Origin of the sequence: Acetobacter sp. (assembly GCF_047721705.1) — a bacterium.
Classification (GTDB): domain Bacteria; phylum Pseudomonadota; class Alphaproteobacteria; order Acetobacterales; family Acetobacteraceae; genus Acetobacter.
Map to the genome: position 1 here is coordinate 1 of NZ_JBDNXK010000009.1, position 57,671 is coordinate 57,671.

The window sequence follows — 57,671 nt, forward strand, 5'->3', positions numbered from 1 at the left end:
CACGCGGTTTCCGCGAGGCCGAGTTCCGCGAAGTGGGCGAGATGATCGACGAGGTCCTGACCGCTCTGGCCGCCTCCGGTGGCGAGGGCGATGAAGCCGTCGAGAATGCCGTGCATGAGCGCGTCAAGGCGCTGTGTGCAAAGTTCCCGATCTATAAGCGGTAAACTTTATTCAGGTTTGGGGCGGCTTACGACCGCCCCGAATCTTCTTCTTCTCTATTTTCGATTTGAGCCAGCCGCACCGCCGTATGGTGTCGGGCCGCTCTGAAATTGGGCATGACAAGCAGGCAGTTATCGTACGGTGTGCGAATCTCGTCTGGTCCATCCGTGGCAATGATCGTGCCGCGCTTGGCGATCATCTCTCCGCTAGGAAACATTCTGGTAAAGCAAAATCGTCCGGTACGTGCCGTTACACGGTGCGTGACGTGGGCGATCTCAGGCTTGGGAAGCGTCTGTTCCTGCATCTGAGCATTGGTTTGCAGCGACAGAAAACGCGCGACGGTTTTCCGTGTTGTGTCGAGAGACGCCAGCGACCAGTGCTGTCCGGCTTCCAGAAGGCAGGCCTGCGCGGGCGTGTCCGCGCGCACGAAATGCGGCATGTCAATCAGGCGCGCCCCGGCTTTGTGTCCGTTGTCGGTGACAATCAATGGGGGAGTGGCGATCCGTTCGGCCAGAGCGAGCCCCCTTTTCGATGGCCCCGCCAGCATCAACGGTTTGGCTGGCCAGAGCATGGAGTGCAGGTCGAGAAGACAGTCCACGGTTTCGATGTAAGGCCGTAGCGTTCGCACGCGCTTCTGTTCCGGCGAGGCGGCTGCGCTGCCCGTGGCGATATCGCCCCAGAGGCGGTTCATGTCTTCTTTCACGAACCGGGACAGAATGGGATTGGCAGGGCAGAAGCGCGTAAATGCGTCGATATTCAGGAAGATCAGGGACAGGGTGCCGCATTTCGGCGTGATGCCCCGTTGAAGCAGTTCGATCAGAGCTATGGCGCCCACATATTCGTTGCCGTGCATCAGCGCGGTGATGGCGGCGTGCGGACCGGGATTGGAACTCTGGAACCGATGCACTCCCGGGATTCCCGTGTTGCCGGCAATCCATGGAGAAAGATCAGGCGGTTCAACCTCAATCGACAGGGAAGGCAGTTTTATAGGAGTCGGGGGGAGACAGTCGGAAAGACGACGTTGCGGCGTGATGCGGACGGATCGCTCTGTGTCGGGAAACGGCCTCTTCGTCACGATGCAATGCCTATGTCACGTGGCCACAGAACTGGTGGGGTCCGTTTCCGGCAGGCAGACGCGATGGGCCATGTCACGCAGGAACGAATCGCAGAGCCGCAACTGATCGCGTTCGATCCATTCATCAGGCTTGTGCGCCTGTTCGATGCTGCCGGGTCCGCAGACAATGCTGGTCATGCCAGCGCGCTGATAGATGCCTGCTTCCGTGCCATAGGAGATGAAGCCCTCTGCGTTGGTGCCTACGCTTTGACGCACCATGGTCGCGAGAGGACTATCGGCAGGCAGGTCGAACGAGGGCAGATCGTTGAGGACCGTAAAGGTCAGGCCGCAATCCGGGTCGCCAGCTTTCATCCACGCGTTGGTGTCCGTCATGGCCTGTTCCATGCGGGCCAGAAGGGCATGGGGATCATCGCCCGGGACCGTACGCCATTCGATTTCGGCTTCGGCCCGCTCAGGAATGATGTTCAGCGCCACGCCGCCCTGAGCGACTCCGATCTGGATCGTGCTGTGGGGCGGATGAAAGCCCTGAACCTGCCGCCCTTCCAGCGCGAAATGTCGCGCTTCTGCGGCCACCCACGCCATGGCTTCTCCCAGCGCATGCAGAGCGTTCACGCCGGATTCGGGATAGGCCGAATGTCCGGCCTTGCCATGTGCTTCCAGCTTTACCGAAAGCCGCCCTTTGTGTCCGATGATCGGCAGCATCAGCGTGGGCTCACCCACGACGCACCACGAGGGCAGGAGATCGTGGTCATGCGCATCCTGCACTGCGATGCGTGCGCCATTGCAGGTGATTTCTTCGTCATGCGTGAACAGCATGTGGATGGGACGTTTCAGATCCATCCGCATGAGATCAGGCACCGCAGCGAGTATGCAGGCGACAAAGCCTTTCATGTCAGCGGCCCCACGGGCCACAATTCTGGTGCCGCTTTCGTGCAGCCTGAACGGATCGGACGTCCATTTCTGTCCATCGACCGGAACGGTATCGACATGCCCCGCGAAAGCCAGTCCTCCCTTGGTGCGTGGCCCGATGATGGCGTGCAGATTGGCCTTCGTGCCGTCCGGATTGTAGCTCAGGGACCAGGTTACCCCGTGAGCGTCCATCCACTGGCCGATCCAGTTGATGAGCTGGAGATTGGAGAGATTGCTGGTGGTGTTGAAGGACACCAGATGCGCCAGCATGGCGACGCTGTCCGTCGAGCCGGGAGGAGGGGCGGAGGAAGAAAGCGGGACGGCATCCATGGCTGAAGTATTCACGTCATCTGTCCGGGCTGCAATCCACTTCCTTTTCATTCGTGTTCACAACTGTTCACTGGACGTGGGCAATCTTTTGCGGCACGGAAGGAAAAATCATTCAAGTCTTTGAAGATTTGATTTTTTTTTGAGAAAGGCACGGGTTTTCTGGACTTGGCTCTCCTTACTGAGAAAGAGTTCCATCCTTTGCACAGCCTCTGGCGTCGGTTCCCGGTTGCGCCGAGACGACGTGGTGCAGCGGGCCTGACGGCGTGGCTGGCTCCCAAGGCAGGTCGCGATCTACTCCCGCCGACAGGTGGGGAAGTGCTGATCGGCGGAGAACTTGATCGGGAATCCGGGCTGGGGGAAGGCGCGCGCATCATGCTCCGCGCTTGTGCAGCGTTGGGCATTCCTGCGCATGGCGTTCAGGCCGGGCTGATGGAAGGGACGGACCGTCCTTCTCGGGAACTGTTCGCAGACCGTGCGCCGTTGGTGCTGCATGTCAACGCGCCGTCTCTTCCGGCTGTGCTGCTGCGGCTTGGTAGACGCTTCGTGTCACAGCGTAGGATTGTTGGATACTGGGCGTGGGAGCTTCCCGTCGTGCCACCGCTCTGGCGGAGCGCGTTGGCCTGTGTTCATGAAATCTGGACCCCGTCCGCTTTTTCGGCGCGCGCGTTGGAAACCATCGCGCCGGGGCGGGTGCGTGTCGTGCCGCATGCATTGGCGGCGGCTCCCGTCACGCCGTCTCACCTTGATCGGCAGGCGTTTGGCCTGCCGCAGGAGGCGGTCGTGACACTGGTGTCGTTTAGCCTTGCCTCCAGTTTCGAACGCAAGAATCCGCTGGCGGCCATTCGCTCTTTCCGGGAGGCTTTTGGTACGCGACGGGACCGTTTCCTGCTGCTGAAAATTTCGCATGCAGGCCATTATCCTCAGGACATGGCGTGTATCCGGGCCGCTGTGGCTGACGCGCCCAATATCCGTATTGAGGAACGCCTTTTCTCTGCCGAGGATTCCAGTGCCCTGACGCGCTGTGCCGACATCGTTCTTTCCCTGCACCGAAGTGAGGGATTCGGGCTGGTACCCGCTGAAGCGATGATGTTGGGACGGACAGTGATTGCAACCGATTGGTCAGCCACCACTGAGTTTCTCAGCGCAGACTGTGGGATGCCGGTTTCATGCAGACTGATCCCTGCGAAAGACCCTCGCGGCGTCTTTGAGGCGAAAGGCGCGGTCTGGGCCGATGCGGATATTGGAAGTGCGGTGCTTGCTCTGCGTCGTGCCGCTGACAACGAGGATTTGCGACGGCAACTGGGCGCAAGAGCCGAGTATATCGCCAGACAGCGTTTTTCCGGAACGGAATTTGCGGCTGCCCACTGGTCGCTGACGCATCGTGCGACATCCGGCAGGGACGCCGCATGAAACGAATTCTCGTCTGGCAATGGGGGCGCCGCGGGGGTGGACCGCGTTTTGGCTTGAATGTCGCGCAGGCCATCGCGCGTTTGCCGGGCCGCGAAGTCATGCTGTCGCTATCGCGGCGTGCCGAAGTGCTGGATGCGTCGGATTTCAATTCGAATACGGTCCCATTGTGGTTGGTCGAAACATATGGTGGGTTCGGGGGACTGATTGCCCGGCTGCTGGGTGCGCCTGCCATGGTGCAGGAACTGGTGCGAGGCATCCGCGCGTGGCGGCCTGATTTTGTGATCTGTGCCATGACGGGGCCCATCGATCTGCTGATGGTGGCGGCGCTGCGCTGGTTGCGGGTGCCATTCGCCGTGATTGTTCACGATGCGCTCCCTCATCCGGGGGATGGGTTCCCGTTTCAGCATATGTTGCAGAACATGGTGATCCGCGAGGCTGACGTCGTGGTGGCGCTTACGCAACATGTGGCGCGTCAGTTGCATGCGTTGTCCGGCCTGGACAGAAAGCGGATTGTTGTCGCATCCCTTCCGCCATTTACCTATTCCCGACTTTCTCATTGCTCAGAACAAGAAGTACCGGAACGTGCTCCGGGTCCGATACGACTGCTCATGTTCGGTCGGCTGCTCGCTTATAAGGGCATCGATTTGCTGATCGCCGCACTTGAGAAGATGCCGGAAACGACAGCGTTCAACTTCCGTGTGGTTGGATCGGGGCCGGAAACAGCCGAACTCAAAACCCTTGCGGCTATGCCCGGGGTGACAGTTGAAAACCGCTGGGTGCCGGAGGATGAGATCGCCTCGCTGATTTCGTGGGCGGATGTCATGGTGCTGCCATATCGCGAGGCAAGTCAGAGCGGCGTGGGCGCTGTCGCGCTTGCTGCTGGCAAACAGGTTCTGGCAACGCGGGTTGGCGGGCTGGAAGAACAGTTCGCGGGAGAAGCGGGCGTGTCTTTGTGTGCGCCAGAAGCTGCTGCTCTGACGCAGGCATTGCAGGAAGTGATCCGTAATGGCCCAAGAATTGGAGAGATGCCTTCCCGATCATCCCAACAATGGGAAGCAATGGCGGCACGCATGCTGGCGGATATTGAAGCTGAATACGAAATGCGGTCTGTTGTGCACGCCGCAGATGCAGTTGCATCGATTTCCTGAGCCGTTCCGCTCAGGTTTTCACAGAAAGCTGTTTCTTGGATGATTTCAGGACGTGTCTTTCGAAAATTCTGTAAAAAAGATTGCATATGTATTTGGTGATTGCTTCCGTCGGCCAGAACAGGATTGCAGCACCAATACTGATGAAGAGACTTGCAATGGCTATCATCATGGCGGTGACAACAGTCGGATGGTTTGTATAGCGGGTTACGATAAAGTAGCTGCTGAATGATGCCAGAACGTGAAACTGCACAAGAAACAGAGGAAACGAGATGTTCCCTAGAAAATTGAACAGGGGACGGCTCATCATCGTGCAGAGATAATTGCTGCAATGGATGAACATTACGAAAAGAACTGATTTTACAAAAAGGAAGTAGCCAGAGAAATAAAAATCCGGTTTCAGGATGCTGAGAAAAAACATGGCGATTATTGCAGTGGATGCCAGAAAATTGGGAAAGAGCGTTCCATTTATTCTCGACATTATGCCTTTGTGTCGCAGGACACATAAGGCATGGCCGAAAAGGAAGAGATACATTGAAATCTTCTCTTGCGGATTGAGAACTGAGAGAAACACGAAGATGAGCAGCAGGCCCGCATAGGGCTGCGAAAAGGAATAAAAATAAAGAAGTATAAATATGAGAACTGATCCCATGATTTCGTAATGCATGGTCCACAGGAAAGGGTTCAGGGATTCAATTTTTCCAGATTTGAAAACATCATAAAAAGAATAACGGAGCACATCAGTAAGGGAGGGTGGGGATGTGACCCAGCTTCCAAGCCAGTCTGTTCGATGGAGGATCTCTCCGGCTTCCTGATTGAACAGCAGTCCACTGTGTTCCATCCCGTATGTTAGTAAAGCTGAAAACAGAATGGGAATAACCAGCCGTGGATATCTCTTGATGACTGCTCGGGTGATATATTCCCTCTTTTCGGTTGTGATGAAAGCGGTGCTCAGCACATCTCCGGAAATGATGAAGAAAACTGAGATGGCCAGTGGCCCGTCGAAAAGAAACCGGAATATAATATTATTGAAAAACGGTATTATATTGCCGAAAGTATTATTGAAAAAATGAAAACAGACGACTGACAGACACGCAAGCCCACGTAACCCGTCCAGTCCTTTCACTCTTGCATTTCTACTGTCAGAACCCAAAATCCAGCGGTCTCATTGTTGCGTAATAACGGGCAGTCATTGTGCCTGTCAGAGAGCCTTACACAGCAAAAGTTAACTTCTTCGCTCTCGAACAGGTCAGGCCGTCGTCACGCTTTGCGGTTTCTATAAAGCCACGCATAGAGCGATGGCAGAACCAGCAGGGTCAGCATGGTGCAGGATACGAGGCCGCCAATCACCACGGTGGCCAGTGGCTTCTCGACTTCAGCCCCGTCACTCATTGAGAAAGCCATGGGGAAGAAGCCGAAACAGGCCACTGTCGCTGTCGCCATGACAGGGCGGAAGCGGTCTCGCACGGCTTCCACCGCAGCTTCGAACGGCATGAGGCCGCCGCGGCGCAGATCGCGGATATGGGACACCAGCACCAGACCGTTCATTGTCGCGACACCGAACAATGCAATGAAGCCAATACCGGCGGAAATGCTGAAGGGCATTCCACGTCCATACAGGGCGAGAATGCCCCCGGTGGCCGCGAAAGGCAGATTGACGAATACAAGCGCCGCCAGCCCCAGTTCACCAAGCGCCATCAGCAGGAGCAGAAAGATCAGCCCAAGCATGATCGGCACGACAATTTCCAGACGGGCGACGGCGGTTTGTAGATTACGGAACTGTCCGTTCCATTCCATGCGGTAGCCCGGAGCGAGCTTGATATTTTTGGCGACCGCTTCCTGAGCGGCAGACACAAAGGAACTGAGGTCCCGTCCGCGCACATTGGCCTGCACCATCGTGCGGCGGATGCCCTGATCCCGCCGAATGGCCGGAGGGCCATCATTCAGAACAATGCTGGAAACCTGAGACAGATTCACAAGCCGATCATCTCGCGTCACGACGGGCAGGGTGCGGATATCTTCCAGACCCTTGCGTGCATCCGGCGCAAAACGCACTTCGGTCGGGATGAGTGCATCATCCACCGAAACGGGAGGTCCGAAATGCCCGCCCAGCGCTTCGACAACATCCATGACGGAGGAGGTGTCCACATTGAGACGCCCGGCCATGGTCCGGTTCACGTCGATATGCAGATAGGGAATGGTGCCGACATCCTGCGGCGCGACGTCGGCCGCACCCGGCACATGCGATATGACATCCGATACTTTCGTGGCCAGACGCGAAAGGACTTTCATGTCGGGACCATAAATGCCCACAGCAATCTGGGAACGGACACCCGACAGCATGTCATCCATGCGCATCTGGATCGGCTGGCTCCAGTTATAAAGCGAGCCGGGATTGTTGCGCTCCAGAGCAGCACTGAACGCTCTGACCAATCCTTCCTGTGTCTGGGCCGTTTTCCATTCGGACCGTGGCTTGAGAATGACATAGGTGTCCGTCTGCTCACTGCCTTGTGGGTCCGTTGGAATGGCGGAGGTGCCGGTGTTGCTGATCACCGTCTCCACATCCGGAAAGGATTTCAGCGTGCGTTCGATCGCCAGTGCAGCGCGGAGTGAAGGATCAAGGGAAATGCCGGGCAGGCGCGTCGAGGTGACGACAAGATCTCCTTCCTGAAGCTGAGGGATGAATTCGCCACCCAGCCGTGTCGCCAGAAAAAACGATAGCAGCAGGAAGAGCGTCGCAATGCCCATCACCTGCTTGGTATGGTTCATGCAGTAGACGGAAGCCGGTTTGAAGAGTCGCCACATGAAGGCGATGAAGTGGGTATGATGATCGCCGTTCCCTTCATGAGTTGCTGGCTTGCCACGTCCGAGAAACACGCAGAGAGCAGGAATGCAGAGCAGCGAGAAAATTAGGGAGGCAAGCAGCGCGAGAATGACCGTTTCGGCCATTGGCCTAAACATCCGTCCCTCGACGCCCTGAAGTGTGAGAACCGGCAGGTAGACCAGCGCAATGATCAGGACGGCAAACGTCACCGGTCGGATGACTGAGCGGACGGTGGTGAGAATGGTCGTCGGCAGCGGGGTATCATAGCGGCGGCGATGCAGCACGTTCTCGACGATGACCAGAGAACTGTCCACCACCATACCGAAGTCGATGGCACCGAGGGAAAGCAGATTCGCCGAGATACCAAGATGGCGCATGCCCACCATCGCCATCACCAGCGAGAAAGGAATGACGGAGATGATGATCAGCGAAGCTCGCCAGTCACCGATCACCAGTAACAGCACGACCAGAACGAGAAGAGCGCCCAGTGAGAGGTTCTCGCGCACGGTGTCGATGGTTTTTTCTGTCAGATTTTCCCGACTGTAATAGGGTTCCAGTGTGACGCCCTGCGGCAGCGACGCCTGAATGTTGGGGAGCTGTTTCTCCAGTTCGGAGAGCGTGGCCCGCGCACTGGCGCCCTCACGCAGGAGAACAACGGCACTGACGATTTCACCCTGACCATCCCGCGTCACCCCGCCCATGCGGGGACGGCGGCCTTTCCGGATGGTGCCGACATCCCGGAGATGCACGACTTCACCATTCGGGCCGCTACGCACCTGAATCTCGCCAAGCTCTGCAAGATCATCGATCAGGGAACGGCCAACGATCACATGTTGTTCGTCGTTGTGCTCGATCCATGCGCCGCCGGCAGCTTCATTACCCGTATCGACCGCTTCGAACGTGTCCGAGACCGACACGCCATATCGGCGTAACGCCATGGGATCGAGCGCGACCTCATAGGTTTCGGATGCGCCGCCATTGATGTTGACGTCCACCACGCCCGATACCAGCCGCAGACGAGGCACGACGTTCCACACCATCAGCCGGTTCAGGTCTTCAGGCGTCTGGTCACGTCCCTTGATCTGCAGATGCAGGATTTCACCCATGCCGGTGGCCATGGGGCCCATGTCGATGGAGAAGCCATGCACCGATACGGCGTCGCGTGCCTGTGGCAGACGTTGCGAGACCTGTTCGCGCGCCTGATAGATGTCCGTATCATCATCGAACTGAAGATAGAGAACCGCCACGCCCGTGCGTGAGACCGAGCGCATGGTCGTCAGCCCCACAACGCCGGACATGACCTTTTCCACTGGCGAAGTCACCAGTTTTTCGACTTCTTCCGTCGGCAGGCCGGGTGCGACCACGGACACCAGAACCTGTCGGGGAGAAATGTCCGGCACAGGTTCGACAGGCAGGCTGGAGAGGTCGGCAAGCCCCGCCACCATCAGGAGAGCAATGATACAGAAGAGGAAAAAACGTTTTTCGATCAGCCAGTGGAGAAGCTTCATGAGGATCAGCCGTTGGCCTCTGTTTCGGGCGCCAGGATGACCTGTGATTTCAGGATGAAGCTTCCCTTGGTGACAACCGTCTCACCACTTTGCAATCCGCTCGTGATGACTGTCTGCCCCTCCAGAGTGGGACCAATCTTCACCATGCGCACCGCATAACGGTGAGGCGCTGTCCGCACAAAAACGCAGGGAGAACCGTCAAGTGTCTGCAAGGCCTCGCTGGGCACGAGAATGCCCGTAACCATGTCGGACGAAAACAGGCGTGTCTTCACCAGCATACCCGGGCGGAAATGTTCCTTCGGATTGTCGATGAAACTGCGTGCGAGGATATGCTGGGTCCGTGGGTCAACACGTCCTTCGATGGCATCAATGCGGGATGTAACGGGCACAGCGCCGGGTGCCACCCATGTCTGCTGCCTGTTCCCGGGACGGATCAGGGGCGCGTCTTCCTCATCCACCTGCGAGACGATCCAGACATGTGAAAGATCGAGAATTTCTACTGGCGCGACGCCGCTGGCCGTCATTTCCTGTCCGGTCGCGACGTTGATGCTGGCGACCACGCCATCGATGGGAGAAACGACGACTGACTGGCTGCCCTTCGAACGCTCCGTGGTGGAGTGATAGCGTTGCAGATGCTGCTTCATCGTTTGCAGAAGCGCTTCCCGCCCATGCACCAGAGCCTCGGCTTCCCTCAGCGCCGATGCGCGCCGTTCCAGTTCACCAACGGAAACTGCGCCGCCTTTGAGCGTGCGGGCCCGATCATAAAGTTGCCGTGCGTTTTCACGACGCGCGCGTGCTTCCTGTAGGGCCGCCTCAGCTGACAGCTGCTGCTGCGTTTCATCGTTGAGAGTAAAATTCTCATAGGTCAGCAAAGGCTGTCCTTTGGTCACGATCTGTCCGGCAACAACGGCGACATTGGCCACGCGTCCGCTGCCCACGGGCCGGATGCGTGCCACCCGCCGATCATCCGTCACCACATAAGCGGGCGTATCGACATGGTAGGGAAGGGCGCCTGGTGTGGACACTGCGGTTTGGATGTCCTCGCTCATCAGCGCTTCGTCGGAAATCGTAATCGCTGTCGCAGGTGTGGTCTGATCCGCCAGTGCGGAAAACGACTGGAAAGAGCAGGCCAGAATGGATGCGAGGAGCGTGCTTTTCCTCTTCAAGGTACATTTCCTGACATGAGCATCATGCGGGCGATGGAGGCGTGCATGACAATATCAGCCTGTGCGTAACGTTCTGCTGCGCTGAGAGCAGTACGCCGGGCGCGGAGATATTCAATCACCGGGATTTCCCCGACCTGCCATGCTTCCGCGAGATTGGCGGCGCGACGGTCTGAATGTTCCTGCAATTCTCTGGCATGATGCAGAATCTGTGTGGCGGTATCGAGCTGATTGCGAAGCTGCCTGTATTCCGAGCGGATTCTTCGCTGGGCCTGTGTCACATCGCGTTCAGCCCGTCCAACCGCCTGCACTTCTTTCATGACCATGGGCACATTGCGGGCTTCGCTTGGCAGCGGCACCTGAAATTCCACGCCAATCTGCGTGTCCCATGGGCTCTGATACTGTTCCTGTCGGCTGAGAATGACGCCGATCTGTGGATTGGGCATGTAGGAATGTCTGGCGACCGCATAGGAGGATTTTGCCTGCACGAGAACGGCTTCAGCGAGCTGCACGCGCGGATCGTGCGTGGGATCAAGTTTTGTGCTGATTCGTGCAAGGAGCCGACCGTCGATGGCGGTGAGATCGGGCAGGGTATCCAGTCCCGTCACGGATTCCAGATCGGCGCGGACATCTTCCAGTCGCTGCTGCGTTGCGGCCAGCGTCCCGTCAACGTCTTCCTTCTCGGTGACGGTCGCTTCATAGTCTGTGGCAGACACTTCTCCGGCATGGAATGCCCGCTGGACGTCGTTCATGGTCCTGCCCAGAACGTCACTGACCTTTTCCAGATTGGCGATGCGGGCTGCGAGAATTGCCCCCTCGCTGGCAAGATCAAGAACCCGCACTGCCGTGACAAGGTGCTGCACCTTGCTTTGATAAGTGGCGACATCCTGATCGGCGAGGGCCGCTTCTTCGGTGGCGGACCCCTGACCAGGCAGCCAGAGAGGTACGCTTACCTGCCCCTGATAGGTGGTGTAGCCCACTTTACTGCCAATGAAATGATCATCCATGTACAGCCCGCTTACCGTCGGACCATCGGGAAACCATGAGCGGGCGGCGGAGGCGCGTTTGTGCGCGGCCATTGCATCAGTAGCAATGGATTTGCGGGAGGGATCAATGGTCCATGCCATCTGGATGGCATCATGCAGAGTTTCCGCATGAGCAGGAGAAATTGACTCTCCAGAAACAATACAGATCGCCGCTATTCCAGCAAAGGAACTACGTAGAGATGAGCAATGAAAGAACAAAGATGTGAAACACTCTGGAAACAAAAATTCCTCACGGGATGAAGGATCGTTCTCATCAGGTATAGAAGGTCATTCCTTCTGGTGAAATGCCAGAGTGCATTAAAAAATATTTATAAGAAAGAGAGAATATTCTGAGCTGTCACCTGCGCTGGGGCGTAAAGTATAGCATCTTGTATATTGTTTTGAATGGGCAATATTGGCTGTGGTGATGAGCAGGTCTGAAAGATTTTATCCTGCCTGTGAAAGATTGGTTTTCAAATCTTCACAGCACAGGCTGAGCAGCTGGCGAAAATTCCTTCAGTGCCTTTGTCACCAGTTGCACAAGGCCATTCCAGTCATTGAGTTGCGGCTGGCGGAAAATGCGCATTGTCGGATACCACGGAGTGTCGGACCGATTTTCCATCCAGCGCCAGCAGCCGTCGAAGCGTGACAGCATCCAGACTGGCAGCCCCAAACCGCCCGCCAGATGTACGATGGAGGTATCGACGCTGATCAGCAGGTCAATCCCGAGAAGACGTGCGGCTGTATCGGCAAAGTCCCTGATGCCATCAGTGCCATCGACAATCGGCAGGCCGGCGTTCGTGATCTGGCGTCTGCCCCGCATCTGAAAGCTGACGAATACGGTGTCAGGTGTCTCAAGGAGAGGTTCGAGAGCCGTGATCGGCATGGAACGCCGTTGGTCGATGGCATGCGCTTCAAACTGTGTTGGCCGTGGCGCTCCCGCCCACACCAGTCCAACCACCCGCTTGGCGACAGTGTTTCGTGACCACATCAACCGACGGATGGCTCCTCCCTGCTGGAGCGCTTCGTCGGGAGGGACAGAAAAATAAGGGGCGGCAGGAATATTGTCCGGCGTGATGCCCAGTCGATGCGGAAGGCTGGCAAGCGGGCAATGGAAATCGAATTGAGCATGCTCGGGCAGAACTGAAACACTGTGTGCGATGCCAACCACACTTTCGAACAGTCTTTGCAGTTCTGGCGGCACAAGGGCCGTTATGATCGCGCCCTGAGCTGCCAACTGAGTCGCAAAACGAATAAACTGGAGTGAATCACCAAAGCCCTGCTCAGCATGAAGCAGAAGCTTGCGACCAGCGAGTGCTTCCCCCTGCCATAACGGAGCGGGAAGGTGGGTGGGGTAGGTCTGGGACATTCCCCAGCGTGCTTCATATCCTTCCCAACCCTCTTTGAAGTGGCCCAGTTTCAGCAGGGTCACACCACGTGAAAAACGGGATTTGGGTGTCGCCAGACCGTCCTCTTCGGCCGCATCGAAGACCGCGAGCGCTTCCTTGGAACGATTGAGGTTGAAGAGCAGATGACCGCGATTGTGGAGCGCCTCGCGATTGTTGGGCATATGGACAAGCGCTTTCTCAACTGCTGTCAGGGCTTTATCCAAGTGTCCCGCATGTTCGAGCGCGACGCTATAATCCACTAAATATACTGGGTTGTCCGGTTTCTGGATCAGCGCCCGTTCAAGGTGGGTCAGAGCGTTCTGCATTTCTCCTTTTGCAATCAGCAAACGTCCCAGACGATGATGCAGCGGTGCTTCTTCCGGCATCATCTCAAGCGCCTGCTGATAGAAGCGAAGAGCCCGTTCGGTGTCGGAAATCCCTTCGAAAGCAATCCCCGCCATGAAATAGGCCGAACCGGAATGCGGCATGCGGTGAGCCGCTTTCTCAAGCGCTTCGTGCTGTTCCTGTATGCGCTCAAGGCGTTTCAGGCAGTCAGCATGCAGAAGATGGAAAACGAACTGATCTGTCAGCCGGGCGCTCCGGGCAAGCGGAGCCAGTGCGCAGGCTGGTCGGTCCAATAGCAACTCGGCGCGCCCCAGCAGCACAAGCGCAGCCGGGTCATGAGGATGACGCGCCAGATACCGCAACGCCAGCCGTCGCACCCCTTGGGTATCTCCCAGTTTTTCCAGACGCCCACTCTCTGCAAGCAGGATATCCAGTTCAGAGGAGGATGTGGGCCCAGTGGGGTGTTCAGTCATGGCAGAGTCCTTTTCAAGACTCTGGATAGCACCAGGAAATTAAAAACCTGTTTTCACAAGGGTCAATCTGACGGTCCTTAAGGATTGCTCAGTCTTAAGGGTGGAGAGACCAAAACAATTTTTCCGGTGCGGAAGAAAGATCGGAAAGAAGATCAATCGCGAAATCGAGCGCCTGATATTGATGTTTCCCTTTTTCAGATTCTGAAAGTTTCCCGAAATGACCTGTATGAGCATAGCCGGTCAGGCGTCGAATGACTTCCATTGCCGCAAAACCGGTCGCATCGGAAATGATTGAAATGCATTCTTCCGTCTGTTCCGGCACCAACCCGGTGGAATCGTTTTTTGTCAGAAAAGCGGGAGAGAGATCGGCCTGTCCTGTCCTGCTGTTCCATTCGTGGCAGTAGGATTCGATAAAACTCTCACGCAACACGGCAAGACCATTCAGTAATTCCTGCCTGCGTTCGAAAGATGTTGCCCCAAACGCCGCCAGAATCAGGCTGCCCGCAAACATGCCCAGGTCAAAGCCTGTTGGACCAATAATGGAAAACTCGCCATCTATGACGGATGCTTTTCCTTCACTGACCATGATGGAGCCGCTGTGAAGATCGCCATGCAAAAGCGCCTGCCGCGTTGTGAAGAAGCGCTTCTGCATGGTGCTGACGGTTCTGTGGAGTGTCGTGTCGGTGTGCAGTTTATGCACGAGCGAGGAGAGGTCCGGATGAAAATGGTTGCGTGGATGCGCGTGATAAGGATCGGTCAGAACGAGATCGATTGTGATACGAGCCAGCGTGATGTTGCCTGAAAAGAACTGCTCCAGCCGCGCCATAGTTTCGAATGACGTTCCACGGAATGAATTGTGAAAGGTGGTGCGGGCAATGAATGCACCAATCTGTCGGACGATGGGCGTTATCGCGCATCCCGCAGCGAGAGCTTCCGTAAGGGTGACGTGATTATCCAGACAGGCTGTCGCCAGCAGATACAGATCCGGATCGAAATGGAGGAAGGTTGGTACCATCTCCGGTGTTACGGTTTCTGTCTCACGCAGCCAGGCCGCTTCGAAAGTGGTCCGATCCAGCGGCATTTTCCATGAAGGATCGACGCGGACGTGCGGAAGGGACTGCTTCGCGCAGAGTGATCCATGCGACCCATGAACCAGCCACACCATGTTGAGGTTACCGTCGCTGACTTCACGGATCGTCCATTGATCGACGTCTTTTCCCAAGCGGTCCCGCAAGGCCGGTATGGAGACGAGATATGCTTTCAGCGCCTCAGGATCGAGAGTGCGGTATGAGGGCGATTGAGCGTTCACCGGCTGTGTTTCCATGGAAAGGCAAAAGGCTGTTTCTGTGAAAGCCATTATGCCCACAGCAAAACGCGGTATGTCGAGAGTTGAATCCGGGAGGCGGAGGAAGTGTTCAGGCGGGGATGGTCATCTCGCACACTTCGGGCCGAGGCTGATCGGCAATGATCTGGCTCGGTCTGCCAATAAAGTAGCCCTGAACAAGCGAGCAGGACCGTTGTTCCAGATAGGCTAACTGCTCGGCAGTCTCGATCCCTTCCGCGACGATATCCACGCCGAGGCCGCGGCCAAGAGACAGGATTGCGTCGACAATCGCAGCGGATTGGGATTCGTTCAGCATGTCCCAGATAAAGGACCTGTCGATCTTGACCTTGTCGAACTGGAATTCCCGAAGATAGCTGAGACTGGAATAGCCCGTGCCGAAGTCATCCATGACAATTCCCACGCCAATCTCACGCAGGCTGCGTAGAATTTCGAGATTCTGTCGTCCCTGAAGAAAGATGTTTTCCGTAATCTCGATGCTCAGGCGCTCCGGGCTGAGGCCTGTTTCACGCAGGATCGTGCTGAGGATGGCAGGCAGATCGGAGGTCGCGAACTGTATGGGCGAGACATTGATGGACACGTTGAGGGGATGCTTCCAGCTGACAGCATCCTTGCAGGCGCGTCGCGCGACCCATTCCCCGAGCTGTGCGATCAGACCGCATTCTTCCGCGACGCTGATGAACTGGTCGGGGGGCACGCGACCTCTTTCAGGGTGCTGCCAGCGGACGAGCGCCTCATATCCGGTCAGTGTGCGTTCTTTCGTGCACATGATCGGCTGATACTCGAGAAAGAACTCTTCACGTTCCAGCCCGATCTGGATTTCGCGCTCAAGGCGAATGCGGTGCCTGATCGTGCTGTCAAAGGAGCTGTCATATTCGCGGACATTGCCGCGACCGGCCTGCTTGGCGGCCAGGAGGGCCATGCCCGAGCAATGGAGCAAAGCATCGCTGTCATTGACGTCTTCATGGGACACCACGAAGCCGACGCTGACCGAGACCGGCAGATCATCCTGCCCGTCAGAAACGAAAATCTTCAGTTCCTGCGCGAGGTAAAGCGCGAGTTCCAGAATGTTGCGATGACCAACCTTGTAAGCGATGGCAAATTCATCACCGGCAATCCGCGCCATGAGGGCATCGGCCGGCACAAGCTGCCGGATACGTTGCGCTATTTTTGTCAGAACCTTGTCGCCCGCCGTATGGCCACAGGATTCGTTGATATTCTTGAAACGGTCGACATCAATGAGGAAAACCGCGACCTGTTCTTCCGGCTGCCTGCTCTCCAGAAGTTCGGTGAGGGAAGAAACGAAAAAGGATCGGTTGCCGATCCCGGTCAGAGTGTCGGTTACGGCAAGTTCTTCGAGCGCCGCTTCGGCTTCCTTGCGCGCACGCAGGTCAATGATCGCAAGAATGGTGCGCTTCTTGCCGCGCCATGTGTTTTCCCGCGCGTATACTTCAACAGGGATCGGCTCGTTGTTTTTGCGCTGTAAGAGCAGCATTTCGCGGGGGGCTTCCTCCCGCACCAGCACATTGACGGCATCCTCTGTGGCAAGTGTCGGAAAATAATTCTTCAGGTGACGGGCATCCCGTTGGGAAGCATTGGCAAGCTTCCAGAAAGCCGAGTTGGCATCCACGATCATGCCGCCTGTCGTCACGACCAGCCCTTCCAGCGCGACTTCAGCAAAGCTGCGCGCACGCATGTTATCTTCGCTTTTCCGTTTGGCGGTGCGGTATTCAAGCAGCACGAAAATCGTGGAAAGACCAAGAAAGGTTGATGTGCCCAGTCCCACGAGTGCCGCCAGAGAAAAGTCTGGATGGGCGTCGGGAATATGCCTCATCATCATATCGGCAGGCGGCATGCCGATGAAATGCAGCAGGCAGACACCCAAGACCCACGGGAGCGCAGCCAGAGCCCGTTTCGTGCCATGCTGATGGCGGAGTGTCAGGCACCCAATATAAAAGAACAGAAAACCGATTCCGAGAGAAAGCGCCATTCTCGGGGCCGGAACCGGGAAAAAATCGCGTCCTTCCAGTGCGGCGACGCCGATATAGTGCATGCCGCCGACCGCATAGGTCATAAGGAGCGCTGTCAGCGGGGAGCGTGAGTGGCTCCGGGTCCTGCATTCCGTCCACCATGCGGGAAGGAAAAGGGCGCAGGCCACGACAATGGATAACGTCGTCAACGGGAGGTCATAGGAAGTGCCCATGCTATCGGGACAGCCGAGCATGGCGACGAAGTGGGTTGCCCATATGCCATTGCCCGCCACGGCACTGGCGAAGACCAGCCGCTTGATCCGGGATTGCCCACCGACCATGGCCGCCCGGCAGACCATCCTTACTGCGATCAGTGTCGTCGTCGTGCAGAGAATGAGGGCACCGATGACAAAAATCGGGTTCTGGCTGAGAAATTGAGTGACGATGTCTGACATGGCGGCGCGTGAATCCCGAAAAGCACGTCGGCCGAATGTGTACTATGTAGGTCACTTACAGGTTAATGAGTTGCTACGCGCCGGTGGGCAGGAGACAGTCACATCAGGGGGCAGGCAACAAAAAACGCCCCACCTTTCGGGTGGAGCGTTTTCCGCGTCACAAACTCAAATGTGAGGCTGGGACTAGAGCGCCTTGTCCAGTTCAGGCACGATCTGGAAGAGGTCTCCGATCAGCGTGTAATCGGCAACCTGCGTGATCGGTGCTTCGGCATCCTTGTTGATGGCAACAATGACCTTGCTGTCCTTCATGCCGGCCAGATGCTGGATCGCGCCCGAGATGCCGACCGCGACATACAGTTCAGGCGCGACGATCTTGCCGGTCTGACCCACCTGGAAGTCGTTCGGGGCAAAGCCGGAATCGACCGCCACGCGGGATGCACCAATGGCCGCCCCCAGCTTGTCGGCAAGCGGTTCCAGCACAGCGTGGAAATTCTCGGCGCTTCCCAAGCCACGGCCACCGGACACGATGACGCGGGCCGACTCGAGTTCGGGACGATCGCTCGTCGGCGTATGCGCGGAGACGAAGCGCGAGACCGTGTCCTGTACGGAAACGTTCAGCGCATCGACAGGAGCGGAGCCACCCTCGGCCGCAGCCGGATCGAAGCTGGTCGCGCGGACAGTCAGAACCTTCTTCGCATCCGAGGATTTCACCGTCGCCAGCGCGTTGCCCGCATAGATCGGACGGACGAACGTGTCGGCATCGATAATGGCCATCACATCGGGGATCGGCTGAACGTCGAGCAGCGCGGCTGCGCGGGGCAGGACGTTTTTGCCAACGGCCGTGGAGGCCGCGACGATGTGGCTGTAATCGCCCGCCAGTGAGACGATCAGATCGGCCATCGGTTCGGCCAGTTCATGCGCCAGCACCTCCGCACCGGCCTTAAGCACCTTGGCCACGCCCGGCACCTTGGCGGCGAGAGCAGCCGCTACTTCGGCCTCGGCTTCATTGCCCACGACCAGAGCGTGAACGTCGCCCAGCTTCGTGGCGGCGGCGATGGCGGAACGGGAAGCCTGACGGATCTGGCCAGCTTCGGTCTCTACAAGAACAAGAACGGTCATGATCAGATCACCTTCGCTTCGTTGCGCAGCTTCTCGACCAGTTCGGCCACCGAGCCGACCTGAACGCCAGCCTTGCGGCTCGGAGGTTCGGCCACGGAGACCGTCGTCAGGCGACGGGTCATGTCCACACCAAGATCAGCGGCCTGAAGCGTCTCAAGCGGCTTCTTCTTCGCCTTCATGATGTTCGGCAGTGAAGCGTAGCGTGGCTCGTTCAGACGCAGATCCGCCGTGACAATGGCCGGAACGGCGAGGGAGACTGTCTCCGTGCCGCCGTCGATCTCGCGCGTGACTTCCGCGCGACCATCGACGATCTCGACCTTGCTGGCGAAGGTGCCCTGACCCCAGCCGAGCAGACCGGCGAGCATCTGCCCCGTGGCGTTCATGTCGTCGTCAATGGCCTGCTTGCCAAGGAAGACGAGGTCCGGCTTCTCCTTCTCGACGATCGCCTTCAGCACCTTGGCGACAGCCAGCGGTTCCGGGCTTTCTTGGGAGAGGACGAGAATGGAGCGGTCAGCGCCCATCGCCATGGCCGTGCGAAGGGTGTCCTGCGCCTGCTGCACGCCGATCGACACGGCGATCACTTCGGTCGCGGAGCCTTTTTCGCGCAGACGGACGGCCTCTTCGACAGCGATTTCGTCGAAGGGGTTCATCGACATTTTCAGACCCGCCGTCTCAACACCGGTTCCGTCGGATTTGACGAGAACCTTGATGTTGTAATCGACGACGCGTTTCACCGGGACGAGAATCTTCATGGTGTCTCTTGCCTGTACCCGTTGGAGGTGGCGCGCGGACGCGGGCACGGAACCACGTCCGGCGATCGGGCCACCGGAATTGTCGGCTGCCTTAACGTACTATCGACCGAAATCACATACCCGCAGGGTAATTCGGACCGCCTGCACCCTCGGGTGTGCACCAGTCGATATTCTGCGTCGGGTCCTTGATATCGCACGTCTTGCAGTGGACGCAGTTCTGCGCGTTGATCACCAGCCGCGGATCGGTGTCCGTATCCGCTGCTTCATACACGCCCGCCGGGCAGTAACGGCTTTCGGGTGAACGGAACACATCCCAGTTTACCGTCTTCCACAGGCCCATATTGCGGACCTTCAGGTGAACCGGCTGGTCTTCCTCATGGTTGGTGTTCGACAGGAACACCGAGGAAAGCTTGTCGAAGGTGATCTTGTTGTCCGGCTTCGGATAGGCGATCGGCGTGCTGAGAGACGCCGGCTTCAGCGTCTCGTTGTCCGCATGCTTGAAGTGCAGTGTCCACGGCGCCTTGCCGCGCAGGACCATCGCGTCAAACCCGGCATACAGCGCGCCCAGCTTTGAGCCCCAACGCGCAAACGCCGGACGGACGTTGCGGGCGGATTTCAGCTCGTCATACAGCCAAGACCGGCGAACGAGGCTGGTGTACGTGGCCGGTTCCGCACGATCGGTCTTCAGCGCATCGATCACGGCTTCAGCAGCGAGCATGCCGGACTTCATGGCCGTGTGCGTGCCCTTGATCTTCGGCGTGTTGAGGAAGCCCGCCGAATCGCCAAGCAGTGCGCCACCGGGGAAGGTGAGGCGAGGGATCGACTGGAGGCCGCCTTCGGACAGCGCACGCGCGCCATAAATCAAACGGCGACCGCCTTCGAAATGCTTGCGGAAGACCGGATGCAGCTTCGTGCGCTGCATCTCGTCGAACGGCGACAACCACGTGTTCTCATAATCAAGACCCGTGACGAAGCCATAGGAGACGAGGTTCTCGCCGAAATGGTAGAGCCACGCGCCGCCATAGGTCTTGTCATCAAGCGGCCAGCCGAAGCTGTGCATGACCAGACCGGGACGGTGATTCTCGGCGGGAATTTCCCACACTTCCTTGATGCCAAGGCCGTAGGTCTGCGGATCGACGCCTTTGCGCAGGTTGTAGTGTTCCATCACCTGCTTGGTGAGGGAGCCACGGCAGCCTTCGGCGAACAGCGTGTATTTCGCCCGCAGTTCCATGCCGGGCTGATAGTTCGGGCCTTTCTCGCCGTCACGGGTGATGCCCATGTCGCCGGTCGCCACGCCCACCACGCGGTTCTTCTCGATCAGCACTTCCGCGCCCGCGAAGCCCGGATAGATCTCGACACCGAGTTCTTCCGCCTGCTCGGCCAGCCAGCGACAGACTTCACCGAGGCTCACGATATAGTTTCCGTGATTGGCGATATGCGGCATCACGCGGTCGAGCGCTGGAATTTTGAAGCCCTTGTTCTCGGTGAGGAAATACATTTCCTCCTCGGTTACAGGAGTCTTCAATGGAGCGCCGCGTTCCAGCCAGTCAGGCAGCAGTTCCTCAAGCGCACGCGGTTCGATGACGGCACCGGATACGATGTGCGCGCCAATCTCGCTGCCTTTTTCGATCAGGCAGACGGTCGCTTCGGGGTTCAGCTGGCGCAAGCGGATGGCTGCCGCCAGACCCGCCGGGCCGCCGCCCACGATGACGACATCAAATTCCATCGCCTCGCGTTCGCTCATTGATCCTCGTTCCTTGTCGTCCGTGTTTGAATGGCGAGGCCGCGCAAAACGGCGTTTTCTCGCAGGCTACGTTGTTTGAAATGACCGGGTAGGACGTTCGTTACAGTTTGCCAAGCTTTTGTGTCTGCACAGGAGCCACGTGCCGGTTCGTTTCGTGATGAGATGTGGCAGAAAAAACATCTGGAAAGACGGCCAGCAGACTATGGCACCGCCTTTCAGGGTTCGGTTCCGTCTCAGTGCGCCGGGCCGAACGCCAGTTCGTGCGTCGCGCGCCATGTGGAATCGACGAAATTGACGATCAGGCCGCGCCGCAATCCTTTGATGGGGCGCTTCTTGAAGCCGTGCCATGTGTCGTTACCCGGCACGAACAGCGTTCCCGTGTTGAAGCGACCGTTGCTGCGGACCACGGTTTCACCCTCCGCGTTCATCAGATCGGTGCCCCACTCCTCGGCATCTTCATGGATGGAGAGAGGGATGAGCAGCGTCAGTTTTTTCGCACCGATGTCCGTGTGCGGTTCCAGCCAGAAGCCATCTGTGTCCAGACTCACTTCAAGCCGCAATGCCGTATGGTCAAGGCTGGTGCCGCAGAGGTCTTCCACGGCCCTGCGCCCTTCCGGGCTATCGAACATCTGCGCCATCACATCAAGCCGGGCATCCCGCGCCCGCGCCTCCGGCTCGACGAACACGCGCGAAGCGTTGCGCGTTTCACGGCGACCTCCCGTATCACCTGCGACCGCTTCTTCTCCGAACTGCCATGCGACCAGCGCGTCGCAGGCGTCCTGCGGGAGGACATTTGCCAGCGTCCAGTGACGGAAAGGAACGGTCGAACTGCGGGCTGTGTCCAGCGCGGTGCGCAGTCCCGCAATTGCGGTTTCACAGGCTGTCGGGTCTGATGCCAAAATGGAGATCCGTGTGTTGTGTAACTCTGGGGCTAATTTCTATCTGCTATATTTGGAAGGCGGAAGCAGACTTTCAACGCAGGATTATGTCACCCGGTTCCTGCATCCATAAACGTGAGAAAGTTTTGTAGCACGGCGGACGGTGAGCGCGAAGCCAGAGAGTTTGTTGACGGGTGCAGACGCCTGAAGGTGCAAGCAGCCTTTGTAAAGAGCCGCTATTCGCAATGTCACGGATTCCCGTGATGGAAAGTTCACGCCCCTAAATAAGTCCAATGTTCTATTGGATGGCAGGGAAAGACGTTTTCCTGCTTTCAAACATCAATTGTCTGACGTTTGTAGAGAGGGTTCTCCGCAACAAGCATCATCAGGGCGCCCAGAGACATGACGGCGGCGGTCGGAATCAGGGATTCGGTTGGCATGAAACCCATGATGACTCCGCTGACAGCACCGAGGCTGAACTGCATTGTTCCCAGCAGTGCCGAGGCGCTTCCCGCGTGAGCGCCGTGATGGTGAAACGCCAGCACGGTGGCGTTGGCGCCGATAAAGCCGAGTGATCCCGACATGAACACGATCAGCAGCACCACCAGAAGAGGTGTCTGGACGGTCGCGACATGCGTGACAGTGAGAGCGACATTCAATGCCCCAGCAAATGCGCACCACGCGATGCCGAAACGCAGCAGGGTTTCGATGGAAAAGCGGTGTGTCAGACGGCCACTGATCTGTGTGCAGAGAATGAAAGTAGCGGCATTCACGCCAAAGAAAAGCGCGAACTCGCTGGGTGAAAAACCAAGGAGGTGCTCGAATACCACTGGCGCGCCGCCAAGATAGGCGAACATCACGAAGCTGGAGGCGCTGGCGATGAACGCATTGCGCAGAAAGTGGGGCTCACGGACGATGTGCAGATAACGGGAAAGAATCGCGGAAGGCGGCAACGCGATGCGGCGGGCAAGAGGCAGTGTTTCCGGCAGACCGAACCAGACGGCGGCGATGCCTGCTAGTCCATAGATCACAGCCAACCAGAAAATTTCACGCCATGTGGCGACAGCCAGAATCAGGCCACCGATCGATGGAGCTAGAATAGGCATCACGCCAAAGACCAGCGTGAGTTGCGTCATGATGCGCGCCCCTTCCTTGCCGGTCGCTACGTCGCGGATCATGGCTCGGGGGATGACGGCGCACGTCGAGCCACCGAGAGCGGCAAGAAAACGGAAGAGGCAGAAAAGACGGTAATCGGTCGTGATGGCGCAGCCTATGGACGCCAGCGTATAGATCAGCAGACCTGTCATCAGGGGGCCACGGCGGCCGAACCGGTCTGAAAGCGGACCGGTGGAAAACTGCCCGATTGCAAGCCCGATGAACCATGTCGCCAGCGTGAACTGCGCGGAGCCGGGGCCGCCTCCGAGATCGACATCCAGAAGCGGGAAGGCGGGCAGATACATGTCGGTAGAGAGGGGACCGATGCCGGTAATCAATCCCAGCAGTGTCACGAGGTAAAATGGAACGTGGCCGCTTGCCTGCATCGTCTCCACTGAAAGCTTGCGCGACATGATTCCGGCCCCGTCAAAAAGGAGCAGTGGCTATGCCTTTTTCAGGAGGCGTTTGTCCATGTCCGCAGGCGACCGACGGTCTCGCCATGAACGCATGGCGCTGCCAGTGTTACCGCCGGCGACTCTGTTTGCGGGAAAAGCGACACACGATTTCCGTTTCGGCTGACCACAGGAACTGATCGATCACAGTGATGGCATCGACCGTATAGCCAGCCTGCAACAGGAGCGCCGTATCACGGAACAGGATGCGTGGATTGCAGCTGACGTAGATGATCGTTTCGGGTTTGCCGTCGAGAATCTGCGTCATCTGTAGACCCGCGCCTGCGTGTGGCGGGTCCAGCACGACGGCAAAGGCAGAGGCAAGTTCCTTCGCTTCGACTGGTTGGCGATTGAGATCACGCAGATGGGCCGAAACACGCAGGCCAGCCGTGGCTTTCGCCAATGCAGCGACCGCTCCCGGGTGACCTTCAAAAGCCTCCACGCGCGCATGCGTGGCAAGCGGCACAGTTAGCGTGCCGCAACCCGCATACAGCTCCACAATCTTGGCTTTGCGACCGGGAGAAGAGGGGAGCGCGGCAAGCATGGCGTCACGGATCGCTGCCTCACCTTCGCGCGTGGCCTGCAGAAAGGCACCGGGCGGCGGTTCGATGCTGACGTCTCCAAAGACAATGGCAGGAGTCGTCAGGCGAACAAGCGTCTCAGGTGCTGTTATTGCGCCCTTGGCATTCCATGCCAGACGGGGAATGCCGTGATCCCGGCAGAAATCCGCCAGCTTTGTTCGATCTGCCGTGGAGGGCTCGCGATCGGAGACGAGCAGCAGGTCAGGGCCTGTGTCGAGCAGATTGATGACAAGATCGGCCTCGCGGCGCAGCAGGTCCAGCCGACCAAGCATGAGTCGCAGGGCGGGCAATAACGCAACGATGGTGGGATGTAGCAGGTGACATTCAGTCAGATCGATCACGTCTCCACCCCGGCGGTGCAGCCCGAGAACAATCCCGTCATGTGCGCGGCGCACTGCCAAATCGGCACGTCGCCGCGATGCGGGAGGCGTCTGGAATGCTTGGATGGGCGGAAGGTCAGTGACGCCCGCTTTGCGGAATCCTGAGGCTGTTTCCGTTTTCTTCCAGTCCAGAATCCATGCGGGATCAATATGCTGGAGTGAGCAGCCACCACAGATGCCGAACAGGGCGCAGGGAGGTTTTACGCGCTCAGGTGCGGCGACAGTAACGTCTGCCAGCCTGGCCCGATTGCGATCGGTGAAAGCGGCGACAACTTCATCGCCGGGCGCTGTATAGGGAATGAAGACGGGAGAGGAGGACGCGTCACCGTCGATGCGTCGTGCAATACCGTCTCCACTGCTACCCAACGCCTCGACCCTGTAGAGGTGGGGCGTTGGATCAATGGTTGTGGCAGCAGCGGTAGACTGCCGAGGACGAGAGCGTCGCCCCCGATCAGGCGTCCGCGCCATCCTCGGCCACGATGTCGATTTTGGGTGTAACCCGCTTCGGCAGTTTCATGAAGGCAGGCACATCCGCGCCAAATCCGACCACGCTTTCTGCCGGGGCATCCGCGATTTCTGAACCACGATTGCGGCGATCATCACGACGCCGGTCACGCTCGCGCGGAGCGGGACGATCCTCGCGCTCTGGCGACGCCGCCTTTTCCGGGGCTTTGCGTGGACGTTCGTCGGTCCGAGATTGATTTGTCTGGGCTGTATCGCGCTCACGATCCTGTCCCCGACCACCGCGTTTGCGTTTTTTGCTGCGGTTTTCACGGGCATCATCTTCGCTGGCCCACTCAAGCTGCTTCACATCTTCCAGTTCAAGAAGAGGAATCGTCTTGCCGGTCAGTTTTTCGATGGCTTCAGCCAGCTTGTGCTCGTACGGCGTGGCAAGACTGTAAGCCCGGCCTTCCTTGCCCGCGCGTCCGGTGCGTCCGATACGATGGACATAATCTTCCGCATGGAAAGGCAGGTCGAAGTTGAAGACATGCGACAGGCCGCCAATATCGATGCCACGCGCAGCAACATCAGAGCAGACCAGAAGCTTCAGCTCGCCCGATTTGAACTTTTCGAGCGTCTGGAAGCGCACTGACTGCGGCAGATCACCATGCAGAGCGCCAGCCGAGAAACCGTGCTTTTGCAAGGACTTGAGCAGCACATCCACATCGCGCTTGCGATTGCAGAAGATGATGGCGTTCTGCACATTCTCCGCACGCAGCAGCTTGCGGAGCGTCTTGCGCTTGTCGTCCTCGTCCACAATCACGAGGCCGGTTTCGATCGTTGTCGCCACCGTCGAAGGGCGGCTGACCGTGATCTCTTTCGGCATCGTCAGGAAGGCATCTGCAAGACGACGGATTTCCGGCGCCATTGTTGCAGAGAAGAAAAGTGTCTGACGATTGGCGGGCAGAAGACTGGCGATCCGTTCGATATCGGGAATAAAGCCCATATCGAGCATACGGTCGGCTTCATCGATCACCAGCACGCGGGTCTGGGTGAGCAGCAGTCCACCGCGCTCGAACAGATCGATCAGGCGACCCGGCGTGGCGATGAGAACATCGACGCCCTTGTTTAGCACTTCCTTCTGATCCGCCATGCTTTCGCCACCGATAAGCAGCGCATGGGTCAGGCGGAGATGCTTGCCGTAATTGACGAAGTTTTCGGCAACCTGCAGAGCCAGTTCGCGAGTCGGCTCAAGGATGAGCGAACGCGGCATACGGGCGCGGGCGCGGGAACCGGAAAGAATCTCCAGCATCGGCAGCGTGAAGGATGCGGTCTTGCCGGTGCCGGTCTGGGCGACGCCCAGCACATCCTGTCCATGCAGCACGGCAGGGATGGCCTGCGCCTGAATGGGAGTCGGATGGACGTAGCCCATTTCCGAGACGGCACGCAGGATAGGCTCGGACAGTCCGAGATCCGCGAAGGTAATCTTGTCGGTTTCTTCTTCTTCTGGCGCAGGTTTCTCAGCAACAACAGGAACGGATACTGTTTCCGATAACGCCGCGACAGGTTCGGGTTCGACAACGCCACCCATTGCTCCGCCAACATGCAGCGGATGGGCTTCGGCATCTTCCACGACAGTTTCAGTAACTTCCGCGACTTCGGATTTCTTCGTCCTGCGGCGCGTAGGCTTCTTTGCAGGCGCTACGGGTGTCTCGGTCGTCTTTGCTACTGTAGCCTTGCGGGCGCGCGTCTTTTTCACAGGAGCCGGAGCGTCTTCCGTCGTAACGGTTTCTGCCGCTGGCGCTTCTGCTTCAGCCTGCGGCTCCTTGGCGACCGCTTTTCTGCGTGTGGTCGCGCGGCGCGGCTTCTTTTCTACGGTTTCCGCTTCAGCGACGGCTTCAAAGGGTGCTTCTGTCGCTTCCGCTTCAACAGCCACTTTCTTTTTGCGTGGCGCGCGCTTCGGCTTCTCTTCTGTCACGGCTGGAGTCTCCGCGCTTTTGGCGCGGCGGGGAGAAGCACGCTTCGCAACAGGCTTTTCCGTAATCTCCTCAGCAGATGCGGCGGTTTCTTTCGTTACCGCTTCTTCTGTAGGGCCTGCCTTGCGGGCACGGGTACGGGGAGCTGCCTTGCGGGGCTTTTTCTCGGTCGTTTCGGAAGTTTTGGGGCTCAAGTCGCTCTCAGAATTAGATCGGCTGCCGCGGGGGGCGTGGGCGCACGGATCGGGCCAAGAAAGCCCGGGTGCTTGTCGGTAGGCCGTCCGGCGCCAAAAATCAAGCACCCTCGGTTTTGTTCCTGCATCTGCGGTTCATATTTTAAACAACAGGAGCGCAGGCTCATCGGGCCAAGGACGGGCGCGTCGTCAGCGCCCGGTATTTCGTGTGCAGTTTATGAAATTTCAGAGACCATGTCCCATCGAGGCGCACAGGATGGTCAGCATGCCGCAGGCAATGACACCGAGCATCAGAGTGCGGATGGAATCAAAGGTTTCCTGTTTGGGACGAATCGCACGGCGCGCTGTCTGGTAAGGGCCATAGAACACCCGCAGAAACAGACCAGCCATGATAACGCCGAGAAGCTGCATCACATTCGTTGTCCACGGCATGACGGCAAAGCCGCCTTCATGCAGGATCATGATCCAGCCGGTAATCAGCACTGTCGGCATGACATGCCAGACGACGCGCAGAAAGCGTTTGAGCGTGAGAAGATGCACGGAGCTGCGTTGGGCCTTGTCCAGCAGGGTCAGGCTGGGGCGCAGGACGGCGACAGCGTAGGTGGCGCCGCCGACCCAGACTGCCATCCCGGCGATATGCAGCGTCAGGACGAGGCTCCAGAGAATGTGCGGCATGCGAACTCCATCAGGCTGAGGCATTTCAAGATCGTATGGTGTGTCGCCAATCATGTCGCCGAACGCAAGCATATGCATTGCGCGGATTGGCGCAGGAGGAGAAAGTAATGACCTCTTACAAAGAAAGGCTTGTCCTTCCTTCTTCGCAGGAGATGGGCCGTATCGATAATGCGGCTTCCCGCTCCGTGCCGGTTTCGGCGCTGATGGAAAACGCCGGAAGGGCGGTCGCGCGTGCGGTGCGGCAATTCACAAAACCGTGTCGTGTGCTTGTTCTGTGTGGGCCGGGCAATAATGGCGGCGACGGTTATGTGGCGGCGCGTCATCTGGCGAATGCAGGCTGGCCTGTCACGGTTGCCGCATTGGCGGCGCCACGTGCCGGTGGTGACGCGGCACAGGCCGCAGCGCGCTTTCGTGGGCCGCGCGTTCCGTTCACGCCGGAGGAGGCGGCGCGAGTCGATCTGGTGATTGACGCCGTCTTTGGCGCTGGTCTCAGCCGGGATATCGAAGAGCCTGTTCCTTCCGTGCTGGCCGTCGCCAAGCGGATTGTGGCCATAGACATGCCCACAGGTATTGATGGCAGCACCGGCCAGATACGGGGTAGCGCACGAAAAGCTGATCTCACCGTCACATTCTTTCGCGCCAAGCCCGGTCATCTTCTGCTTCCCGGTCGCATGTATCTCGGACAGTTCGAGGTGCGTGACATCGGCATGCCTGAATCGGTGCTGGAAGAGGTGGCGATCCGCACATGGCAGAATGAGCCGGGTTTGTGGAAGCTCCCCGTCCTTGGGTTGGAATCGCACAAATACTCGCGCGGTGTCGTCAGCCTGTGCGCTGGCGAGGCGATGCCCGGCGCAGCGCGACTTGCCGCCGCCGCCGCCCGGCGAACGGGGGCTGGGCTGGTGCGCATAGCGGCTGGAGAGGCTGCTCCGGCCTTTCGCCTAGGGGAGCCGGGACTCATTATTGATGAGCAGCCTTTGTCAGAACTGCTTGAAGACGAGCGCCGTCGGACGTGGATCTGCGGACCCGGCCTTCTGCCGGAAGAGGTGGAAAAGACCTTCCCGCAGCTTGTGGCTGCTGGGCGGCAGGTTCTGGCTGATGCGGGTGCATTCTCATGGGCTGCCGATGCACCGGAACGTCTGAAAGGCGCTGCGGTCATCACCCCGCATGGGGGTGAGTTCAAGCGGGTCTTTGGTGCGCCGGGCTCTGATGTGATTGCAGCCGTCCGTGCGGCTGCGCAGCGGATAGAGGCGGTTGTGGTGCTGAAAGGCGCGACGACACTCGTGGCAGCGCCAGATGGTCGGGTTGCGATCAATACGCATGCCACCTCCGCGCTGGGCACGGCAGGGTCGGGCGATACGCTGACGGGTATCATCGCCGCATTGCTGGCCGCGGGTATGGAGCCGTGGGATGCCGCGTGCGCGGGTGTGTGGCTCCATGGTGAAGCGGGTTTGCAGGCCGGTCCCTGGCTGGTCGCGGAAGATCTCGATGCTCACCTCGGCGCGGCGCGGGAAAAGGCGACACGCTTGCAGCAGGAGTAGCCAATCGGAAGAGGTGTTAGGCTTCCCAATATGTGGGAAAGTGGGATCAGGTACCTTGCCGTCTCCTGTGGACTGCGGTAATCCGGCGCCCTCGGCGTTTCGGGTTGCGCTGAACATGCCACGCGGGTGTGGTGGAATTGGTAGACACGCCAGATTTAGGTTCTGGTGGCGAGAGCCGTGGGGGTTCAAGTCCCTCCACCCGTACCAACTGCCGTTTTGCGGCAGTGTGTTGCATCCCGTTCTGTTTGCCGAAATGGATTTCTGGCGGCCTTTTGAGGCCGTCATGTGTTTGACGAGTTCGTACGAGAGGATGGCCTGGGCATATGCAGGTTACTGAGACGCTTTCCGAAGGCCTGAAGCACGCCTTCACCGTGGTCGTTCCGTCGGCCGAACTCGAGAAGAAGGAGGAGGCCCGCCTCAAGGAAGTCGCGGCTGCCGCCAATCTTCCGGGCTTCCGTCCGGGCAAGGTGCCGCTTTCGGTTATCCGTCAGCGTTATGGCCAGTCCGTAAAGGGCGAAGTCCTTGAGCAGGCCGTTAACGACTCCCTACGTGACCTCTTTCAGGAGCGCGATCTGCGTCCGGCGCAGCAGCCCAAGGTTGATGTCGTTTCCGGTGGTGATGGCAAGGGCGATCTCGAATTAAAGGTCGAGACGGAAGTGCTGCCTGAAATCAAGGAGCCGGACCTGTCCGATCTGTCGCTGGTACGTCTGAAGTCGACACCGGATGCAGAGACGGTCGACAAGGCTCTGAACGATATCGCCAAGCGTCAGCGCGAGTTCGTGACGATTGAGGAAGTTCGCCCGGCCGCGAAGGGTGACGTTCTGGTCGTTGACTTCCTCGGCAAGCAGGATGGCGTGCCGTTCGAAGGTGGCACGGCTGAAGACATCAATGTCGAGATCGGCGGCGAAGGCTTCATTCCGGGCTTTGCCGAGCAGATCGAAGGTATGAAGCCGGGCGAAGAAAAGGTCATTACGGTGACTTTCCCGGAAGATTACGGTGCGACGGAGCTTGCCGGCAAGGAAGCGACGTTCGACATCAAGGCGAAAGAGCTGAAGCAGCCGGTTGAAGCCGAACTGAACGATGATCTCGCCAAGAAGATCGGTTTCGAGAACCTCGACAAGATTCGTGAGCTCATCACGAAGCAGGTCGAGAACGAATACGAGCAGCTTTCCCGCCTCCGTCTTAAGCGCGACCTGCTCGACAAGCTGGCTGAAAAGACCGACTTCCCGGCTCCGGAGAGCATGGTCGAGGCCGAGTTCGGGCAGATCTGGGCGCGTGTCGAAGCTGACCGCAAGTCTGGTGAGCTTGACGAGGAAGACAAGGGCAAGGACGAAGAGACGCTGAAGGCGGACTATCGCAAGATCGCCGAGCGTCGCGTGAAGCTGGGTCTTCTGCTTGCCGAGATCGGTCGCGCGAAGGGCATCACGGTCACGCAGGACGAAATGGCCCGCGCCATTCGTGCGGAAGCCATGCGCTACCGTGGTCAGGAGCAGGCTGTGTTCGACTTCTTCACGAAGAACCCGCAGGCCGCCGAGTCTCTCCGTGGTCCGATCTTCGAGAACAAGGTGATCGATTACATCATCGAGCTCGCGAAGGTTGAGGACAAGGAAGTGACGCCGGAAGAACTGTCGGATATGCCTCCTGCTAATGTCTGATAGAATCCTCCAGCCTGCTGGATAGATGTTTTGCGGCACTTTCTCCTGTGACGGGAGGAAGTGCCGCTTGTCTGTTTGGCGACGGGCAGGATTTTCTCGGTGGACGGGGTGGCGCTGGCGCTGATTATCTCTATCTTAAACGAAACACGCCTTTTTCAGGGCTGGTCCGTTCCTTGGGCGGGCAAGAACAAACGGCCTACAAGTCGGGAATGATGTGATGCGGGATTCGAACCCTGTCGAGATTTACAACAATGCTCTTGTGCCGATGGTGGTCGAGCAGACTTCCCGCGGCGAACGGGCGTTCGATATCTATTCACGCCTGCTGCAGGAACGCATCATCTTCCTGACGGGCCCGGTTTACGATCAGGTCGCTTCCGTGATTTCGGCGCAGCTTCTCTATCTGGAGAGCGTGAACCCGAACAAGGAAATCTCGTTCTACATCAACAGCCCCGGTGGCGTGGTGTCGGCAGGTCTCGCGATCTACGACACGATGCAGTACATCCGCAGCCCCGTCAGCACGGTGTGCATCGGGCAGGCGGCTTCCATGGGGTCGCTGCTGCTGGCCGGTGGTGCTGCGGGCAAGCGTTACGCGCTGCCGAATGCGCGCGTGATGGTGCATCAGCCTTCCGGCGGCGCGCAGGGGCAGGCGAGCGATATCGAGATTCAGGCGCGTGAGATTCTGACGATTCGTCAGCGGCTGAACGAAATCTATCGTGAGCATACAGGGCAGTCGCTCGAGCAGATCGAGCAGAAGCTGGAACGCGATAGCTACATGTCGGCCGAAGAAGCAAAATCCTTCGGAATCGTCGATGAAGTGATCAAGCAGCATGCGTCCCGCACGCAGGAGAAGGTGTAAGTCTTGGTGTGCGGGTTGCCTGACTGTCACTTGATGCATCTTTCCGGTCCGGCTACGATTTTTAATTTGACTGGCGAAGAAGCTGGTTGGTCCGTTGAGGGGCCGAGATTAGGGGACTGCAGATGAACGCAAAGTCCGGCGATTCCAAGAACACGCTGTATTGCTCGTTCTGCGGAAAATCGCAGCACGAGGTCCGCAAGCTGATCGCGGGACCAACCGTCTTCATCTGTGATGAATGCGTCGAACTCTGCATGGATATCATCCGTGAGGAGCACAAGACCGCGCTGGTGAAATCCCGCGATGGCGTGCCGACTCCGAAAGAGATCTGCAAGATTCTCGACGATTACGTGATTGGCCAGTTCGACGCGAAGAAGGTTCTGTCGGTTGCGGTGCACAATCACTACAAGCGGCTGGCCTATTCGCAGAAGAACAGCGATGTCGAGATTTCCAAGTCGAACATCCTGCTGGTTGGCCCGACAGGTTCGGGCAAGACGCTTCTCGCCCAGACACTGGCGCGCATCATTGATGTGCCGTTCACCATGGCCGACGCCACCACCCTGACAGAAGCGGGCTATGTCGGTGAGGATGTTGAGAACATCATCCTCAAGCTGTTGCAGGCAGCCGACTACAATGTCGAAAAGGCTCAGCGCGGCATCGTCTATATCGATGAAATCGACAAGATTTCCCGCAAGTCGGACAATCCGTCGATTACGCGTGATGTCAGCGGCGAAGGTGTGCAGCAGGCATTGCTGAAACTGATGGAAGGGACGGTTGCGTCTGTTCCTCCGCAGGGCGGTCGCAAGCATCCGCAGCAGGAATTCCTGCAGGTGGACACGACCAACATGCTCTTCATCTGCGGCGGCGCATTCGCCGGGCTGGAGAAGGTCATTTCCGCGCGGGGTAAGGGTTCTGGAATCGGTTTCGGCGCGGATGTGCAGGCGCCGGAAGATCGTCGGACGGGTGAGATCCTCAAGCAGGTTGAGCCTGAAGATCTCATCAAGTTTGGTCTGATTCCGGAGTTCATCGGACGTCTGCCAGTGGTGGCGACGCTCGACGATCTGGACGAGACCGCGCTGGTGCAGATCCTGTCGGAGCCGAAGAATGCTCTGGTGAAGCAGTATGCCAAGCTCTTCCAGATGGAAAATGTGAAGCTGACTTTCACGGACGATGCTCTGAAGGCAATCGCGCATCGCGCTATCGAGCGTAAGACCGGCGCGCGTGGCCTGCGGTCTATTCTGGAAAGCATCCTGCTTACGACGATGTTTGAATTGCCCGGCCTTGAAAATGTCGAGGAAGTCGTGGTGAACAAGGATGTGGCGGAAGGAAAAGCTTCCCCCGTGTTCGTATACGGCAAAGGGCATGGTCAGCCTGCGGAGCAGTCGGCCTGAGCACCGTCAGACAGAAAAGCGGTAACTGGTCCGTTTTCAGCACAAGAGGTCTGCGCTTTATCACGCAGACCTCTTGTCGCGCCGAAAATCGTGCCGATATTCATTTGTATCAACGACCTCTTCCCATCCAGTCGGATCAGACTGAAGACGGAAGACATCTCCGCCCATTGCCGGGGCGGGAGAGCGATGCGTGTGCCATGAATGGGTGCGTATCGCCGGATCGTCCATTCAGGAGGACGGCAGCATGACAGACAATACGAAAAAAACACCGACACCACGCCGCCGGCGTACCAAGACTGCCGCAACAGATGTTGCGGCGCCAAAGACAAAGAGCGCGTCCAAGAAAGCGACTCCTGTTGTCTCGGAGCGGGTGGCTGTTCTGCCTTTGCGGGATATCGTCGTTTTCCCGCATATGATCGTGCCGCTTTTCGTGGGGCGCGAGAAATCCGTGAAGGCGCTCGAATCCGTCACCAAGGATGACAAGAAAATCCTGCTGGTGGCTCAGAAAGAAGCAACCGTGGATGATCCGGGTGCGGACGATATCTATCGTTTCGGCACGATCTCCACAATTCTACAGCTTCTGAAACTGCCCGACGGCACAGTGAAAGTGCTGGTGGAGGGTGGCCAGCGTGCCCGCGTTCTGGCGCTGCATGACATTGATGGTCATTTTGAAGCTGATGTAGAGCTCGTCGCAGAAACGCGGGACGAAACGGAAGAGACCGAGGCGCTGGCGCGTGCGGTGGTGGGTCAGTTCGAGCAGTATGTGAAGCTCAACAAGAAGATCGCCGGGGAAGTTCTGGTTTCACTCGGCCAGATCAGCGATCTGTCAAAGCTCGCGGACACTATCGCCAGTCATCTGAATCTCAAGATTTCCGAGAAGCAGGAAATTCTGGAGCTGCCAACGGTCACGAAGCAGCTTGAGAAGATCCTTGCGCACATGGAAGCCGAAATCGGCGTTCTGCAGGTGGAAAAGCGCATCCGTAGCCGCGTGAAGCGGCAGATGGAAAAGACGCAGCGCGAGTACTATCTGAACGAGCAGCTGAAGGCGATCCAGAAGGAGCTTGGCGAGGGCGAGGACGGTAAGGATGAGACCGCCGAGATCGAAGAAAAGATCGTCAAAACCAAGCTGAGTAAGGAAGCGCGGGAAAAGGCTGTCGCTGAGCTCAAGAAGCTACGCGGTATGAGCCCGATGTCCGCCGAATCGACGGTGGTGCGCAACTACCTCGACTGGCTTCTGGGTGTGCCCTGGAAAAAGACGACCAAGGTGAAGAATGACCTCGACGCGGCCGAAAAGGTGCTCGACGAGGACCATTACGCTCTGGAGAAGGTCAAGGAGCGTATTCTTGAGTATCTCGCAGTTCAGAGCCGTTCAAAGAAGGTGAAGGGACCGATCCTCTGCCTTGTCGGGCCTCCGGGCGTTGGTAAGACCACGTTGGCGCGCGCCATCGCCAAGGCGACGGGGCGGCATTATGTCCGCATGTCCCTTGGTGGTGTGCGGGACGAATCCGAGATTCGCGGTCATCGCCGGACCTATATCGGGGCGATGCCGGGCAAGATCATTCAGGGCATGAAGAAGGCGAAGGTTTCCAACCCGCTCTTCCTGCTTGATGAGATCGACAAACTCGGTTCGGACTGGCGCGGCGATCCGGCGTCGGCATTGCTCGAAGTGCTGGATCCGGAGCAGAACGCTAGCTTCTCGGATCATTATCTCGAGGTCGATTACGACCTGTCGGATGTGATGTTCGTCACCACGGCGAACAGTCTCAACATGCCCCAGCCTCTGCTGGATCGCATGGAGATCATCCGTCTCTCCGGTTACACGGAAGATGAGAAGCTCAACATCGCGAAACGGCATCTGATCACGAAGCAGGGGGAGGCTCACAACCTCAAGCCTGAAGAGTGGTCGATCTCGGATGCTGCGGTGATGGATCTGATCCGTTTCTACACGCGGGAATCTGGCGTTCGTAATCTTGAGCGCGAGATTGCCAATGTAGCCCGTAAAGCGGTGAAGGAAATCGTCACCGGTAAGGCGAAGAAGGTGGCGGTGACTGAGAAAAATCTCGGCAAATTCGCTGGCGTGCGGCGTTTCTCGCACGGCGAGACCGAGGCCGTGGATATGGTCGGTGTTGTTACAGGTCTGGCCTGGACGGAAGTCGGCGGCGAGATTCTGACGATCGAAAGCGTGATGGTGCCGGGTAAGGGTAACGTCAAACAGACTGGTAAGCTGGGCGACGTCATGCAGGAGAGTGTGTCTGCTGCCCTGTCCTATGTCCGCAGCCGTGCGACGACTTTCGGCATCTCTCCGACACTGTTCGAGAAGCGCGATATCCACGTTCACGTGCCGGAAGGGGCGACTCCGAAGGATGGGCCATCGGCGGGTATCGCCATGGCGACATCGCTGGTCAGCGTTTTGACGGGGATCCCCGTGCGGCGCGATGTGGCCATGACAGGGGAGATAACCCTGCGTGGTCGTGTCCTTCCCATCGGTGGCCTGAAGGAAAAGCTCCTTGCTGCGCTTCGGGCCGGGATCAAGACGGTGTTCCTGCCGAAGGACAACGAAAAGGATATCGTGGAACTTCCTGATTCCGTGAAGAAAAATCTGGAGCTGATCCCGGTTTCTCACGTGGATGAGGTCATCGACCGCGCTCTGGTCAGCGTGCCGCAGCCTATTCAGTGGCAGGATGAGGCAGAGCCGATGACGCCGATTGCTGCGTCTGAGACATCAGCCGCGGTTGCCCACTGAAAAAGGGCTTGACGATGGGGATGAGCAATTTTTGCTTGTCCCCGGTCGTTTGTGCCTGCTTGACGTGGCGAAAAACGGCTTCATAGTGCGCCCCGGAATGTCTCCGACAACACTATGTTGTAAGCGAGACGAGAACATGGAAAGGCGTATGTATGGACAAGCCGCTTAACAAGCAGGAACTCGTGTCTGTCGTTGCGGATGACGTTGACCTGCCCAAGGCGAAGGCTGCCGAAGTGGTTGATGCCGTTTTCTCAGCTATTGAGAAGGCTCTCAAGAACGGGCAGGAAGTCCGGCTTGTTGGCTTCGGTTCATTCGTGACGGCTCATCGCAAGGCGACCAAGGGTCGTAACCCGCGTACGGGCGAAGAGATCGACATTCCGGCTTCCACGTCTGTCCGCTTCAAGCCGGGCAAGACGCTGAAAGACGCTGTCAGCTAAAGCTGCACACAGGCGGATTGTTTGACGGGCGGGACGGAAACGTTCCGCCCGTTTTTCGTTTAGAGCACATTAGGGCTTTTAAGCGCTTGATTGATCTGATTGGTTCGTCTAATCACTGCGGCGGGCGATTAGCTTAGCGGTAGAGCATCTCGTTTACACCGAGAGGGTCGGCGGTTCGATCCCGTCATCGCCCACCATTTTCCTGAAAATTCTGTTTTTTTAGATATAAGCGCGTGAGGTTTCTCTTTCACGCCAGCTGTCATGCTGTGGACGAATGTCTTGCGGCATGTTTGATGTTTATGTCTGTATTTTAATGTATATAGATAGGGGCCTGAAGCATCGCGCTCCGAAAGGAATGTGGTTCTGGCAAGGCTTTAGTGGGGTGAAATTCAGTGGGATGAATTCTGTTCATCATGCTGAACCCCTCACGGGAAAGTTTCTGAGTTGCTCCGGTATGAGGGTGGCCACGTGGACATTCCGGGCATAGTTTGGCCGCATTATCTTTCGGTTCGGGCCACAAGGCGCGGATGTGGAAACGGAAAATCATTACGGAGGGCGTCATGCCGTCGGTGATCAACGATTATCTGCCGGTTCTTATTTTCGGCATCCTCGCCGTGGTGATCGCGGGAGCCATGCTCGGCGCCTCCCTCGTCTGTGGGCATCAGAAGCCTTACGCGGAAAAACTGACGGCCTACGAATGTGGCTTTGAGGCGTTCGATGATGCGCGTCGCCGGTTTGATGTTCGTTTCTATCTCGTTTCGATTCTGTTTATCATCTTCGACTTGGAAGTGGCCTTCCTGTTCCCATGGGCGGTGAGCCTGTCGCGGATCGGGTTCTATGGCTTTCTGTCGATGATGGGCTTTCTCGGCGTGCTGGGAATCGGCTTCCTTTATGAGTGGCGCAAAGGCGCGCTGGACTGGGATTGATCTGTGGTGCTGACGGGCGTTGCTGTGACGGCAGTGAAGGTGGAGAACGCGCAATGAGCGGTGACAATGCAGTTGGCTCGGACGCCAATATCGTCTGGAACCGTGACGCGGTTCCGGCAGGTCCGGAGCAGGACGCCATCGTGCGCGGCATCACGGGCGAAATCAGCGAGAAGGGTTTTGTCGTCGCGAGTCTCGACAAGCTCGTGAACTGGGGGCGTACCGGAAGTCTCTGGCCGATGACATTCGGTCTGGCCTGCTGCGCTGTCGAAATGATTCATGCTTATATGCCTCGTTACGATCTCGACCGGATGGGCATCATTCCGCGTGGTTCGCCGCGTCAGTCCGACGTAATGATCGTCGCTGGCACCCTCACCAACAAGATGGCTCCGGCCCTGCGTCGTGTTTACGACCAGATGGCTGAGCCCCGCTGGGTGATCTCGATGGGCTCCTGCGCGAATGGCGGTGGCTACTACCATTATTCCTATTCGGTCGTGCGCGGCTGTGACCGTGTCGTGCCGGTCGATGTCTATGTGCCGGGTTGTCCGCCGACGGCCGAGGCGCTGATCTACGGCATCATGCTGCTGCAAAAGAAAATCCGTCGGACAGGGACGATTCTCCGTGGCTGATCAATCCACTGCACCCGTCGCCAGAGGCAATTCCTGTCTCTCTTTTCTCGCCTTTACGCTTTCCACGTCTCTGCCGGGCATCTCGTCCGCCGCCATCGAGGGCGGGGAACTGGTGGTGCGGGCGGATCGTGAGCGTCTGATCCCGCTGATGATGCTTCTGCGTGATGATCCACGGTTTCGGTTCGAACAGCTTATGGATCTGTGTGGGGTTGATTTCCCTCAACGTCCAGAACGCTTCGATGTGGTCTACAATCTCCTGTCCGTGAGCCTGAACCAGCGTGTCAGGGTGATCGTGACGACGGATGAGCTGACACCGGTCGCTTCCGTGCATCAGATCTGGCCCTGTGCCACATGGTGGGAGCGCGAGTGTTACGACATGTATGGCGTGCTGTTCTCAGGTCAGCCGGACCTCCGTCGTATCCTCAGCGACTACGGATTTGAGGGGCATCCGCTCCGTAAGGACTTCCCTCTGACCGGTTACACGGAGGTTCGCTACGATCCGGAACGTCGTCAGATCGTGCGCGAACCGGTCACATTGACGCAGGATTTCCGCGACTTCGATTTCGTGTCGCCTTGGGAGGGCGTTCTGACGCTGCCGGGTGACGAGCGGGCGCATGAACTGCGCCAGATCATGAAAAAGATACAGTGACAGGAGCCGGAGCATGACAGAGGCCCTGAAACAGGACGAAAACCTTCTCGGTCTGCATGACAGTCTTGGGGAAGGTCCGCTGCCCGAGGCTCTGCTGCCGGAGCCGGTAGCAGAGGAGGAAGTGGAGCGTCGGACCGTCGAAATCGACAGTCACGCGCTGAATTTCGGTCCGCAGCATCCGTCAGCCCACGGCGTTCTGCGTCTTGTGCTGGAGATGGAAGGTGAGGTTGTAGCGCGTGCTGTGCCCCACATCGGTCTGCTGCATCGCGGCACGGAAAAGCTGATCGAATACAAGACCTATCCCAAGGCGCTGCCGTATTTTGATCGGCTCGATTACGCGTCTCCGATGTGCGAAGAGCACGCTTTCGCGCTGGCGACCGAAAAGTTGCTCGGCATTGAAGCGCCGGATCGCGCCAAGTGGATTCGTGTCATCTTCGCGGAAATCACCCGCATTCTGAACCATATCCTCAACCTGACGGCGATGGGGCTGGATTGCGGCGCAGTGACACCGGCCCTCTGGGGCTATGAAGAGCGCGAAAAGCTGCTTGAGTTTCATGAGGCGGTTTCCGGCGCGCGTTTCCATGCCAATTACTTCCGTCCCGGCGGTGTCGCGCGCGACATGCCTGCTGGTATGGAAGAGAAAATCGCAGCATGGGCCGAAGAGTTCCCGGCTTGGATCGATGATCTCGAAAGCTTGTTGACGGAAAATCGTATCTGGAAGCAGCGCACGGTCGGGATCGGCGTGTTCACCAGCGAACAGGCGCTTGCTTGGGGCTGGAGCGGGCCGTGTCTGCGTGGTTCCGGTGTGCCGTGGGATCTGCGTCGCTCCCAGCCGTATGACAATTACGACAAGGTCGATTTCGAAATTCCCGTGGCACGGCATGGCGATTGTTATGATCGCTACCTCGTCCGCGTGGCCGAAATGCGCGAGAGCGTGAAGATCATCAAGCAGAGTTTGGCGCAGATCAAACCCGGTGCGATCAAGGTGCAGGACCCCAAATTCTCACCGCCACCACGTGCCGAGATGAAGCGGTCGATGGAAGCGCTGATCCATCACTTCAAGCTGTTTACCGAGAGTTATCATGTGCCGCCCGGCGCGACCTATACGGCGGTCGAAACGCCAAAGGGTGAATTCGGCGTCTATCTCGTGGCTGACGGCAGCAACCGTCCGTATCGTTGCAAGATCAGACCAACAGGTTTCGCGCATCTTCAGGCGATTGATGAGCTCTCTCGACGAGGCATGCTAGCTGACGCCGTGGCGATCATCGGCTCGCTAGATCTCGTCTTTGGTGAGGTGGACCGATGAGCACTGTCACAAACGTGCAGCCTGATCACTTCGAATTTGATGAGATCAGCGAAGGCGAAATCGCGACGATCCTCGCCAAATATCCGGCGGAGCGGAAGGCGAGCGGGGCTCTGCCGCTGCTCTATGTCGCGCAGAACCAGATGAAGCGTCAGACTGGCAGCGCCTGGGTGCCGACCGTGGCAATGGATGCTGTGGCTGAAAGGCTGGAAGTGGCTCCGATCCGTATCTACGAGGTCGCGACCTTCTACTTCATGTTCAACACCAAGCCGATCGGTAAGTATCACCTTCAGGTCTGCACGACGACATCCTGCTGGCTGCGTGGCTCCGATGATGTGCTGTCTGCCTGCAAGAAAGCGACGGGCATCCATAATATAGGCGAGACCAGCGAGGACGGACTGTTCACACTGAGTGAGGTCGAGTGTCTTGGGGCGTGCTCCAATGCGCCGATCCTTCAAGTGGATAATGACTTTTTCGAAGACCTCGACGGCCCGCGCACGGAAGCGCTGATTGAGGCGCTGAAGCGCGGTGAATACCCGGAGCCGGGGCCGACCAACGGGCGGCACGCTTCGGAGCCGGAGGGTGGCCGTCGGGTGCTGCTCGAAGAGACCGGTTCCGGTCAGGGTTGAGGGAGATCTGCGACGATGCTGAGCGATAAGGACCGGATCTACACCAACCTGTATGGCCAGAATGACTGGCGACTGGCTGGCGCCCGTGCCCGTGGTGACTGGAACGACACGAAGGCCATTCTTGACAAAGGTCGTGACTGGATCGTCAGCGAGATGAAGGCGTCCGGCCTGCGTGGTCGCGGGGGTGCTGGCTTCCCGACAGGCGTGAAGTGGTCCTTCATGCCAAAAGGTGATGGACCGGCGCCGCGTTACCTTGTCATCAATGGCGATGAGTCCGAGCCGGGCACCTGCAAGGATCGTGAGATCCTGCGTCATGAGCCGCACAAACTGATCGAAAGCGCGCTGATCGCCTCTTTCGCGATGGGAGCGCATGCGTCCTACATCTATGTGCGCGGCGAATTCTATAACGAAGCGCGTCATCTCCAGATCGCCATCAATGAAGCGTATGAAGCCGGTCTACTTGGCAAGAACGCTGCTGGCACGGGTTGGGATTTCGACTTCTATCTGCATCGCGGCGCAGGCGCTTACATCTGCGGTGAGGAAACGGCCCTGCTGGAAAGCCTCGAAGGCAAGAAGGGCCAGCCGCGCATGAAGCCGCCGTTCCCGGCTGGCGCGGGGCTGTATGGCTGCCCGACGACGGTGAACAATGTTGAGTCGATCGCCTCGGCGTCCACGATCCTGCGACGTGGGGCAGCATGGTTCTCCGGCCTTGGTCGTCCGAACAACGCGGGCACCAAGCTGATGGCCATTTCCGGCCATGTGAATACGCCGTGCGTGTTCGAGGAAGAGCTCGGCGTGCCGATGAAGGAAATCATCGAGAAGCACGGTGGCGGCGTTCGCGGCGGATGGGACAACCTGCTGGCGGTCATTCCGGGCGGCTGCTCGGTGCCGCTGCTGCCAAAGGACATCTGCGAGACGGTGCTGATGGATTATGACAGTCTGCGGGCGGAGCGATCCGGTCTCGGCACGGGTTGCATGATTGTCATGGACAAGTCCACGGACATCATCAGGGCGATCGCCCGGTTCTCGCAGTTCTTCAAGCATGAAAGCTGCGGCCAGTGCACGCCATGCCGAGAGGGCACCGGCTGGATGATGCGCGTCATGAACCGCATGGTCGAAGGGCGCGCCGAGATCGAGGAAATCGACATGCTGGAGCAGGTCACACGACAGGTCGAAGGTCACACGATCTGCGCGCTTGGTGATGCGGCGGCATGGCCCATTCAGGGACTGATCCGGCATTTTCGGCCGCTCATGGAAGAACGTATTCGCGACTACAAGCGGCAGCATGGCGGCTCCCAGCAGGTGCAAGTGCCTGCGGGAATGCCCGCAGCAGCGATTGCGGCGGAGTAAGGCTGATGGTCAGAGTCATTGTTGACGGCACGCCGGTCGATGTCGCTCCCGGTTCCTCAGCACTTCAGGCGTGCGAGGCGGCGGGCAAGGAAATTCCGCGCTTCTGCTATCATGAGCGCCTGTCGGTCGCGGGCAACTGCCGTATGTGCCTCGTCGAGGTCGCGCGCGCTCCGAAGCCGGTCGCCTCGTGTGGTTTCCCTGTAAACGAGGGGATGCAGATCTTCACGGACACGGAAACGGTCCGCAAGGCGCGTCGTGCGGTGATGGAGTTTCTCCTCATCAATCACCCGCTCGACTGCCCGATCTGCGATCAGGGCGGCGAGTGCGATCTACAGGATCAGGCGTACGGCTACGGCAGCGGCATTTCCCGCTATCATGAGGAAAAGCGCGCCGTCACCGACAAGAATCTCGGCCCGCTGGTGAAAACCGTGATGACGCGTTGCATCCAGTGCACGCGCTGCGTCCGTTTCAGCGCGGAAGTGGCGGGCACGCCGGAACTGGGTGGTATCTCGCGCGGTGAGAACCTTGAGATCACCACCTATGTCGAAAAGGCGCTGACTTCGGAACTGTCCGGCAACCTGATCGACATCTGCCCGGTTGGCGCGCTGACCTCCAAGCCGGGCGCTTTTCAGGCCCGTCCGTGGGAACTGCGGAAGACCGACGCCATCGACGTGATGGATGCGGTCGGCACCAATATCCAGATTCAGGCGCGTGGCGGCGAGGTGAAGCGCATCGTTCCCCGCGTGAATGACGAGGTGAATGAGGAATGGCTGTCCGATAAGGGTCGTTTCTCCGTCGATGGTCTGAAGCGTCGCCGTCTGGATCGTCCATGGGTGCGGGTGCATGGCAAGCTGCATCCGGCAAGCTGGCAGGATGCTTTTGTCGCCATCGCCAAGCGGCTTGAGGGCGTGCAGGGCAGCCGGATCGGCGCGATTGTCGGCGATCTGTGTGACGCCGAAAGCATCATGGCGCTGCGTGATCTGATGTGGTCGCTCGGTTCGCTCAATCTCGACTGTCGTCAGGATGGCGCGAAATACGATCTGTCGGAGCGTTCGCGTTACACATTCGCCAGCGGTATCGTCGGCATTGACGAGGCGGACGCGATCCTCGTTGTCGGGGCCAATCCGCGTCTGGATGCGCCGGTCCTGAACGCCCGTATCCGCAAGCGCTATCTGTCACTGGGACGTGGTGGTCTGCCGATTGGTGTCATCGGCACGCTGACCGCAGACCCGACATGGGCTTACGAAGATCTGGGTAGTAATCCGGTCTCGGTGAACGGTCTGTTGAGTGGCAATGTCGACTTTGTCGAAAAGCTGAAGGCCGCGAAGAAGCCGATGATCATCGTCGGGCAGGAAGCGCTGACCCGTGAGGATTCCGGCGCCATTCTGGAAGCCTGTCGTGCTCTGGCGGAATCCGTTGGTGCGCTGAAAGACGACTGGAACGGTCTGAACATTCTTCACACCGCAGCCTCGCGTGTTGCGGCTCTGGACCTCGGGTTCGTGCCGCGCAAGGGTGGCCGCAGCCTGCGCGGGATGCTGAGCGGTGGGGTGGATGTGCTGTGGCTGCTTGGTGCAGACGAGTTCTCCGTGAATGCCATTAGTCCGGAAACATTTGTGATCTATCAGGGACATCATGGCGATGCGGGCGCTGCCCGTGCGGACGTGATTCTGCCCGGTTCGGCCTACACTGAGAAGTCCGGCACATGGGTCAACACGGAAGGTCGCATCCAGCGCAGCTTCCAGGCTGTGTTCCCGCCGGGTGAGGCGAAGGAAGACTGGAAGATCATCCGCGCTGCTTCGGAAGTGCTGGGTGCGAAGCTGCCTTACGACACGATCGAGGCGCTGCGTGAGCGGCTTCAACTCGGCGTGTCCGCTGCGGCAGGAGAAGTGGCGGACGAGCCGGGCGCGGACGCTATCGAGGCGAAGCCGCTGCTGGCGTCCTCCCGGAGTTATTACCTGACAAACCCGATCAGCCGGTCCAGTCCGACCATGGTCGAGTGCGCGGAAGTCTACGCACCGAGCGTGGCTGTAGCGGCGGAGTAGGAACGTGGCTGACTTTTTCTTCCATACGCTTGCTGGCCAGCTCATTCTCATGGTGCTGGAGACACTGGCGGTTCTCGTGCCGCTGCTGATCGGCGTGGCATACCTGACGCTCATGGAGCGCAAGGTGATGGCGGCGATGCAGTTGCGTCGTGGTCCGAACGTGAACGGCATCTTCGGTCTGCTTCAGGCTTTCGCCGACGCGATCAAGATGATCACCAAGGAAACGATCATCCCCGCCGGGGCCAACCGTTTCCTGTTCCTGTTCGCACCGTTCCTGACTTTCTCACTAGCCATGACGGCGTGGGCGGTCATCCCGACAGGTAACGGACTGGCGGTCGCCAACATCAATGTGGGTATTCTCTACCTGCTGGCGATCTCCTCGCTTGGCGTTTACGGCATGCTCATCGCGGGCTGGGCGTCGAACTCGAAATACGCCTTCCTCGGCAGCCTTCGTTCCGCCGCGCAGATGGTCTCCTACGAAGTGTCCATCGGTCTGGTGATCGTCTCCGTGCTACTGGCGGTAGGAAGCCTGAACCTCAACGACATCGTGCTGGCGCAGCGACATATCTGGTTCTGCGTGCCGATGTTCCCGATGTTCATCCTGTTCTTCATCTCGGCGCTGGCCGAGACGAACCGCGCGCCCTTCGATCTTCCCGAAGGCGAGAGTGAGCTCGTGGCGGGTTTCTTCGTCGAATATTCCTCGCTCTCCTTCGGTCTCTTCTTCCTTGGCGAATATGCCAACATGATCCTCATGTCCGGCATGGTCAGCATCCTGTTTCTTGGTGGCTGGCTGCCGCCGCTCGGCATCGCGCCGCTGACATGGATCCCGGGTCCGCTCTGGCTGATCGCCAAGATACTGTTCTGTCTTTTCGTCTTTATCTGGACACGCGCAACGTTCCCCCGTTTCCGTTATGACCAGCTCATGCGTCTTGGCTGGAAAGTATTCCTGCCGTTCTCGCTGCTCTGGATGATCGCGACCGCCGGGTTCCTGCTTGCGACGGGTCTTCTGCCGCAGGGAGTAAGCTGATGGCTGGCATGGATCGTGCGCTGAAGGCTTTTCTGCTGACCGAGATCATCTCCGGCATGGCCTCGACATTCAAGACGATGTTCAAGCCGAAAGTCACCATCAACTATCCTTATGAAAAGGGGCCGCTTTCCCCACGTTTCCGTGGTGAGCACGCGCTGCGTCGTTATCCCAACGGCGAGGAACGGTGCATCGCCTGCAAGCTGTGCGAGGCGACCTGTCCGGCGGAGGCGATCACCATCGAGGCCGAGCCGCGTGACGATGGTTCCCGCCGCACCACGCGCTACGACATCGACATGACGAAGTGCATCTATTGCGGCCTCTGCGAGGAAGCCTGCCCGGTAGATGCGATTGTCGAGGGACCGAACTACGAGTTCGCCACGGAGACTCGTGAAGAGCTCATGTACAACAAGGAAAAGCTGCTCTCGAACGGCGACCGCTGGGAGAGCGTGCTGGCACGGAGGCTCGAGCTTGATGCGCCTTATCGCTGATCGGCCAACTGCCGTGTCTGCCGCCTGTTGCAGGGGAGGCTGTCTCTGATGGTCCAGCTCGTCTTTTATGTGTTCGCCACCATTCTGGTCGGCTCAGCCGCCATGGTGATCAGCGCACGCAACCCGGTCCATTCGGTCCTGTTTCTGATCCTCGCGTTCTTCAACGCGGCGGGTCTGTTTCTGGTGGCCGGGGCCGAGTTCCTCGCGATGATCCTGGTGATTGTCTATGTCGGCGCGGTGGCCGTGCTGTTCCTGTTCGTGGTGATGATGCTCGACATCGACTTCACCAAGATGCGGGAAGGGTTGCAGCGTTATGCGCCGATCGGCGGTGTCGTCGGCTGCATTCTGTTCGTTGAGCTGGTGATGGCGGGTCTTCACTGGGGCATGTCCCCGGTTATGCCCGCGCCGATTACGGGCGGCCTCGGTCAGCCCGGTGGTGCTGCCACTAATACTGGCGCGCTCGGCAACCTGATCTACACGCACTACATCCTGCTGTTCCAGCTTTGCGGTCTCGTGCTGCTCGTCGCCATGATCGGCGCGATCACCCTGACCCTGCGTGACCGTCCGATGGGCCGTCGTCAGATCATCTCCCGTCAGCATGAGCGCAAGCGCGCCGACACGTTGGAGATGATGAATCTGCCTCTGGGGCAGGGCACGGATGCCAATGGCGGCTTCATCCGTCCCAACGATTCCTATTACGTGACAGCCGTTCCCGGCTCTTACGGAGTCCCTGCCGCCGAAAAGCGGGAGCAGGGTGAAGGAGACGCAGAATGAACACGGCAATCGCCCAGATCGGGCTTGGTCCCTACCTGACGGTCAGCGCGGCGCTGCTGGTGCTCGGCGTGTTCGGTATCTTCCTGAACCGGAAGAACATCATCATCATCATGATGTCGATGGAACTGATCCTGCTGGCCGCCAACCTCAATCTGGTGGCGTTCTCTTCCGTGCTGGGCGATCTCTCGGGGCAGGTGCTGACGCTGTTCGTGCTGACCATCGCAGCCGCTGAAGCCGCCATTGGCCTCGCCATTCTCACTGTCTATTTCCGCAACCGTGGCTCGATTCAGGTCGAGGACGTTGCGACGATGAAGGGCTGAGCATCATGCAGGCAGCACTCATCCTCTTTTCGGTCGCAACACTGGCTCCGCTGTGTGGTTCGGCTATTGCGGGATTGTTCGGACGTCGCATCGGTGACGGCGCGGCGCAGGCCGTGACGGTCCTGTGCATGCTTATCGCGACCGTGTGCAGTTATGGCGCACTAGCTGGCGGTTTCATGGGCGGCGGTATGCCGAGCGTGGCCCTGCTGGCGCACTGGGTCGATGCCGGTTCCTTCCATGTGAACTGGGCGCTGCGGTTCGACACACTGTCCGTCACCATGGTGGCGATGGTGCTGACCGTCTCGACGCTCGTGCACATCTACAGCATCGGCTACATGGCGCACGACACGATGCCGCGTTACCGGTTCTTCTCCTATCTCTCGCTGTTCACCTTCGCCATGCTGATGCTGGTCACGTCCAACGACCTGATCCAGCTCTTTTTCGGCTGGGAGGGCGTCGGTCTCGCGAGTTACCTGCTGATTGGCTACTGGTATCAGAAGCCGAGCGCCTGCGCCGCCGCGATTAAGGCCTTCGTGGTCAACCGTATTGCCGACCTGTTCTTCCTTGTCGGCATCGGCCTGATCTTCGTGGTGTTCGGCACGGTTCAGTATGACGACATCTTCGCCACGGTCCCGGACCACGTCCAGACGGGTTACTACCTGTTCGGTTCGACCCATTCCGTGCTTGAGGTGATCGCCACGCTGCTGTTCATCGGCGCGATGGGCAAATCGGCACAGCTGTTTTTCCACACCTGGCTACCGGACGCGATGGAAGGCCCCACGCCTGTTTCGGCGCTGATTCACGCCGCCACCATGGTCACGGCCGGCGTCTTCCTGATGGCGCGTATGTCGCCGCTGGTCGAGTTCGCACCTGACACACGGATATTCATCGTGCTGATCGGAGCCACGACCTGCTTCTTCGCTGCAACCGTCGGTCTGGTGCAGCCGGACATCAAGCGCACGATTGCCTATTCCACCTGCTCGCAGCTTGGCTACATGTTCATGGCCATCGGCGTTGGTGCCTATCAGGCGGCGGTCTTCCATCTGACGACCCATGCCTTCTTCAAGGCGATGCTGTTTCTTGGAGCGGGCTGTGTGATCCACGCCATGCATGAGGAACAGGACATGTTCCGTATGGGCGGTCTTTGGAAGAAGATTCCGGTGACCTACGCCATGATGTGGATTGGAAGTCTGGCGCTGGCGGGCGTGTTCCCCTTCGCCGGTTACTGGTCGAAGGACGCCATTCTGAACGCGGCATGGGTCTCCCATTCCGGCATGGGCACCTATGGCTGGATCCTCGGCACGGTCACGGCTTTCATTACGGCGCTGTATAGCTGGCGTCTGATCTTCCTCGTGTTCCACGGGAAACCACGCGATCAGCATGCGTTCGATCATGCCCACGAGAGCCCGGCCGTCATGCTTGGCCCGGTGCTGATCCTGTCGGTCGGTGCGCTGGTTGCCGGTGCGGCTCTGGCTCCGCTCTATATCGGCGGTAAGCAGGAAGGCTTCTGGGGCGGTGCGATCTTCAATGCGCCGGGCAACACTGTCATGGCCTCGCTGGAGGACGTTCCGGCACTCATCGGTCTGATGCCGAGCATCGTCGGTCTGCTGGGTATCGCGCTGGCTTACGTTCTTTATATCGCGAAGCCGGAACTGCCGGGACAGATCGCAACATCCTTCCGTCCGGTTTATCAGTTCCTGCTCAACAAATGGTATTTCGACGAACTTTATGACGTAATCTTCGTGAAGCCCTATCGCGCCATTGCCCGTGCCCTGTGGCATGGCGTGGACGAGGGCGTGATCGAGAAGATCCCCGTTGGTCTCGCCGAGGCGACGCGCGGCACGGCGGTCACGGCTACGCGCACGCAGACGGGGTCCATCGCGATCTATGCGTTCACCATGCTTGTCGGGCTCGTCGTGTTGGTCACTACGGTGGTGTTCTTCCAATGAGCGGTTTTCCTGAAATCCTGTACGTCATCGCCGGGGAGATTGGACGATGAACTGGATACTTGCCTTGCCGGAAATCGTTCTGGCGGTCAGCGGTCTCCTTATCCTCTCGGTGGGCGTGCTCACGAAGAAGGGTCATGCCTTCCTGCCGTCGGCGACGCTGAGCATCGCGGCTTTCGTGGTGACCGGTTTTCTGGTGGCCCTCTCGCCGGGTGGCGTGGGGTATGACGGGCTGTTCGTGGTCGATGCGTTCGCCCGCTTCATCAAGCTGCTGGTCATTGTTGGTGGCGTGGTCGCGATTGCGCTGTCGGTCGGCTACACCAACGAGCATCGCGAACTGCCGTTCGAGATGCCCATTCTCGTCCTGTTCTCGACGCTCGGCGCAATGGTCATGGCGTCTTCCGCCAACCTGATGACACTGTTTGTCGGGCTGGAACTGTCCTCGCTGGCCATCTACGTGCTGTGTGCTCTGGAGCGGGATCGTCTGCGGTCTGCGGAAGCCGGACTGAAATACTTTATCCTTGGCTCGTTGGCGTCCGGTCTGCTGCTCTATGGCGTGTCGCTGGTCTATGGCTATGCGGGTACGATGGAATACGCACCCATCGCAGCCGAGATCAACAGCGCTGGTATTCTGCCGATTGGCCTCGTCATTGGGATGGTGTTTGTCATCGTCGGGCTGGCGTTCAAACTGTCCGCTGTGCCGTTCCACATGTGGACGCCGGATGTGTATCAGGGCGCGCCGACACCGGTGACGGCCTATATGGCCGGCGCGCCGAAATTCGCGGCTTTTGCCCTGATCCTCCGCGTCATGGCGGGTCCGTTCGGCGCGATGTCACCGCGCTGGCAGTTGCTGATCGAAGTAATTGCGGCGCTGTCCATGCTGTTCGGCTCCTTCGCCGCCATTCCGCAGCGCAACATCAAGCGTCTGATGGCCTATTCCTCAATCGGCCATATGGGTTACGCGATGATGGGGCTTGCCGCTGCTTCTCCTGCGGGGACGACCGGGACATTGGTCTATCTCACGACCTATCTGATCATGAACGCAGGCACGTTTGGTGTGATCACCGCCATGCGTCGGAAGGGACGTGAGGTTACGGAAATCTCCGACATCGCCGGGCTGGGCCGCACCAATCCGGGGCTGGCTCTGGTGCTGGCGGTCTGCATGTTCAGCATGATCGGCGTGCCGCCACTGGCAGGTTTCTTTGGCAAATTCATGGTGTTCGCGGCTGCGTGGAATGCTGGCCTGTATCCGCTGATCGCCATTGGTGTGGTCTCGGCTGTGGTCGGTGCGTTCTATTATCTGCGCATCGTGAAGGTGGCGTATTTCGATCCGGCGGCTCCGGCGTTTGATCGTCCGGCCCCGTCGGTGTCGTTCGTGTCCATCGCGATGGGACTGGCGACGGTGCTGTTCCTGATTGGTCTTGGCCCGGTGAGTGCTGCGGCTCAGGCTGCGGCTCAGGCTCTCATTGGCTGAGTCCGCTCCGACAGGAGGTGAGGCGATCGGGGTAAAGGACCGATCGCCAGCATGGCGGCTCAGCTGTTTCGATGAGCTGCCCTCCACGTCGGATCTCTGTCTTCAGAAAGTGGAAGAAGGCGAGGAAGACGGGTTTGCCGCTCTTGCCATTCGCCAGACGCGACCGCGTGGAAGTCGGGGTCGCATCTGGTCAGATCCGGGAGACAGCCTCGCTCTTTCGGCTCTCATGCGGCCCTCCCCGGTAGAGCAGAAGCAGCCCGGGGCGTGGGCTTTCATCGCTGCGTTGGCTTTTCATGAGGCTCTGGCGAATGGTCGGCACAGTTCGCGTCTCCGGATCAAGTGGCCCAACGACATTGTTCTGGATGGCCGGAAAATGGCTGGCATTCTGGTCGAAGCCGGGGCTGGCACATGGCCTTGGGTAGTCATCGGTTTCGGCGCCAATCTGGCGGCCTCCCCCGTTATCCCGGGTCGTAAACTCGCCTGTCTGGCCGAGTGCGCCCCATTCTGTGAACCCCGGTCCGTGGGAGAGAGAGTGCTCGCCTCATTGACCCACTGGCGCGGTGTTTTCGAGGCTGAGGGCTTCCCGGCAATCCGGTCGGCATGGCTCGCCCGTTCGCTGCCTGTGGGCACGCCCCTTGTGGTAAATGGCGGCGGCCACTATTCTGAGGGCAGATTTGCAGGAATTGGTGAGGCAGGTGAACTCCTCCTCGACTGTAACGGAAAGGTCGAGCGGGTGATCACAGGTGAAGTTTTATATGGTGATCCAGAGGTGAACGCGTTGGAAGCCGGTCGTGCTGCTGGTCATTGACGCAGGGAATACGAACGTCGTTTTCGCCGTTGATGACGGGGAAAAGTGGCGCGGTTCCTGGCGTATTTCGATGCAGACCCAGCGCACAAGCGATGAATACGCTGTGTGGCTTCTGACGTTGCTTCAGAATGAGGGGCTTTCACCGGCAGATATCACTGGGGCTGCTATCGGCACGGTTGTTCCCGCGGCGTTCTATCATCTGCGGCAGTTATGCCGCCAGTATTTCGCTATAGAGCCATTGGTGGCTTCGCCTCGTCTGGACTGGGGCTTTCGGATCGCCCTCGATAATCCATCTGAGGTCGGGGTGGACCGGTTGCTCAACGGTCTGGCAGCCCACCGGCTTTATGGCGGCCCGATTATTGTCATCGATTTTGGCACGGCCACGACATTCGATGTGGTAGGAGATGACGGAACTTATCTGGGCGGCGTGATTGCTCCCGGCATCAATCTGTCGGTTGAGGCGCTTCATATGGCTGCGGCCCGGCTGCCGCGTATCGGCATTGGCCGCCCGGAAGGCGGTCTTGTGATTGGAAAAAATACCAACTCGGCCATGCGGTCGGGTGTGTTCTGGGGATATGTGGGACTGATCGAAGGGATCGTCGAGCGGATCAAACGGGAGATCGGGGCACCGATGAAGGTGCTGGCGACCGGAGGTCTCGCTCCGCTCTTTTCCGAAGGCACAGATGTCTTTGACCACACGGATTCAGAACTCACCATCAACGGATTGCGGTTCCTTTTCGCGCGAAACCCGGAACCGCCTTTAGATCTCGAACAAGACGAAGCAGAAGAAGGATAATATCATACATGACAGAGACTGACGGCGGTCTGGCCTTTCTGCCACTCGGCGGAACGGGTGAGATTGGCATGAATCTCAACCTTTACCGGTTGGGGGACACATGGCTTGCCGTGGATTGCGGCATCGGCTTTTCAGGAAACGATACACCGGAAGCGGAAATTCTGGTGCCGGACCCGACCTACATCATGGAGCGTCGGAAAAAACTCGCGGGTCTGGTCATCACGCATGCGCATGAAGACCATATCGGTGCGGTTGCACATTTGTGGACCCGCCTTGAATGCCCAATCTATGCAACGCCTTTCGCCGCAACGGTCTTGCGCCGTAAACTCGGTGAGGCGCGACTGGATCACATCGTTCCCATTCATGTGGTCAAGTGTGGTGGGCGCTTCAATGTCGGTCCGTTCGACATCGAATTCATCCCCGTCACCCATTCCGTGCCGGAAGCGCAGGCAATGGCGATCCGCACGCCGCATGGAACGGTCGTGCATACGGGTGACTGGAAGATCGATCCGACCCCACTGGTCGGACCTCCGTGTGATCTGGAGCGTCTGAAGCAGATCGGTGACGAAGGTGTGCTGGGACTGGTGTGTGACAGCACGAATGTTATGTCGCCCGGTTCTTCGCGTTCAGAGGCGGAAGTCCGGGTTGGCCTGACGGAACTGCTGGGCACGCTGAAAGGCCGTATCGCCGTCACCTGCTTTGCATCGAACGTCGCACGCGTGGAAACGATTGCGATGGCGGCGCAGGCGGTTGGTCGCAAGGTCGTATTGGTCGGACGCTCGTTGCGTAACCTCGATGCGGCGGCGCGTGAATGCGGCTATCTCGCCGGTGTGCTTCCGTTCTTCTCCGAACAGGAAGCCAACGATCTGCCGGACGATCAGGTCGTCATGATCATCACCGGCAGTCAGGGTGAGCCACGTGCGGCGCTGACGCGGATCGCACTGGACATCCATCCGAACATCGCGCTCGGCGAGGGCGACACGGTCATCTATTCCAGCCGCATGATTCCGGGCAACGAACGGGCCATCATGCAGGTGCAGGACAATCTGACCCGTAACGGGGTGCGTGTGGTCACCGACAAGGATGGCTACATGATCCACTGTTCGGGTCATGCCACGTCTGACGATGTGCGGACCATGTATGACCTTATCCGTCCGAAATACGCCATCCCGACCCATGGTGAGTGGCGTCATCTGACGGCTCATGCGGCTCTGGCGCAGGAGAAGGGGATCGCCGCCATTCTTCTGGAAGATGGCGACATCCTGAATCTTTCTCCCGGTAATGTGGAGGTCATCGACACCGCGCCGACAGGTCGTCTTGCCGTAGACGGCAACCGGCTGCTCGCGATGGATGGTGATGTGCTCTCCGCCCGTCGCAAGATGCTGTTCAACGGCCTCATCATCGCCAGTGTCGCCATCGACGACGAAGGTTATGTGATCGGCGAGCCGAAAATCAGTGCGCCGGGTCTGCTGGAAGAGGACGACCCAGAGAGCGTCCGCGTGCGGGAAGAGTTCGCCAACGCCATCGACGAGATCCCCGACGAGTTGCGCGGCGATGATCACGCTTTCCATGATGCCGCCAAGACAGCGCTGCGTCGTGCGCTGGGTCGCAAGCTTCAGAAGCGTCCGCTCGTGGACGTTCACGTCCTTCGGGTCTGATGAGCGGTTCAGACAGGCGCTCCTGAAGGCGCCTGTCTGCTCATAAGCGCGACAGTGAATGATCCTAAAAGCTCGGCAATTTGCCGCAGCCATGAGAGGATCATTGGACATGAGTAACAGAATTCAAAAGACAGCGGATTCGATGCGGCAGAAAGATGGGACCGACAGGGCCTCGGGGTCCTTGCGCCGGAATACGACAAGCCACATTCTTGATGCGGCGGAAAAGGTCTTTTCCTGTCACGGTTTTTCCGGGGCGCGTATTGATGAAATTGCCCGCGTCTGCGAACTGCCGAAGGCCAATGTTCTTTATTATTTCAGCACCAAGGAGAAGCTCTATCAGGCGACTCTGGAGCGTTTTCTTGATGGCTGGCTTGCCGATGCCGACGTATGGATTTCGGAAAAGCATTCTCCATACGAAGGTTTGCTGAAATACGTCCAAGCGAAAATCGTCTTTTCCCGACGCAAGCCGGAGGTATCCCGTCTTTTCATGCAGGAACTTCTGTCCGGGGGCGGTCAGATCGAGGATTTCCTCAGCATCACATTGAAAGAGCATGTCGAGCGACTGTCGCATGTTTTCAAGGTCTGGCAGGAGCGGGGAGAAATGAAGGCGGTGAATGTGCCGCACTTCATGTTCATGCTCTGGTCCATGACGCAGTCTTATGCGGATATGCAGGTCCAGTTTGCAGCGGTGCTGGGACGGAAGAAACTGATCAAAAGCGATTTTGACGATGGCCTGCAGACCATCATGCAACTGCTTTCTTCTGTGTGCACAGACGCGGGAACATCTGTGCCAGAAGCAGATAGAACGCCAGCGCCGCGATAAATCCGGCGACACAGGACAGGTTTCGATAGTCCGCCAAGGCGGAGAAAAAGATGAAACTCAGTCCGAAGAGAGTGCCGACAATAAGGGCGCTGACTGCAATCGGATTGATCCCTGCATAATACCAATAAGCGTCGTTGCTATCAGTGGAATAGAGCGACGCTGTGTGGATGCGCTGTTTTTTGATGATGTAATAATCGGCCAGCAGAATGGCGATCATTGGTGTAACGCAGCTTCCCAGAACATCCAATGTAAGATGCACGAGATCCGGTCGGGCATAAAGATTCCATGGCGTGACGAGGATCGCGCCTATCGCTGCGATCAGGCCTCCCTGCCGCCATGACAGGCGATTGGGAGCGATGTTAGAAAAATCGAAGGCAGCGGAAACGAAGTTCGCGGAAATGTTGATACCGATCGTAGCCGTTACGACGGTGAGAACACCTAGAAGGGCCGTCGCCAGATTGGTGGTTTTGACGACTGTTTCAACCGGATCGAAAATCAGGCGTCCGAAGACCGGAAGCGTGAGTGCAACCGTGAGCAACGTCAGAAAGGCAAACGCCAGAAAATTGAAGGGGAGTCCCCAGAAGTTGCCGCTTCGGATAGCGCGCATGGTGAGACCATAGCGGGAAAAATCACCAAAGTTGAGGATGATGGGGGAAAAATAGGCAAGAACCAGAGCCATCGCGTTCACGATGCCGGAGACATGCTGTGTGAGTGTCAGATGGGTGGCGACATGGAACATATGAAACGAGATATGTCCACCTGTTTTGATGAGAAGCCAACCGTCGAGAAGCGCCATCATGCCGTAAATGATTGGTCCGGCCCAGTCGATGAAATGGCGGATGGCGTCCATGCCGTTCCAGAAAACCAGAATCTGGAGTGTCCATACCGTCATGAAAGCGCCCCAGCCGACCAGCGACAGTCCGGCAAAGCCGTGCTGTTGGGCGATGGCCCAGGGTTCCAGAGCAGGCCAGAGTTTGACGGCGAGAATGACGAGCGCGTTGGAGGCAAGCCATGTCTGGATGCCATACCATCCGATTGCGATAAGCCCGCGGATGAGCGCGGCAATGATGGCGCCGTAAACACCGAACGTCATGCGCGCCACTACAGGAAACGGTGCGCCGGTGGTGAAGCTGGGCCCGGCGACCAGATTGCAGCCTATCTGCACCACGAGAATGCTAAGGAGCATCGCCAGAAACACGTCGTGAAGTGGCAATCCCATGACGAACAGACTGCTGACCGTCACATAGCCTGCAACGCTGTGAATGTTCGACATCCACAGGAACAGGTAGTCCTTGCCACCCCATGTGCGCTGGGTCACGGGGGCCAGATCTTCATTCATCAGGCTTGAGGAGCCTGTCTGGTGTGATGATAGGCCGCTCATGGTGTTCCCCCTGAGGACATGATTCGTTGTCGAAATATATTATTGACCAAATAGTCAGAATAACAATACGATTTCGACATGAAATATGGAGAAATCCACGATTCTTGCAATAGGGAAGGGCGCGTTCATGCTTCATATCCGGGGAGGTGACGTTGTAACGTCGGAGCGCACCATGCGGGCCGATGTGCTCTGTGGTGCGGATGGCCGTATTCTTCAGGTCGGTCCTGATCTGGAAACACCCGCTGGGTATGAGGTCGTGGATGCTGGCGGTCTTCTGGTCATGCCGGGGGGCATAGACCCGCATACCCATATGGAAATGCCTTTTATGGGCACCGTTGCGACGGATGATTTCTTCACCGGAACGGCTGCCGGTCTGGCAGGTGGCACGACCAGCATCATCGATTTCGTCATTCCCGGTTCAGGACGTGGTCTGCTGGATTCATGGAAAGAGTGGCGCGAAAAGGCGACGAAAGCTGCTGCCGACTACGGTTTTCATGTCGCCATCACGGAGTGGAACGATCAGGTGCACCGTGACATGGGCACGCTGGTTGAAGAGTGCGGTGTCAATTCCTTCAAGCATTTCATGGCCTATAAGAATGCCCTGATGGTCGAGGACGATACGCTGCTTCGGTCCATGAAGCGGGCGTCGGAACTGGGCGCGATTTGTACCGTTCACGCTGAAAACGGTGATGCCGTCGCCTATCTCCAGCAGGATCTTCTGGCGCAGGGACGAACCGGTCCGGAGGCGCATCCTGTATCGCGTCCACCGGAAGTGGAGGGCGAAGCCGCCCAGCGCGCCATTACGTTGGCAGGGTTGCTGGGTGTGCCAGTCTATATCGTCCATGTCTCGACGGAGCAGGCGGCAAAAGCCATCGCGGACGCTCGTATGAGAGGGCAGGAAGTGTATGGCGAGGTCCTGCCGCAGCATCTCGTGTTTGATGAAAGCGTTTATGAAACGTCGGACTGGCTGAAAGCAGCGCGCTATGTCATGAGCCCGCCTTTCCGGGCCAGTCATCATCAGTCGGCGTTGTGGGGTGGATTGATGTCCGGGCAGTTGCATACGACTGCCACCGATCATTGCTGCTTCTGTGCAGCCCAGAAAGAAGCGGGACGCCATGATTTTACGCGTATTCCCAACGGGACGCCGGGGATCGAGGATAGAATGAGCGTGCTGTGGCACTACGGGGTGAAAACGGGGCGCTTGTCTCCGGAAAACTTCGTAGCGTTGACTTCAACCAACACGGCACGGATTTTCAATATCTATCCGCAGAAGGGGACGATTACCCCCGGAGCGGACGCCGACATTGTTTTGTGGGATCCTGACGCAGAGCGAACCATTTCCGCTGCAACGCATCATCAGAATGTCGATTACAATATCTTTGAAGGCATGAAACTAACGGGCTTGGCGCACACCACAATCAGCAATGGAAAAATCGTCTGGAAAGACGGTGATTTACGCGCCGTCAAGGGTGCTGGGCATTATATCAGTCGCTCGGCGCTTAAACGTTCGCCCCGCAAGCCACTTTAAGATGGGGACGCTTCTTCCTGAGTGCGTGCATAGGCGAGAGAGGCTTCGTTGAAAGCAAAGGGAAGGCACGCATAGCGCCTTCCCTGAGTGACGGGCCGCACGGCATGGAGGAGGGCGCTGGAAAAGATGACGGCACCTCCGGCAGGGGGACAAAATCCCTGATCGGAAAATTCGGGAAAGACCAGATCTCCGCCTTCGAAATCATCATTGAGATTAAGGGATATGGCGAAAAGTCTGTGGAAGGCGCCTTTGACCGTATTGTCCCGATGGGGACCGAACCCTCCCAGTTCAGCAGCGTCGTAACATCCGATGATCATGCGATCCATGCCTGTGACCGTGCATTGAAAACTCTTGCGGATTTCTGGAACGACGCGGCGGATGATGCGTACCTGCAGCCCCCGGACCAGTGCTTCATCGCGCAAAGTGCAGTCATGCCTTCGTTTGAAAGACTGGCTGACGGTCTGGATGGTTGCGCCTTCGCTATTCTGCGTAAGCACCGGTGAAAAGTTCTGCGGTTGGCTACGGTAGTATGAGATGAGCGCCTGACAGAACTGCGGTTCGAGAACGTCATCAAGCATTAGCGCGGGAATGGGACCGTTCTGAAACCGGGGAGCCTGATTCAGCCATTTGTCAAGGTG

Annotated in this window: 45 protein-coding genes, 2 tRNA genes and 1 pseudogene (1 of these 48 running past the window's edge); 29 read left to right on the plus strand and 19 right to left on the minus strand. The window is 58.4% G+C overall.

The window, feature by feature from the left end:
• Nucleotides 1-164, plus strand: a pseudogene (gene glyA, locus ABF824_RS02665) (serine hydroxymethyltransferase); the annotation flags it as partial.
• Nucleotides 165-187: 23 nt separating this feature from the next.
• Here the strand turns inward: glyA and ABF824_RS02670 are convergent.
• Together ABF824_RS02670 and argE are read right to left on the minus strand one after the other, a co-directional pair.
• Nucleotides 188-1,234: a succinylglutamate desuccinylase/aspartoacylase family protein gene (locus ABF824_RS02670; RefSeq protein ID WP_415486288.1), complete on the minus strand. Its 1,047-nt coding sequence runs from the start codon at nucleotides 1,232-1,234 to the stop codon at nucleotides 188-190.
• A gap of 15 nt (nucleotides 1,235-1,249) precedes the next feature.
• A complete protein-coding gene (gene argE, locus ABF824_RS02675; RefSeq protein ID WP_415486289.1) occupies nucleotides 1,250-2,488 on the minus strand; it encodes an acetylornithine deacetylase in 1,239 nt (412 codons plus the stop codon).
• A 150-nt stretch (nucleotides 2,489-2,638) separates the two neighbouring features.
• Here argE and ABF824_RS02680 point away from each other — a divergent pair, with 150 nt between their 5' ends.
• On the plus strand, nucleotides 2,639-3,883 hold the full coding sequence (locus ABF824_RS02680) for a glycosyltransferase (RefSeq protein WP_415486290.1): 1,245 nt from the start codon (nucleotides 2,639-2,641) through the stop codon (nucleotides 3,881-3,883).
• Nucleotides 3,880-5,031, plus strand: coding sequence for a glycosyltransferase family 4 protein (locus tag ABF824_RS02685; RefSeq protein ID WP_415486291.1), 1,152 nt, complete (start codon nucleotides 3,880-3,882; stop codon nucleotides 5,029-5,031). The genes ABF824_RS02680 and ABF824_RS02685 overlap by 4 nt, the downstream gene beginning before the upstream one ends.
• Before the next feature lie 10 nt (nucleotides 5,032-5,041).
• Here the strand turns inward: ABF824_RS02685 and ABF824_RS02690 are convergent, their stop codons facing one another.
• The 15 genes from ABF824_RS02690 to ABF824_RS02760 all read right to left on the minus strand — a co-directional run bounded on the left by ABF824_RS02690 (nucleotide 5,042) and on the right by ABF824_RS02760 (nucleotide 27,868).
• Nucleotides 5,042-6,154: an acyltransferase family protein gene (locus tag ABF824_RS02690; RefSeq protein ID WP_415486292.1), complete on the minus strand. Its 1,113-nt coding sequence runs from the start codon at nucleotides 6,152-6,154 to the stop codon at nucleotides 5,042-5,044.
• 134 nt (nucleotides 6,155-6,288) lie between these two features.
• A complete protein-coding gene (locus ABF824_RS02695) occupies nucleotides 6,289-9,360 on the minus strand; it encodes an efflux RND transporter permease subunit (RefSeq protein ID WP_415486293.1) in 3,072 nt (1,023 codons plus the stop codon).
• Between the two features lie 5 nt (nucleotides 9,361-9,365).
• A complete protein-coding gene (locus tag ABF824_RS02700; RefSeq protein WP_415486294.1) occupies nucleotides 9,366-10,526 on the minus strand; it encodes an efflux RND transporter periplasmic adaptor subunit in 1,161 nt (386 codons plus the stop codon).
• On the minus strand, nucleotides 10,523-11,650 hold the full coding sequence (locus tag ABF824_RS02705; protein ID WP_415486295.1) for a TolC family protein: 1,128 nt from the start codon (nucleotides 11,648-11,650) through the stop codon (nucleotides 10,523-10,525). The genes ABF824_RS02700 and ABF824_RS02705 overlap by 4 nt, the downstream gene beginning before the upstream one ends.
• A gap of 379 nt (nucleotides 11,651-12,029) precedes the next feature.
• Nucleotides 12,030-13,754: a tetratricopeptide repeat protein gene (locus ABF824_RS02710; protein WP_415486296.1), complete on the minus strand. Its 1,725-nt coding sequence runs from the start codon at nucleotides 13,752-13,754 to the stop codon at nucleotides 12,030-12,032.
• Between the two features lie 94 nt (nucleotides 13,755-13,848).
• Complete coding sequence (gene mtnK, locus ABF824_RS02715; protein WP_415486297.1) at nucleotides 13,849-15,063, minus strand: S-methyl-5-thioribose kinase; 1,215 nt, start codon at nucleotides 15,061-15,063, stop codon at nucleotides 13,849-13,851.
• Between the two features lie 106 nt (nucleotides 15,064-15,169).
• Entirely contained in the window at nucleotides 15,170-17,521 is a 2,352-nt protein-coding gene (locus ABF824_RS02720; protein WP_415486298.1) for an EAL domain-containing protein, read from the minus strand.
• A gap of 183 nt (nucleotides 17,522-17,704) precedes the next feature.
• A complete protein-coding gene (locus ABF824_RS02725) occupies nucleotides 17,705-18,640 on the minus strand; it encodes an FAD-binding protein (protein WP_415486299.1) in 936 nt (311 codons plus the stop codon).
• Between the two features lie 2 nt (nucleotides 18,641-18,642).
• Nucleotides 18,643-19,392 (minus strand): electron transfer flavoprotein subunit beta/FixA family protein, encoded by a 750-nt coding sequence (locus tag ABF824_RS02730; protein WP_415486300.1) that lies wholly within the window; start codon nucleotides 19,390-19,392, stop codon nucleotides 18,643-18,645.
• Nucleotides 19,393-19,504: 112 nt separating this feature from the next.
• The gene (locus ABF824_RS02735) at nucleotides 19,505-21,136 is read right to left on the minus strand and encodes an electron transfer flavoprotein-ubiquinone oxidoreductase (RefSeq protein ID WP_415486301.1); all 1,632 of its coding nucleotides are present in this window, start codon (nucleotides 21,134-21,136) and stop codon (nucleotides 19,505-19,507) included.
• Nucleotides 21,137-21,369: 233 nt separating this feature from the next.
• On the minus strand, nucleotides 21,370-22,035 hold the full coding sequence (locus ABF824_RS02740) for a 2OG-Fe(II) oxygenase (protein WP_415486303.1): 666 nt from the start codon (nucleotides 22,033-22,035) through the stop codon (nucleotides 21,370-21,372).
• A 311-nt stretch (nucleotides 22,036-22,346) separates the two neighbouring features.
• A complete protein-coding gene (locus ABF824_RS02745) occupies nucleotides 22,347-23,582 on the minus strand; it encodes a multidrug effflux MFS transporter (protein ID WP_415486304.1) in 1,236 nt (411 codons plus the stop codon).
• 109 nt (nucleotides 23,583-23,691) lie between these two features.
• Complete coding sequence (locus ABF824_RS02750; protein WP_415486305.1) at nucleotides 23,692-25,050, minus strand: class I SAM-dependent RNA methyltransferase; 1,359 nt, start codon at nucleotides 25,048-25,050, stop codon at nucleotides 23,692-23,694.
• Nucleotides 25,034-27,193, minus strand: a complete 2,160-nt coding sequence (locus ABF824_RS02755) for a DEAD/DEAH box helicase (protein ID WP_415486306.1) — start codon at nucleotides 27,191-27,193, stop codon at nucleotides 25,034-25,036. Before ABF824_RS02755 ends, ABF824_RS02750 begins: the two co-directional genes overlap by 17 nt.
• Nucleotides 27,194-27,418: 225 nt before the next feature.
• A complete protein-coding gene (locus tag ABF824_RS02760) occupies nucleotides 27,419-27,868 on the minus strand; it encodes a hypothetical protein (protein ID WP_415486332.1) in 450 nt (149 codons plus the stop codon).
• Nucleotides 27,869-27,975: 107 nt separating this feature from the next.
• Here ABF824_RS02760 and ABF824_RS02765 point away from each other — a divergent pair, with 107 nt between their 5' ends.
• The 25 genes from ABF824_RS02765 (at nucleotide 27,976) to ABF824_RS02885 (ending at nucleotide 54,124) form a co-directional block, all read left to right on the plus strand.
• Nucleotides 27,976-29,406: an NAD(P)H-hydrate dehydratase gene (locus ABF824_RS02765; protein WP_415486307.1), complete on the plus strand. Its 1,431-nt coding sequence runs from the start codon at nucleotides 27,976-27,978 to the stop codon at nucleotides 29,404-29,406.
• Nucleotides 29,407-29,528: 122 nt separating this feature from the next.
• Nucleotides 29,529-29,613: transfer RNA gene (locus tag ABF824_RS02770), tRNA-Leu, on the plus strand.
• Between the two features lie 116 nt (nucleotides 29,614-29,729).
• Nucleotides 29,730-31,061: a trigger factor gene (tig, locus tag ABF824_RS02775; protein ID WP_415486308.1), complete on the plus strand. Its 1,332-nt coding sequence runs from the start codon at nucleotides 29,730-29,732 to the stop codon at nucleotides 31,059-31,061.
• Between the two features lie 217 nt (nucleotides 31,062-31,278).
• Nucleotides 31,279-31,917: an ATP-dependent Clp endopeptidase proteolytic subunit ClpP gene (clpP, locus tag ABF824_RS02780; protein ID WP_415486309.1), complete on the plus strand. Its 639-nt coding sequence runs from the start codon at nucleotides 31,279-31,281 to the stop codon at nucleotides 31,915-31,917.
• Nucleotides 31,918-32,039: 122 nt separating this feature from the next.
• Nucleotides 32,040-33,305 (plus strand): ATP-dependent Clp protease ATP-binding subunit ClpX, encoded by a 1,266-nt coding sequence (gene clpX, locus ABF824_RS02785; RefSeq protein WP_415486310.1) that lies wholly within the window; start codon nucleotides 32,040-32,042, stop codon nucleotides 33,303-33,305.
• A gap of 244 nt (nucleotides 33,306-33,549) precedes the next feature.
• Entirely contained in the window at nucleotides 33,550-36,048 is a 2,499-nt protein-coding gene (gene lon, locus ABF824_RS02790; protein WP_415486311.1) for an endopeptidase La, read from the plus strand.
• Nucleotides 36,049-36,200: 152 nt separating this feature from the next.
• On the plus strand, nucleotides 36,201-36,485 hold the full coding sequence (locus ABF824_RS02795; protein WP_415486313.1) for an HU family DNA-binding protein: 285 nt from the start codon (nucleotides 36,201-36,203) through the stop codon (nucleotides 36,483-36,485).
• A 122-nt stretch (nucleotides 36,486-36,607) separates the two neighbouring features.
• Nucleotides 36,608-36,682: transfer RNA gene (locus tag ABF824_RS02800), tRNA-Val, on the plus strand.
• 363 nt (nucleotides 36,683-37,045) lie between these two features.
• Nucleotides 37,046-37,411: an NADH-quinone oxidoreductase subunit A gene (locus ABF824_RS02805; RefSeq protein ID WP_010668905.1), complete on the plus strand. Its 366-nt coding sequence runs from the start codon at nucleotides 37,046-37,048 to the stop codon at nucleotides 37,409-37,411.
• 53 nt (nucleotides 37,412-37,464) lie between these two features.
• Nucleotides 37,465-38,037, plus strand: coding sequence for a NuoB/complex I 20 kDa subunit family protein (locus tag ABF824_RS02810; protein ID WP_010668904.1), 573 nt, complete (start codon nucleotides 37,465-37,467; stop codon nucleotides 38,035-38,037).
• Complete coding sequence (locus ABF824_RS02815; protein WP_415486314.1) at nucleotides 38,030-38,686, plus strand: NADH-quinone oxidoreductase subunit C; 657 nt, start codon at nucleotides 38,030-38,032, stop codon at nucleotides 38,684-38,686. The genes ABF824_RS02810 and ABF824_RS02815 overlap by 8 nt, the downstream gene beginning before the upstream one ends.
• A gap of 13 nt (nucleotides 38,687-38,699) precedes the next feature.
• A complete protein-coding gene (locus ABF824_RS02820; protein WP_415486315.1) occupies nucleotides 38,700-39,992 on the plus strand; it encodes an NADH-quinone oxidoreductase subunit D in 1,293 nt (430 codons plus the stop codon).
• On the plus strand, nucleotides 39,989-40,618 hold the full coding sequence (locus tag ABF824_RS02825) for a complex I 24 kDa subunit family protein (protein ID WP_415486316.1): 630 nt from the start codon (nucleotides 39,989-39,991) through the stop codon (nucleotides 40,616-40,618). Before ABF824_RS02820 ends, ABF824_RS02825 begins: the two co-directional genes overlap by 4 nt.
• 15 nt (nucleotides 40,619-40,633) lie before the next feature.
• Nucleotides 40,634-41,968, plus strand: a complete 1,335-nt coding sequence (gene nuoF / locus ABF824_RS02830) for an NADH-quinone oxidoreductase subunit NuoF (protein WP_415486317.1) — start codon at nucleotides 40,634-40,636, stop codon at nucleotides 41,966-41,968.
• Between the two features lie 5 nt (nucleotides 41,969-41,973).
• Entirely contained in the window at nucleotides 41,974-44,010 is a 2,037-nt protein-coding gene (nuoG, locus tag ABF824_RS02835; protein WP_415486318.1) for an NADH-quinone oxidoreductase subunit NuoG, read from the plus strand.
• A 4-nt stretch (nucleotides 44,011-44,014) separates the two neighbouring features.
• Complete coding sequence (nuoH, locus tag ABF824_RS02840; protein WP_415486319.1) at nucleotides 44,015-45,037, plus strand: NADH-quinone oxidoreductase subunit NuoH; 1,023 nt, start codon at nucleotides 44,015-44,017, stop codon at nucleotides 45,035-45,037.
• Nucleotides 45,037-45,525: an NADH-quinone oxidoreductase subunit NuoI gene (gene nuoI, locus ABF824_RS02845; RefSeq protein WP_415486320.1), complete on the plus strand. Its 489-nt coding sequence runs from the start codon at nucleotides 45,037-45,039 to the stop codon at nucleotides 45,523-45,525. The genes nuoH and nuoI overlap by 1 nt, the downstream gene beginning before the upstream one ends.
• 48 nt (nucleotides 45,526-45,573) lie before the next feature.
• The gene (locus tag ABF824_RS02850) at nucleotides 45,574-46,299 is read left to right on the plus strand and encodes an NADH-quinone oxidoreductase subunit J (RefSeq protein WP_415486321.1); all 726 of its coding nucleotides are present in this window, start codon (nucleotides 45,574-45,576) and stop codon (nucleotides 46,297-46,299) included.
• Complete coding sequence (gene nuoK / locus ABF824_RS02855; protein WP_149026452.1) at nucleotides 46,296-46,619, plus strand: NADH-quinone oxidoreductase subunit NuoK; 324 nt, start codon at nucleotides 46,296-46,298, stop codon at nucleotides 46,617-46,619. Before ABF824_RS02850 ends, nuoK begins: the two co-directional genes overlap by 4 nt.
• Nucleotides 46,620-46,624: 5 nt before the next feature.
• Nucleotides 46,625-48,568, plus strand: coding sequence for an NADH-quinone oxidoreductase subunit L (gene nuoL / locus ABF824_RS02860; RefSeq protein ID WP_415486322.1), 1,944 nt, complete (start codon nucleotides 46,625-46,627; stop codon nucleotides 48,566-48,568).
• 46 nt (nucleotides 48,569-48,614) lie between these two features.
• Nucleotides 48,615-50,039 (plus strand): NADH-quinone oxidoreductase subunit NuoN, encoded by a 1,425-nt coding sequence (gene nuoN / locus ABF824_RS02865; protein ID WP_415486323.1) that lies wholly within the window; start codon nucleotides 48,615-48,617, stop codon nucleotides 50,037-50,039.
• Nucleotides 50,032-50,847: a biotin--[acetyl-CoA-carboxylase] ligase gene (locus ABF824_RS02870; RefSeq protein ID WP_415486324.1), complete on the plus strand. Its 816-nt coding sequence runs from the start codon at nucleotides 50,032-50,034 to the stop codon at nucleotides 50,845-50,847. The genes nuoN and ABF824_RS02870 overlap by 8 nt, the downstream gene beginning before the upstream one ends.
• A complete protein-coding gene (locus ABF824_RS02875) occupies nucleotides 50,831-51,643 on the plus strand; it encodes a type III pantothenate kinase (RefSeq protein WP_415486325.1) in 813 nt (270 codons plus the stop codon). Before ABF824_RS02870 ends, ABF824_RS02875 begins: the two co-directional genes overlap by 17 nt.
• 8 nt (nucleotides 51,644-51,651) lie before the next feature.
• Entirely contained in the window at nucleotides 51,652-53,301 is a 1,650-nt protein-coding gene (locus ABF824_RS02880; protein ID WP_415486326.1) for a ribonuclease J, read from the plus strand.
• A 109-nt stretch (nucleotides 53,302-53,410) separates the two neighbouring features.
• The gene (locus ABF824_RS02885; protein WP_415486327.1) at nucleotides 53,411-54,124 is read left to right on the plus strand and encodes a TetR family transcriptional regulator C-terminal domain-containing protein; all 714 of its coding nucleotides are present in this window, start codon (nucleotides 53,411-53,413) and stop codon (nucleotides 54,122-54,124) included.
• Here the strand turns inward: ABF824_RS02885 and ABF824_RS02890 are convergent.
• On the minus strand, nucleotides 54,045-55,505 hold the full coding sequence (locus ABF824_RS02890) for an NCS1 family nucleobase:cation symporter-1 (RefSeq protein ID WP_415486328.1): 1,461 nt from the start codon (nucleotides 55,503-55,505) through the stop codon (nucleotides 54,045-54,047). The genes ABF824_RS02885 and ABF824_RS02890 overlap by 80 nt on opposite strands.
• 127 nt (nucleotides 55,506-55,632) lie before the next feature.
• Here ABF824_RS02890 and hydA point away from each other — a divergent pair, with 127 nt between their 5' ends.
• Nucleotides 55,633-57,033: a dihydropyrimidinase gene (hydA, locus tag ABF824_RS02895; protein WP_415486330.1), complete on the plus strand. Its 1,401-nt coding sequence runs from the start codon at nucleotides 55,633-55,635 to the stop codon at nucleotides 57,031-57,033.
• Here hydA and ABF824_RS02900 read toward each other — a convergent pair.
• On the minus strand, nucleotides 57,030-57,671 hold part of the coding region annotated (locus tag ABF824_RS02900) for a 2OG-Fe(II) oxygenase (RefSeq protein WP_415486331.1) (this coding region is incomplete at its 5' end). The annotated region continues 446 nt past the right edge of the window; 642 of 1,088 annotated nt are visible. The genes hydA and ABF824_RS02900 overlap by 4 nt on opposite strands.

Coding starts and splice junctions, on each gene's coding strand:
- ABF824_RS02685 (WP_415486291.1), top strand. CDS start 3,880: ATGAAACGAATTCTCGTCTGGCAATGGGGGCGCCGCGGGGGTGGACCG.
- ABF824_RS02695 (WP_415486293.1), bottom strand. CDS start 9,360: ATGAAGCTTCTCCACTGGCTGATCGAAAAACGTTTTTTCCTCTTCTGT.
- ABF824_RS02705 (WP_415486295.1), bottom strand. CDS start 11,650: ATGGCATGGACCATTGATCCCTCCCGCAAATCCATTGCTACTGATGCA.
- ABF824_RS02710 (WP_415486296.1), bottom strand. CDS start 13,754: ATGACTGAACACCCCACTGGGCCCACATCCTCCTCTGAACTGGATATC.
- ABF824_RS02720 (WP_415486298.1), bottom strand. CDS start 17,521: ATGTCAGACATCGTCACTCAATTTCTCAGCCAGAACCCGATTTTTGTC.
- ABF824_RS02725 (WP_415486299.1), bottom strand. CDS start 18,640: ATGACCGTTCTTGTTCTTGTAGAGACCGAAGCTGGCCAGATCCGTCAG.
- ABF824_RS02730 (WP_415486300.1), bottom strand. CDS start 19,392: ATGAAGATTCTCGTCCCGGTGAAACGCGTCGTCGATTACAACATCAAG.
- ABF824_RS02735 (WP_415486301.1), bottom strand. CDS start 21,136: ATGAGCGAACGCGAGGCGATGGAATTTGATGTCGTCATCGTGGGCGGC.
- ABF824_RS02745 (WP_415486304.1), bottom strand. CDS start 23,582: ATGTCGCGCAAGCTTTCAGTGGAGACGATGCAGGCAAGCGGCCACGTT.
- ABF824_RS02750 (WP_415486305.1), bottom strand. CDS start 25,050: ATGGCGCGGACGCCTGATCGGGGGCGACGCTCTCGTCCTCGGCAGTCT.
- ABF824_RS02760 (WP_415486332.1), bottom strand. CDS start 27,868: ATGCCGCACATTCTCTGGAGCCTCGTCCTGACGCTGCATATCGCCGGG.
- ABF824_RS02765 (WP_415486307.1), top strand. CDS start 27,976: ATGACCTCTTACAAAGAAAGGCTTGTCCTTCCTTCTTCGCAGGAGATG.
- tig (WP_415486308.1), top strand. CDS start 29,730: ATGCAGGTTACTGAGACGCTTTCCGAAGGCCTGAAGCACGCCTTCACC.
- clpP (WP_415486309.1), top strand. CDS start 31,279: ATGCGGGATTCGAACCCTGTCGAGATTTACAACAATGCTCTTGTGCCG.
- clpX (WP_415486310.1), top strand. CDS start 32,040: ATGAACGCAAAGTCCGGCGATTCCAAGAACACGCTGTATTGCTCGTTC.
- lon (WP_415486311.1), top strand. CDS start 33,550: ATGACAGACAATACGAAAAAAACACCGACACCACGCCGCCGGCGTACC.
- ABF824_RS02795 (WP_415486313.1), top strand. CDS start 36,201: ATGGACAAGCCGCTTAACAAGCAGGAACTCGTGTCTGTCGTTGCGGAT.
- ABF824_RS02805 (WP_010668905.1), top strand. CDS start 37,046: ATGCCGTCGGTGATCAACGATTATCTGCCGGTTCTTATTTTCGGCATC.
- ABF824_RS02810 (WP_010668904.1), top strand. CDS start 37,465: ATGAGCGGTGACAATGCAGTTGGCTCGGACGCCAATATCGTCTGGAAC.
- ABF824_RS02820 (WP_415486315.1), top strand. CDS start 38,700: ATGACAGAGGCCCTGAAACAGGACGAAAACCTTCTCGGTCTGCATGAC.
- ABF824_RS02825 (WP_415486316.1), top strand. CDS start 39,989: ATGAGCACTGTCACAAACGTGCAGCCTGATCACTTCGAATTTGATGAG.
- nuoF (WP_415486317.1), top strand. CDS start 40,634: ATGCTGAGCGATAAGGACCGGATCTACACCAACCTGTATGGCCAGAAT.
- nuoG (WP_415486318.1), top strand. CDS start 41,974: ATGGTCAGAGTCATTGTTGACGGCACGCCGGTCGATGTCGCTCCCGGT.
- nuoI (WP_415486320.1), top strand. CDS start 45,037: ATGGCTGGCATGGATCGTGCGCTGAAGGCTTTTCTGCTGACCGAGATC.
- ABF824_RS02850 (WP_415486321.1), top strand. CDS start 45,574: ATGGTCCAGCTCGTCTTTTATGTGTTCGCCACCATTCTGGTCGGCTCA.
- nuoK (WP_149026452.1), top strand. CDS start 46,296: ATGAACACGGCAATCGCCCAGATCGGGCTTGGTCCCTACCTGACGGTC.
- nuoL (WP_415486322.1), top strand. CDS start 46,625: ATGCAGGCAGCACTCATCCTCTTTTCGGTCGCAACACTGGCTCCGCTG.
- nuoN (WP_415486323.1), top strand. CDS start 48,615: ATGAACTGGATACTTGCCTTGCCGGAAATCGTTCTGGCGGTCAGCGGT.
- ABF824_RS02880 (WP_415486326.1), top strand. CDS start 51,652: ATGACAGAGACTGACGGCGGTCTGGCCTTTCTGCCACTCGGCGGAACG.
- ABF824_RS02885 (WP_415486327.1), top strand. CDS start 53,411: ATGAGTAACAGAATTCAAAAGACAGCGGATTCGATGCGGCAGAAAGAT.
- ABF824_RS02890 (WP_415486328.1), bottom strand. CDS start 55,505: ATGAGCGGCCTATCATCACACCAGACAGGCTCCTCAAGCCTGATGAAT.
- hydA (WP_415486330.1), top strand. CDS start 55,633: ATGCTTCATATCCGGGGAGGTGACGTTGTAACGTCGGAGCGCACCATG.